This window comes from Photobacterium nomapromontoriensis (assembly GCF_050336815.1).
Classification (GTDB): domain Bacteria; phylum Pseudomonadota; class Gammaproteobacteria; order Enterobacterales; family Vibrionaceae; genus Photobacterium; species Photobacterium nomapromontoriensis.
In genome coordinates this window covers 57,672-115,342 of record NZ_JAKJSL010000015.1, presented here as the reverse complement: position 1 = coordinate 115,342, position 57,671 = coordinate 57,672, and the positions used below count along the sequence as shown (strand labels likewise).

At 46.3% G+C, this 57,671-nt stretch carries 46 protein-coding genes (1 of these 46 only partly in view); 22 read left to right on the top strand and 24 right to left on the bottom strand.

The genetic code is table 11. The features are described 5' to 3' along the window. Window positions 1-14 precede the first annotated feature (14 nt). From L4D12_RS01185 to oppF, 6 genes are all read left to right on the top strand, one after another. A complete protein-coding gene (locus L4D12_RS01185) occupies window positions 15-191 on the top strand; it encodes a hypothetical protein (protein ID WP_428445982.1) in 177 nt (58 codons plus the stop codon). A gap of 468 nt (window positions 192-659) precedes the next feature. After that, complete coding sequence (locus L4D12_RS01180) at window positions 660-2,291, top strand: ABC transporter substrate-binding protein (RefSeq protein WP_428445981.1); 1,632 nt, start codon at window positions 660-662, stop codon at window positions 2,289-2,291. A 161-nt stretch (window positions 2,292-2,452) separates the two neighbouring features. Then, the gene (gene oppB, locus L4D12_RS01175; RefSeq protein WP_428445980.1) at window positions 2,453-3,373 is read left to right on the top strand and encodes an oligopeptide ABC transporter permease OppB; all 921 of its coding nucleotides are present in this window, start codon (window positions 2,453-2,455) and stop codon (window positions 3,371-3,373) included. Between the two features lie 13 nt (window positions 3,374-3,386). Continuing rightward, window positions 3,387-4,298: an oligopeptide ABC transporter permease OppC gene (gene oppC / locus L4D12_RS01170; protein ID WP_428446130.1), complete on the top strand. Its 912-nt coding sequence runs from the start codon at window positions 3,387-3,389 to the stop codon at window positions 4,296-4,298. A gap of 79 nt (window positions 4,299-4,377) precedes the next feature. Further along, window positions 4,378-5,343: an ABC transporter ATP-binding protein gene (locus L4D12_RS01165; protein ID WP_428445979.1), complete on the top strand. Its 966-nt coding sequence runs from the start codon at window positions 4,378-4,380 to the stop codon at window positions 5,341-5,343. Then, on the top strand, window positions 5,343-6,332 hold the full coding sequence (oppF, locus tag L4D12_RS01160; protein ID WP_428445978.1) for a murein tripeptide/oligopeptide ABC transporter ATP binding protein OppF: 990 nt from the start codon (window positions 5,343-5,345) through the stop codon (window positions 6,330-6,332). Before L4D12_RS01165 ends, oppF begins: the two co-directional genes overlap by 1 nt. Window positions 6,333-6,420: 88 nt before the next feature. On the opposite strand, the gene L4D12_RS01155 is transcribed toward oppF, so the two are convergent. The 5 genes from L4D12_RS01155 to L4D12_RS01135 form a co-directional block, all read right to left on the bottom strand. Further along, entirely contained in the window at window positions 6,421-7,554 is a 1,134-nt protein-coding gene (locus L4D12_RS01155; protein WP_428445977.1) for a ribosomal protein uL16 3-hydroxylase, read from the bottom strand. A gap of 196 nt (window positions 7,555-7,750) precedes the next feature. Next, window positions 7,751-9,118 carry an adenylosuccinate lyase gene (gene purB, locus L4D12_RS01150; RefSeq protein ID WP_428445976.1) on the bottom strand — a complete coding sequence of 456 codons (1,368 nt, stop codon included), beginning with the start codon at window positions 9,116-9,118 and terminating at the stop codon, window positions 7,751-7,753. Window positions 9,119-9,223: 105 nt separating this feature from the next. Continuing rightward, window positions 9,224-9,841, bottom strand: coding sequence for a high frequency lysogenization protein HflD (gene hflD, locus L4D12_RS01145; protein WP_428445975.1), 618 nt, complete (start codon window positions 9,839-9,841; stop codon window positions 9,224-9,226). Window positions 9,842-9,855: 14 nt separating this feature from the next. Continuing rightward, the gene (gene mnmA / locus L4D12_RS01140) at window positions 9,856-10,971 is read right to left on the bottom strand and encodes a tRNA 2-thiouridine(34) synthase MnmA (RefSeq protein ID WP_428445974.1); all 1,116 of its coding nucleotides are present in this window, start codon (window positions 10,969-10,971) and stop codon (window positions 9,856-9,858) included. Between the two features lie 313 nt (window positions 10,972-11,284). Beyond that, window positions 11,285-11,920: a pseudouridine synthase gene (locus L4D12_RS01135; protein ID WP_428445973.1), complete on the bottom strand. Its 636-nt coding sequence runs from the start codon at window positions 11,918-11,920 to the stop codon at window positions 11,285-11,287. A 142-nt stretch (window positions 11,921-12,062) separates the two neighbouring features. Between L4D12_RS01135 and icd the strand changes: the two genes are divergently transcribed. After that, a complete protein-coding gene (gene icd / locus L4D12_RS01130) occupies window positions 12,063-13,316 on the top strand; it encodes an NADP-dependent isocitrate dehydrogenase (protein WP_428445972.1) in 1,254 nt (417 codons plus the stop codon). A gap of 269 nt (window positions 13,317-13,585) precedes the next feature. On the opposite strand, the gene cspD is transcribed toward icd, so the two are convergent. Continuing rightward, window positions 13,586-13,807, bottom strand: coding sequence for a cold shock domain-containing protein CspD (gene cspD / locus L4D12_RS01125; RefSeq protein WP_428445971.1), 222 nt, complete (start codon window positions 13,805-13,807; stop codon window positions 13,586-13,588). A gap of 371 nt (window positions 13,808-14,178) precedes the next feature. Here cspD and clpS point away from each other — a divergent pair, with 371 nt between their 5' ends. Together clpS and clpA are read left to right on the top strand one after the other, a co-directional pair. After that, on the top strand, window positions 14,179-14,499 hold the full coding sequence (gene clpS, locus L4D12_RS01120) for an ATP-dependent Clp protease adapter ClpS (protein ID WP_428445970.1): 321 nt from the start codon (window positions 14,179-14,181) through the stop codon (window positions 14,497-14,499). 48 nt (window positions 14,500-14,547) lie between these two features. After that, window positions 14,548-16,812, top strand: a complete 2,265-nt coding sequence (gene clpA / locus L4D12_RS01115; protein WP_428445969.1) for an ATP-dependent Clp protease ATP-binding subunit ClpA — start codon at window positions 14,548-14,550, stop codon at window positions 16,810-16,812. Window positions 16,813-16,937: 125 nt separating this feature from the next. Here the strand turns inward: clpA and speB are convergent, their stop codons facing one another. The 5 genes from speB to aat form a co-directional block, all read right to left on the bottom strand. Beyond that, a complete protein-coding gene (gene speB, locus L4D12_RS01110; protein WP_428445968.1) occupies window positions 16,938-17,855 on the bottom strand; it encodes an agmatinase in 918 nt (305 codons plus the stop codon). A gap of 73 nt (window positions 17,856-17,928) precedes the next feature. After that, a complete protein-coding gene (gene speA, locus L4D12_RS01105) occupies window positions 17,929-19,839 on the bottom strand; it encodes a biosynthetic arginine decarboxylase (RefSeq protein ID WP_428445967.1) in 1,911 nt (636 codons plus the stop codon). A 640-nt stretch (window positions 19,840-20,479) separates the two neighbouring features. Then, the gene (gene infA / locus L4D12_RS01100; RefSeq protein WP_005298441.1) at window positions 20,480-20,698 is read right to left on the bottom strand and encodes a translation initiation factor IF-1; all 219 of its coding nucleotides are present in this window, start codon (window positions 20,696-20,698) and stop codon (window positions 20,480-20,482) included. A gap of 185 nt (window positions 20,699-20,883) precedes the next feature. Beyond that, window positions 20,884-21,591, bottom strand: coding sequence for an arginyltransferase (locus L4D12_RS01095; RefSeq protein WP_428445966.1), 708 nt, complete (start codon window positions 21,589-21,591; stop codon window positions 20,884-20,886). Next, a complete protein-coding gene (gene aat / locus L4D12_RS01090; RefSeq protein ID WP_428445965.1) occupies window positions 21,588-22,301 on the bottom strand; it encodes a leucyl/phenylalanyl-tRNA--protein transferase in 714 nt (237 codons plus the stop codon). Before aat ends, L4D12_RS01095 begins: the two co-directional genes overlap by 4 nt. Window positions 22,302-22,373: 72 nt before the next feature. Between aat and L4D12_RS01085 the strand changes: the two genes are divergently transcribed. Next, complete coding sequence (locus tag L4D12_RS01085) at window positions 22,374-22,835, top strand: outer membrane lipoprotein (protein ID WP_428446129.1); 462 nt, start codon at window positions 22,374-22,376, stop codon at window positions 22,833-22,835. A 64-nt stretch (window positions 22,836-22,899) separates the two neighbouring features. On the opposite strand, the gene pyk is transcribed toward L4D12_RS01085, so the two are convergent. Together pyk and L4D12_RS01075 are read right to left on the bottom strand one after the other, a co-directional pair. After that, window positions 22,900-24,345 (bottom strand): pyruvate kinase, encoded by a 1,446-nt coding sequence (pyk, locus tag L4D12_RS01080; protein ID WP_428445964.1) that lies wholly within the window; start codon window positions 24,343-24,345, stop codon window positions 22,900-22,902. A gap of 331 nt (window positions 24,346-24,676) precedes the next feature. Further along, a complete protein-coding gene (locus tag L4D12_RS01075) occupies window positions 24,677-25,531 on the bottom strand; it encodes a MurR/RpiR family transcriptional regulator (RefSeq protein ID WP_428445963.1) in 855 nt (284 codons plus the stop codon). Between the two features lie 327 nt (window positions 25,532-25,858). Here L4D12_RS01075 and L4D12_RS01070 point away from each other — a divergent pair, with 327 nt between their 5' ends. After that, on the top strand, window positions 25,859-26,701 hold the full coding sequence (locus L4D12_RS01070; RefSeq protein WP_428445962.1) for an NAD-dependent epimerase/dehydratase family protein: 843 nt from the start codon (window positions 25,859-25,861) through the stop codon (window positions 26,699-26,701). A gap of 363 nt (window positions 26,702-27,064) precedes the next feature. Here the strand turns inward: L4D12_RS01070 and L4D12_RS01065 are convergent, their stop codons facing one another. After that, window positions 27,065-27,547 (bottom strand): DUF3859 domain-containing protein, encoded by a 483-nt coding sequence (locus L4D12_RS01065; protein ID WP_428445961.1) that lies wholly within the window; start codon window positions 27,545-27,547, stop codon window positions 27,065-27,067. A 1,030-nt stretch (window positions 27,548-28,577) separates the two neighbouring features. Between L4D12_RS01065 and psrA the strand changes: the two genes are divergently transcribed. From psrA to fabV, 3 genes are all read left to right on the top strand, one after another. Then, a complete protein-coding gene (psrA, locus tag L4D12_RS01060; RefSeq protein ID WP_428445960.1) occupies window positions 28,578-29,237 on the top strand; it encodes a TetR family transcriptional repressor PsrA in 660 nt (219 codons plus the stop codon). Between the two features lie 70 nt (window positions 29,238-29,307). Further along, window positions 29,308-31,584, top strand: a complete 2,277-nt coding sequence (locus L4D12_RS01055) for an acyl-CoA dehydrogenase (protein ID WP_428445959.1) — start codon at window positions 29,308-29,310, stop codon at window positions 31,582-31,584. A gap of 188 nt (window positions 31,585-31,772) precedes the next feature. Beyond that, window positions 31,773-32,975, top strand: coding sequence for an enoyl-ACP reductase FabV (fabV, locus tag L4D12_RS01050; protein WP_428445958.1), 1,203 nt, complete (start codon window positions 31,773-31,775; stop codon window positions 32,973-32,975). Between the two features lie 127 nt (window positions 32,976-33,102). Here fabV and L4D12_RS01045 read toward each other — a convergent pair whose 3' ends face one another. The 4 genes from L4D12_RS01045 to L4D12_RS01030 form a co-directional block, all read right to left on the bottom strand. After that, on the bottom strand, window positions 33,103-34,446 hold the full coding sequence (locus L4D12_RS01045; RefSeq protein ID WP_428445957.1) for an ATP-binding protein: 1,344 nt from the start codon (window positions 34,444-34,446) through the stop codon (window positions 33,103-33,105). After that, window positions 34,446-35,120, bottom strand: a complete 675-nt coding sequence (locus tag L4D12_RS01040; RefSeq protein ID WP_428445956.1) for a response regulator — start codon at window positions 35,118-35,120, stop codon at window positions 34,446-34,448. Before L4D12_RS01040 ends, L4D12_RS01045 begins: the two co-directional genes overlap by 1 nt. 247 nt (window positions 35,121-35,367) lie before the next feature. After that, on the bottom strand, window positions 35,368-37,050 hold the full coding sequence (locus tag L4D12_RS01035; RefSeq protein WP_428445955.1) for an aspartate:alanine antiporter: 1,683 nt from the start codon (window positions 37,048-37,050) through the stop codon (window positions 35,368-35,370). A gap of 192 nt (window positions 37,051-37,242) precedes the next feature. Next, a complete protein-coding gene (locus L4D12_RS01030; RefSeq protein ID WP_428445954.1) occupies window positions 37,243-37,506 on the bottom strand; it encodes a GrxA family glutaredoxin in 264 nt (87 codons plus the stop codon). Between the two features lie 269 nt (window positions 37,507-37,775). Between L4D12_RS01030 and L4D12_RS01025 the strand changes: the two genes are divergently transcribed. The 4 genes from L4D12_RS01025 (at window position 37,776) to L4D12_RS01010 (ending at window position 42,534) form a co-directional block, all read left to right on the top strand. Next, window positions 37,776-38,975, top strand: coding sequence for an iron-containing alcohol dehydrogenase (locus L4D12_RS01025; protein WP_428445953.1), 1,200 nt, complete (start codon window positions 37,776-37,778; stop codon window positions 38,973-38,975). Between the two features lie 222 nt (window positions 38,976-39,197). Further along, window positions 39,198-40,427: a hypothetical protein gene (locus L4D12_RS01020; protein WP_428445952.1), complete on the top strand. Its 1,230-nt coding sequence runs from the start codon at window positions 39,198-39,200 to the stop codon at window positions 40,425-40,427. Window positions 40,428-40,862: 435 nt separating this feature from the next. Further along, window positions 40,863-41,450, top strand: coding sequence for an acetate uptake transporter (locus tag L4D12_RS01015; RefSeq protein WP_428445951.1), 588 nt, complete (start codon window positions 40,863-40,865; stop codon window positions 41,448-41,450). A 115-nt stretch (window positions 41,451-41,565) separates the two neighbouring features. Continuing rightward, window positions 41,566-42,534, top strand: a complete 969-nt coding sequence (locus tag L4D12_RS01010; RefSeq protein ID WP_428445950.1) for an ADP-ribosylglycohydrolase family protein — start codon at window positions 41,566-41,568, stop codon at window positions 42,532-42,534. Between the two features lie 102 nt (window positions 42,535-42,636). On the opposite strand, the gene L4D12_RS01005 is transcribed toward L4D12_RS01010, so the two are convergent. From L4D12_RS01005 to pabB, 4 genes are all read right to left on the bottom strand, one after another. After that, window positions 42,637-43,998: an L-serine ammonia-lyase gene (locus L4D12_RS01005; RefSeq protein WP_428446128.1), complete on the bottom strand. Its 1,362-nt coding sequence runs from the start codon at window positions 43,996-43,998 to the stop codon at window positions 42,637-42,639. Window positions 43,999-44,232: 234 nt separating this feature from the next. Continuing rightward, a complete protein-coding gene (locus tag L4D12_RS01000; RefSeq protein WP_428445949.1) occupies window positions 44,233-45,486 on the bottom strand; it encodes an aromatic amino acid transport family protein in 1,254 nt (417 codons plus the stop codon). A 181-nt stretch (window positions 45,487-45,667) separates the two neighbouring features. Further along, window positions 45,668-46,276: a CoA pyrophosphatase gene (locus L4D12_RS00995; RefSeq protein WP_428445948.1), complete on the bottom strand. Its 609-nt coding sequence runs from the start codon at window positions 46,274-46,276 to the stop codon at window positions 45,668-45,670. 158 nt (window positions 46,277-46,434) lie between these two features. Beyond that, entirely contained in the window at window positions 46,435-47,841 is a 1,407-nt protein-coding gene (gene pabB / locus L4D12_RS00990; RefSeq protein WP_428446127.1) for an aminodeoxychorismate synthase component I, read from the bottom strand. 253 nt (window positions 47,842-48,094) lie between these two features. Here pabB and L4D12_RS00985 point away from each other — a divergent pair, with 253 nt between their 5' ends. The 4 genes from L4D12_RS00985 to L4D12_RS00970 all read left to right on the top strand — a co-directional run bounded on the left by L4D12_RS00985 (window position 48,095) and on the right by L4D12_RS00970 (window position 55,097). Next, the gene (locus tag L4D12_RS00985; RefSeq protein WP_428445947.1) at window positions 48,095-49,597 is read left to right on the top strand and encodes a fumarate hydratase; all 1,503 of its coding nucleotides are present in this window, start codon (window positions 48,095-48,097) and stop codon (window positions 49,595-49,597) included. Between the two features lie 272 nt (window positions 49,598-49,869). After that, a complete protein-coding gene (locus tag L4D12_RS00980; protein ID WP_428445946.1) occupies window positions 49,870-50,910 on the top strand; it encodes an efflux RND transporter periplasmic adaptor subunit in 1,041 nt (346 codons plus the stop codon). Continuing rightward, a complete protein-coding gene (locus tag L4D12_RS00975) occupies window positions 50,911-52,008 on the top strand; it encodes an efflux RND transporter periplasmic adaptor subunit (RefSeq protein WP_428445945.1) in 1,098 nt (365 codons plus the stop codon). Next, window positions 52,005-55,097, top strand: coding sequence for an efflux RND transporter permease subunit (locus tag L4D12_RS00970; protein WP_428445944.1), 3,093 nt, complete (start codon window positions 52,005-52,007; stop codon window positions 55,095-55,097). Before L4D12_RS00975 ends, L4D12_RS00970 begins: the two co-directional genes overlap by 4 nt. 99 nt (window positions 55,098-55,196) lie before the next feature. Here L4D12_RS00970 and pyrC read toward each other — a convergent pair whose 3' ends face one another. Together pyrC and L4D12_RS00960 are read right to left on the bottom strand one after the other, a co-directional pair. After that, on the bottom strand, window positions 55,197-56,228 hold the full coding sequence (gene pyrC / locus L4D12_RS00965; protein WP_428445943.1) for a dihydroorotase: 1,032 nt from the start codon (window positions 56,226-56,228) through the stop codon (window positions 55,197-55,199). A gap of 197 nt (window positions 56,229-56,425) precedes the next feature. Beyond that, on the bottom strand, window positions 56,426-57,671 hold the 3' portion of the coding sequence (locus L4D12_RS00960) for a methyl-accepting chemotaxis protein (protein ID WP_428445942.1). Its footprint extends 758 nt past the window's final position; only the last 1,246 of its 2,004 coding nucleotides appear in the window; its start codon lies off the right edge, out of view — the gene reads right to left on this strand; the stop codon is at window positions 56,426-56,428.

Genomic DNA, 57,671 nt, shown 5'->3' with positions numbered 1-57,671 from the left:
CAGCGGAGGGAATTATGAAGCATAAAAGAGTGACAAATCGTCGTATTAAGCAAATGATGGACGATATTAATCATGATGGCTTGTTCGATGAGGTAGTAAATAACGATCATAATGCGCCTGTCGTTGAACGTAAAGATCAGTCTGCGCAGGAAGTTCCACCTAACCTGAACCTTGATAGCGAAAGTAAGTAATCCATTCTTTCCGGCCAATTAGGGTCGCGGTGGAATATATCGAGGCGCCGAAAGGCGCTTTTCTTTGATAGAAGTCATGGTTTTGTTGTCTTGATGTTATTGATTTCGCCCACCCTAAATGGGCTTAGTTGAATATGCTGGTTGTATACTATTTCTTACAATTATTTATTTTATTCGTTAATTCTTTCAGCGTTATTGGCGGATTTTTCTCTTAGTTATGATTTTTGTGATAGATCTCGCTAGTAGCAAACTTCTATCTAGTTACATGTGCCAACCAATCCGTTATTATTAAGGATTATGTCTGTTTTTGTAATGAAAATGTGGCAAGAAGCTTCAATTCCTGATAGTGTTTTGACCAATTCTTCGGTTTTATTTGTATTGTTTAGGATTAACGAGACGAATATCGGTTGCTGCGTGCACAGCTGGAGAACCTCAAGGACGTATTAGATGATGTATTGGAGTTAATGCATGTATAAGAATAAAATCACCCAGGCCATACTTTTTGGAGCTGGCCTCACCGTTGCTGCCACATCTTTTTCCACTATTGCAGCAACAGTTCCTGAGGGCGTAACGCTTTCAGCGACACAAGAATTAGTCCGTGGTAATGGCACTGAAGTTGAATCGTTAGACCCGCAAAGAGTATCAGGCGTACCTGAGTCAAATATTATTCGTGACTTACTGGAAGGCTTGGTAAACCAAGACGGCGACGGTAATTTGGTCGGAGGTGTGGCTAAATCTTGGGAAACCAAAGATAACAAAACCTGGATTTTCCACTTACGTGAAGATGCAAAATGGTCGAACGGTGATCCCGTACTTGCCAGTGATTTTGTGTATACCTGGCAGCGTTTAGCGGATCCTAAAACCGGTTCACCTTATGCCTCTTACCTTGACATGACCACGATGGCCAATGCTGGAGACATTATTCTCGGTAAAAAGTCACCTGATACATTGGGTGCGGAAGCGATCGATGCCCATACCCTGAAAGTGACGCTTGAAAAACCCGTTCCATATTTTGTGGCGATGACTGTCCATACCTCAATGAAACCCGTTAACCAGAAAGTGGTTGAAAAGTATGGTGATAAGTGGACGAGTGCTGAGACATACGTAGGGAATGGTGCATTCCAGCTAGATAAGTGGGTGGTTAACGAGCGCATTGTTCTGGTCCCGAATAAGTATTATTGGGACAATAGCAAAACGGTTCTGACCAAAGTGACTTATCTGCCGATTGAAAACCAAGTGGCAGAGATGAACCGCTTCCTAGCGGGGGAAGTGGACGTTACTTACGAAATGCCAAATGAACATTTCAAGCGTTTGGTGAAGCAGCAGCCAGATGATGTGAAAGTGACACCGTATTTATGTTCATATTATTATGAATTCAACACCGCTAAGGCGCCGTTTAACGACGAGAAAGTCCGTAAAGCACTCTCTTACGCTATCGACCGTGATGTGATCGCGAAGTTTATCGTGGGTAAAGGTGAAACCCCTGCTTATAATTTCACGCCGTTGGCAACCAATGGCCTGGATGTTGAAATGCCTGATTATTCAAAGCTGACGCAAAAAGAGCGTGTGGCGAAGGCGCAGGCATTGCTAGAAGAGGCCGGCTATGGCAAAGATAATCCACTACAGTTCGACTTGCTGTATAACACCAGTGAAAACCATAAGAAAATCGCAGTTGCCATTGCGTCAATGTGGAAAAAATCACTGGGTGTGACCGCCGTGTTGGAGAACCAAGAGTGGAAGAGTTACCTTGACAGTAAACGTCAGGGGAACTTCGATGTTTCACGGGCCGGATGGTGTGGTGATTATAACGAAGCCTCAACCTTCCTCGCCATTATGCGAGATGGTCATTCTCAGAACTATCCAAAATATGCCAATAAAGATTACGATAGTCAGTTAGATAAAGCACTAACCGCCGCTTCTGACGCTGATCGTGCACAGGCTTACAAAACCAATGAAGCTATGCTTGCGAAAGATATGCCGATAATGCCAATTTACCATTACGTTAATGCACGTTTGGTGAATCCACTACTTGGTGGCTATCCGGTTAATAACCCGGAAGATAATATCTTTAGTAAAGATCTTTATATCATTGCTAAATAATAATTAGAGACACTCCTTTATTAGCACTGCTTTCAGGATGGGAGCAGTGCCCTCTATGGCTATTTTGGCCTGCACATTATTGGCTAATTTAGATAAGTCGCGTGTCTGCATACTTATTTAAATTGGTATTAACTGTCACAGATTAAAGAACGGTGGAGTTTATGATTAAATTCATCGCAAAACGGATTTTTGAAGCGATACCAACCTTGTTGGTGTTAATCACAATATCCTTTTTCCTGATGCGTTTCGCGCCAGGCAATCCATTTTCCAGTGATCGCCCACTTCCTCCTGAAGTGATGGCGAACATTGAGGCTAAGTATGGCCTGGATAAGCCCGTATTTGAGCAATATACCACCTACTTGGGGAATATCGTTCAGGGTGACTTTGGCCCTTCGTTTAAATACAAAGATTTTACCGTGAATGAGTTGGTGTCTAAAGCATTGCCTGTTTCGGCAAAAATTGGCTTTTTTGCCTTCATTTTTGCATTGGTGATGGGGGTGGGGGTCGGCACAATTGCCGCCTTGAAGCAAAACAGCTGGATAGATTACACCATTATGTCTACCGCCATGGCGGGGGTCGTGATGCCCTCGTTTATATTGGCACCCGTATTGATTTATATCTTCTCTATTAACCTTGGCTGGCTACCCGCCGGGGGCTGGAATGATGGCTCATTGAAATACATGCTGCTGCCGATGATGGGAATGTCACTGTTGTATGTGGCGACATTCGCACGTATCACGCGGGCAAGTATGATAGAAACGCTCAACAGTAATTTCATTCGCACTGCTAGAGCCAAAGGTTTGAGTTATCCGTATATCATCGTTAAGCATGCGCTCAAGCCAGCGATGCTCCCTGTCGTGTCATACATGGGCCCTGCGTTTGTCGGGATCATTACCGGCTCTGTTGTTATTGAAACCATCTTCGGTTTGCCCGGGATCGGTAAGTTGTTTGTGAATGCCGCCTTTAATCGTGATTATTCGCTGGTATTGGGGATCACGATTTTGATTGGCTCCTTGACCATTATCTTCAACGCCGTGGTTGATATTGTCTTGGCGTACATTGATCCGAAAATTCGTTATTAAGGGCCGACAGATGATGCTGACAAAAAAAGAGAATGTGAAGGCCGTAGAAAATTTTTCAGAGCAGTTGGAAATTGAAGGCCGTAGTTTATGGCAAGACGCGCGTATCCGTTTTATGCGTAACAAAGCCGCGATGGTGAGTTTGGCTATTCTATCGCTGATCACTTTGGCGGTAGTGTTTGGACCCATGTTCAGTAGTTATGCCTTTGATGATACTGATTGGTATGCGCTCCATGCGGCGCCGAGTTTTGGGCCTGAGGGACATCTTTTCGGTACGGATAGCCTAGGGCGTGATCTGTATACCCGTACGTTGGTCGGGGGACGTATTTCGCTGATGGTCGGTATCATGGGCGCCTTGGTGGCGGTTGTGATCGGGACGCTGTACGGTGCGGCTTCAGGCTTTATCGGTGGACGTACCGATCGGATCATGATGCGTATTCTTGAGATCCTCTATTCGATTCCCTTCATGTTCTTCGTGATTGTATTGGTGACCGTTTTTGGTCGTAATATTATGCTGATCTTTGTCGCGATAGGGGCGATATCCTGGCTGGATATGGCGCGTATTGTTCGTGGACAAACGCTGTCACTTCGCAGCAAAGAATTTATTGAGGCTGCACAGGTATCCGGTGTGAGCCAGTGGCGCATTATTACCCGACATATTGTGCCTAATGTACTAGGCATTGTTGCGGTGTATTCGACCCTATTGGTGCCATCAATGATCTTGACCGAATCGTTTTTGAGCTTTTTAGGTCTAGGGGTACAAGAACCCATGACCAGCTGGGGGGCATTATTGCAAGAGGGGTCGCAAACCATGGAAGTGGCGATTTGGCAGCTCTTGTTCCCCGCCGCCTTTATGGTGGTTACGCTATTCTGCTTTAACTATGTGGGTGACGGTTTGCGTGACGCACTGGATCCAAAAGACAGATAACAAATAAGACGAACTTCAGCTTGCTGTGACGGGGATGTAAGCCTGAGTGAGCTGAAGCGAAAAGTGAAAAGGAAGTAGTATGAGCTTATTAGATGTCAAAGATCTTCGCGTCGAATTCAAAACCCAAGACGGCATTGTTACCGCGGTAAACGATCTGAACTTCACTCTGAATCAAGGGGAAACATTGGGTATTGTCGGTGAATCAGGTTCGGGTAAGAGCCAGACGGTTTTTGCCATTATGGGACTGTTGGCAAAAAACGGTGTGATCAAAGGCAGTGCGAAATTTGAAGGGCGCGAGATCCTCAATTTGCCAGAAAAAGAGCTTAACCGTATTCGTGCCGAGCAAATCGCCATGATTTTCCAAGATCCCATGACCTCGCTGAACCCTTATATGAAGGTGAGTGATCAGCTAATGGAAGTGCTTATGTTGCATAAAGGGATGGGGAAAGCGGAAGCGTTTGAAGAAAGCGTCCGAATGTTGGATGCGGTTAAAATTCCGGAAGCGAGAAAGCGCATTAGTATGTATCCACATGAGTTCTCTGGTGGGATGCGTCAGCGCGTTATGATCGCAATGGCACTCCTGTGTCGACCCAAACTACTGATCGCCGATGAACCAACAACAGCATTGGATGTGACCGTTCAGGCGCAGATCATGGATCTGCTCAATGAGTTAAAGCGAGACTTTAATACCGCGATCATTATGATCACTCACGATCTGGGTGTGGTTGCAGGAAGTTGTGACAAGGTACTGGTGATGTATGCAGGGCGGACGATGGAATACGGTAAGATTGATGAAATTTTCTACCAGCCATCGCACCCTTACACCGAAGGTCTACTGAAAGCGATCCCGCGGCTGGATACCGACAGTGAAGAGTTACCGACGATTCCAGGTAATCCACCGAATTTGCTGCATTTACCGGTTGGCTGTCCTTATCAGGAGCGTTGTCATCGGGTGAGCCCTCGTTGCTCACAGGAGGCACCAGCATTGAAAGCGTTTACGGAAGGACGTTTACGCGCTTGTTTTTCTGATGTGGGGACGTGGTAATGGCAGCACAAAAAAATCTTCTTTTAGATATTAATGACTTGAAAGTACATTTTAATATCGCAAAAAAATCAGCCTGGCCATGGACAAAACCGCTGATGCTAAAGGCGGTTGATGGTGTTGGTATTCGCCTGTATGAAGGGGAAACGCTGGGTGTCGTTGGCGAATCGGGTTGCGGTAAATCCACCTTTGCTCGTGCCATCATTGGCTTGGTTGAGGCTACGGAAGGCAGCGTCGTGTGGCTGGGGCAAGATCTTACTAAGCTCAGCCATAAAGCGATGCATGAAAAACGCAAAGACATTCAGATGATTTTTCAGGACCCACTGGCGTCCTTGAATCCTCGAATGACGGTAGGCGAAATTATTGCTGAGCCGCTAAAGGCGTATTTCCCCGATTTGACGGCTGACGAAGTGAAAGAGCAAGTCAGGGCGATGATGACCAAGGTGGGTCTGCTGCCTAACGTGATCAACCGTTATCCTCATGAGTTTTCAGGTGGGCAGTGTCAGCGTATCGGTATCGCTCGCGCGCTTATTTTGAAGCCAAAGCTGATCATTTGTGATGAGCCAGTTTCAGCGCTGGATGTGTCGATTCAGGCGCAGGTTGTCAATCTATTGAAGTCACTGCAGAAAGAAATGGGATTGAGCTTGATCTTTATTGCGCATGACCTGTCTGTCGTAAAACATATTTCAGATCGTGTGCTGGTGATGTATTTGGGTAATTCCGTGGAGATGGGCGAGGCCGAAGCCTTATTCAGTGAGCCGAAACACCCTTACACCAAGGCGTTGATGTCTGCCGTGCCAATTCCTGATCCTGAATTGGAGCGGAATAAACAGATTGAGCTCCTTGAAGGGGAACTACCGTCACCAATGAGCCCGCCATCAGGTTGTGTATTCAGAACACGGTGCCCGATTGCCACACAGGTGTGTGCGGAGAAGAAACCTCAGTTGCAAGGCAGTGACGTTCATGCGGTATCTTGTTTGCACGCCCACTAATTTAAGCCTGTGACAGGCTTTTAAGCGCGGAGTTAACTGACTGTAGTTATCACCGCGCTTTTTTTAGATGGCGAATCGAAACGGAAAATTATTCGGCTGGGTACCAATAGCCTTGATTGACAAGCTGAGTCAGCAAATCGATGAAGGCGGGGTGGTCGAGTAACTTACCTAATGCATCTCGAGTGATGGCTTCTTCATCACAGAGGTAACGACCAGCAATGCTGCATTCTTGCGGTAACTCGTAACGTTCACCGTTGATATACAGCACATGAGGCTGATCGGGGTAGTAGAATGCCCGCAACCCGCCGAGTCGCTTGATGGCTTCACCATTTTCAAGAAACTGATAAACTTCAGCATTCTGCCATGGTGGTTCGGCTGTAATGATATCCAGTTCATGGCGGCTGTTGCTAAGGTGCTCACCTAACCACTCTTTCATGACTTGTGGATGATCGAGCAGGCTACGCATCATGGCTTCCATGTCAGCAAGCTCGTTAGGCATAATCGCACCACTTTCATTACGCGCGGGCAAATCCGGGTTATGGTAGTGTACATCACCGATTTCGTTGGCAATTACGTAGTCGGCAAAACTGCTGAGCAACTCTTGTTTTTTCGGTGAACGAAAACCCACAGAAAAACTCATCGAGGTTTCAATGGCATAGCCATCGTGTGGGAAGCCTGGCGGAATATATAAAATATCGCCGGGTTCTAAAATATCATCAATGATAGGATCAAAGCCCTTGATCTGACGCAGTGCCGGATGACTAAACTCTTCTTCATAATCATCTTTCTTTGGCCCTACACGCCAGTGACGTTTGCCGGAACCTTGAATGATGAACACATCATACTGATCAATATGAGGGCCCACACCGCCACCTGGGGTGGAGTAGCTGATCATCAAATCATCAAACAGCCAGTTAGGCAGTTGGCGAAAAGGGGTGACTAACTGTGCGGCACCTTCATGCCAGTGGTTAACGGCTTGAACAATGAAAGACCAGTTATCTTCCGGTACATTATCAAAGTGTAACGGTCCGTGGCGGACATCCCATTCGCTACCGTGCTTGGCGATATAGCGTGAGTCGATTTCTTCTTCCATGGCCAGACCGGCAAGTTCATCGGGGCTGATTGGATCAATAAAATCCTTGAAGCCACCTTTGATAATGGTCGGTTTCTTTTGCCAGTATTGGGCAAGGAACTCATCAAATGAGAAGCTAAATTGATACATATAATTGGCTTATGTGGCTGACTATTCTTGGAAGATTATACCTGCTATTTCACCAGTATACCCAAGTTCCCTTAAAAGGCTGGATTCTGAGTGAGCTTAGTACGCTTAATGCGGGGCGATGATTATCGTAAATGGCAAAAGGCCAGCGAGATGCTGGCCTTGGACGTAGTATAGTAACTGGTTGTAATAAAGGTAATTACAGTTTATCAGTTAGCTTAATTGCATCACCGATGTAGTTTGCTGGCGTCATTTCTTTAAGACGGGCTTTCTCGTGCTCTGGAAGCTCAAGACCATCAATGAATGTGCGCATACCTTCACCGTCGACACGCTTACCACGTGTTAGCTCTTTAAGCTTCTCGTAAGGCTTTTCAATACCGTAGCGACGCATAACGGTTTGGACTGGTTCAGCCAGTACTTCCCAGTTACGATCGAGCTCAGCTTCAAGCGCTCCCTGATTCACTTCTAACTTGCTGATGCCTTTTAGGGTAGAGGTATAAGCAATGATTGCATAGCCACAGCCTACACCAAGGTTACGCAGTACGGTTGAGTCTGTCAGGTCACGCTGCCAGCGAGAAACAGGTAGTTTCTGTGCCAGATGGCTGAAGATAGCGTTGGCTAGGCCAAGGTTGCCTTCAGAGTTTTCAAAGTCGATTGGGTTGACTTTATGCGGCATGGTCGATGAACCGATTTCGCCTGCAATGGTCTTCTGCTTGAAGTGGCCCAGGGCAATGTAGCCCCAAACGTCACGGTCAAAGTCGAGTAGAATAGTATTGAAGCGGGCAAAGGCATCAAATAGCTCGGCAATGTAATCGTGTGGTTCAATCTGGGTTGTGTACGGATTCCAAGTAATACCTAAAGAGGTCACGAACTCTTCACTGTACTGGTGCCAGTCGATGTCAGGGTAAGCCGAGATATGTGCGTTGTAGTTACCAACTGCACCGTTGATCTTACCTAAAATTTCAACGTTTTCGATCTGCTTAAATTGACGCTCCATACGGTACGCCACGTTCGCCATTTCTTTACCCATGGTTGATGGGGATGCAGGCTGGCCGTGTGTACGGGTAAGCAGTGGCACTTCACGGTATTCGTTTGCTAAGCCTTTAATCGCATCAATAACGTTGCGAACTTCTGGCAGCATAACGCTTTCACGCGCTTCTGTTAGCATCAGAGCGTGAGACAGGTTGTTGATATCTTCAGAGGTACAAGCGAAGTGAATAAACTCATTCACGGCGTGTAACTCAGGGAGTTCAGCCACTTTTTCTTTCAGGAAGTATTCAACAGCTTTTACATCGTGGTTTGTTGTGCGCTCAATCGTTTTGATACGTAGCGCATCCTCTTCACTGAATTCAGCAGCAATACGATCTAGGAAAGCATTGGCTTCGTCGCTGAACGCAGGGACTTCCACGATAGCATCAGTAGCGGCTAGCTTCTGTAGCCAGCGGATCTCAACGATAGTGCGGTATTTCAGTAAACCATATTCACTGAAGATGCTGCGTAGCACACTGGTTTTACTACCGTAGCGGCCATCTACTGGGGAAACAGCAGTCAATGCTGACAGTTCCATGTTGATCTCTCCTGATTAAATTATAATTAAAACAAGGTGTAACGTTCTACCCAGCGAAAGGTGCCGGAAGAATAAAAGAGTGCCGGTATAACCGGCACGAATAAATTAGCGACGGGCTAACAGGATTTTTGCCTGCTCGACCATTTGCTTGCGGCCAAAAATCAAGTGGCGACGTTTACCGCCTACTTGGCGCCACAGTACTGCGGAGCGAATGGCGGCGAGGAGTAGGGCACGCACTTTATGCTGCACACTTTGCTGCTGTAGGTGTGCTGGGGTACCAGTGACCTGAATACGCGGGCCGAGTGGACTGATGATATCGAGATAGATGCTAGCAAGGTTGCTGAGCATCTGATCTTCCAGTAATTCAAAATGTCCGATTTGGCGCTTAGTCGTTTCGATACGATCGCCAAGTTGCTGCATACAGTCACGGCGACTGGCCAGCTTACGCTCCAGAGCCATCACACTGACCAGATAGCGGGTCATATCGTTACCTGACGGTGTGTTGTCGATTTCAGCCGCCAACACTTCAAGTCCTATCCGTAGATTGGCTTCGTTACCGTAAATTTCAATGGTATTTGACGGATTTGTAACAATGATACTGTTTAAGCTGGCTTCAAGTGCATCATTGTCGCAATGGCCATCACGGGCTATTTTCTGAACAAGCTTTATCGCCTGGCAGATGCCGGCGAATGCGATAGTACGGTCATATACAGTGTGTGCCACGTGCCTCTGCTCCCTTAGATACGCTTCTCGATAATACCGCCACCCATGCAGATTTCACCGTTATAGAAAACGGCTGACTGACCAGGGGTTACCGCGATTTGCGGTTCATCAAAGATAACTTTGATGGTTTCATCATCAATAGGGATGATGGTGCATGGAATATCTTGCTGGCGATAGCGGGTCTTAACCGTGCATTGTAGTGGTTCACGAATTGGTTGACGGTCTACCCAATGCAGCTGGGCCGCGATCAATCCTTCTGACTTCAGGCGAGGGTGATCTTTACCTTGGCCGACGATCAATACGTTACGCTCAACGTCTTTGTCTACCACGTACCATGCGTCTTCATGGCCGTTTCCGCCTTTTTGACCACCAATGTGCAGGCCTTTACGCTGACCTAAGGTGTGATACATCAACCCTTGGTGTTCGCCAATAACGCTACCATCATCTGCAACTTCAATCTTACCCGGTTGCGCAGGTAGGTATTTGCTTAGAAACTCGGTGAACTTACGCTCACCGATAAAACAGATACCGGTAGAATCTTTTTTCTTCGCGGTGATCAGCCCTTGCTCTTCTGCGATACGACGAACTTCTGGTTTTTCCAGTTCACCGACAGGGAATAAGCTACGGGCAATTTGCTCGTGGCTTAGGGTGTACAGGAAGTAACTCTGATCTTTATTGTTGTCGATACCGCGCAGCATTTGAGGTGTCTCGCCTTCAGCTGTCGGGAAGCTGCGACGGGTATAGTGACCCATGGCAATATAATCGGCTTCCAGTACTTCGTCAGCAAACTCCAAAAACGCTTTGAATTTGATTTCTTTGTTGCAAAGGATGTCTGGGTTTGGGGTACGACCCGCTTTGTACTCTGCAAGAAAATACTCAAAAACGTTATCCCAGTATTCAGCCGCAAAGTTAATGGTATGCAGAGTAATACCCAGTTTGTCACATACCGCTTGGGCATCTGCGAGGTCTTCTGCCGCTGAGCAGTACTCATCGTTATCGTCCTCTTCCCAGTTCTTCATGAACAGGCCTTCAACTTGATAGCCCTGTTGAAGTAGGAGGTATGCGGAGACAGAGGAATCAACGCCGCCGGACATGCCGACAATGACTTTTTTCTGGCTGTTATCTGACATATTTCTCTTCAGTCATTAATAGAGTTAAGAGCGTAATTCTAACAGAAAGCTTTTTATCGAAACAGCACGAGAGCCGAATCACACTTTAATAATTTAACTGATACGAATTTGTGGTGAACACATCGCCAACGCAAACGTTTGCTTTTCTGCGGCAATCATAGTTGAGCACGATTGAAATGTGTAGCTATTTTCTTTTCTAAGTGACAAAAAACACCAATACGTGGATTTTGGTCGTGTGGTAGTCATGGGAAATGAAAGCAGAGGAAAAGACTGATCGCGATAACGGCGTATCGCGATCAGCTCTTATATCAAATTAGCCGAGAGTGATCTCTTTCCATTCGCCAGGCGCGAGCCCTTCAACGGTCCAGTCTGCCATTTGGAAGCGGATCAATCGCAGGGTTGGAAAGCCTATATGGGCGGTCATGCGACGGACTTGGCGATTGCGCCCTTCGCGAAGGGTAAGTGCGATCCAAGTGGTCGGGATGTTCTTACGCTCACGAATAGGAGGGATCCGATCCCAGATTGCAGGCTCTTCCATGCGTTCAACACCTGCTGGCAGAGTCATGCCGTCTTTTAATTCAACACCTTGTCGTAAGTAGTCTAAATCAGCATCGGTCGGATTACCCTCTACTTGCACCCAGTAGGTTTTGGGTTGTTTAGAACAAGGTTGGGTCAGGCGAGCCTGTAAGACACCGTCATTCGTCAATACGAGCAAACCTTCACTGTCTTTATCCAGTCGGCCCGCAGGGTAGACATCTTTGACTGGGATGAAATCAGACAGGGTTTGATCGCCCGGCTCACCGGTAAATTGAGTGAGGACGTTGAAGGGTTTGTTAAATAAAATGATCTTTTGTGGTCCGCGAGGACGACGAGGCTTGGTCTGCTTTCTTGATGAGCGACGCTCATTATTAGCATGTTTGGGTTGACGTAAAGCGGTGTTTGGATTCATAAATAGCGTGTAGTAAAAGGGATGAGTAAAATGACAGACCTATTATACGCGAAAAATAACGTGAGTGGCGTATCGATAAAATTTCAAGTATGATTTGCGCGCATCTTACAAAAAGATAACAAATGGACGCTAGGAGATTAAAATGGATAGTAAAGTAGTTGTGCCAGCCGAAGGTCAGAAAATCACCCTGGACTCTGAAGGTAAACTGGTCGTTCCTAACAACCCTGTCATCCCTTACATTGAAGGTGATGGTATTGGCGTTGATGTAAGCCCTGCCATGATTAAAGTCGTCGATGCGGCGGTCAGCAAAGCGTATGCGGGTGACCGTAAAATTGCTTGGATGGAAATCTACACCGGTGAAAAATCAACTCAGGTTTATGGTGAAGATGCCTGGCTACCGCAAGAGACGTTAGATTTTATTCGTGAATACAAAGTTGCCATAAAAGGCCCTCTAACAACCCCTGTCGGTGGGGGTATTCGTTCATTGAACGTTGCTTTGCGCCAAGAGTTAGATCTTTATATTTGTGTCCGTCCAGTCCGTTACTTCGATGGCGTGCCAAGTCCACTGAAGCAGCCAGAATTGACTGATATGGTTATCTACCGTGAAAATTCTGAAGATATTTATGCCGGTGTTGAGTTTAAAGCCGGTACGGAAGAAGCCGATAAAGTTATCAAGTTTCTGCAAGACGAAATGGGTGCCACGAAAATTCGCTTCCCGCAGCAGTGCGGTATTGGTATCAAGCCAGTCTCCGAAGAAGGCACTAAGCGTCTGATCCGCGCTGCCCTTCAGTACACCATTGATAATGATCGTGACTCTCTGACCTTGGTGCATAAAGGTAATATCATGAAGTTCACTGAAGGTGCCTTCAAAGATTGGGGTTATGACGTTGCCGCACAAGAATTCGGTGCTGAGCTGTTGGATGGTGGCCCATGGATGACACTCAAAAACCCGAATACGGGTAAAGAGATCATTATTAAAGACAGTATCGCGGATGCATTCTTGCAGCAAATTCTGTTACGCCCGGCTGAATATGACGTTATCGCGACCATGAACCTGAATGGCGATTATGTTTCTGATGCGTTAGCGGCACAGGTTGGTGGTATTGGTATTGCACCGGGTGCCAACATTGGTGACGGTGTTGCGTTGTTTGAAGCAACCCACGGTACTGCTCCTAAATATGCGGGTCAGGATAAAGTCAATCCTGGTTCGTTGATTCTATCTGCAGAAATGATGCTTCGTCACTTAGGCTGGACTGAAGCCGCTGATCTGATTATTAGTGCAATGGAATCTGCAATTAGTAATAAGACGGTGACTTACGATTTTGAGCGCCAGATGGAAGGGGCTAAATTGCGTAAGTGTTCTGAGTTTGCTGACGATATGATTGAGCATATGTAACACACTCATCATTGATTCAACATTGTAAAAACCCGGCTATCTGTAGCCGGGTTTTTTATTGGCGCTAAGATACTCAGTAAATAAATTGTTGGAATTTTGATTTGTTGTGTTTTTTTGAACGGAATAATTTATGCATTAATTATTCATTTAACAGTAAGGTGGGAATACTAAAGAATGATGTAAAGATCGATGTTGATGAAGGCGGTGGCGATGATTACTAGGAAAGGCGAGTATCTACTCGCCTTAAAAAGACCGTTGCGTGCTGAACGCTATTTTGCGATGTCACCTTCAACGGGAATGATTTCCTTTGCATGGAACCCTTTTGGACCCGTCTCAATGGTATAGTTGACTTGCTGGCCTGCTTTAAGCGTACGATATCCATCCATCTGGATAGTCGAGTAGTGTGCGAAAATATCACCTTCTCCAGCTTCCGGGCAAATAAAGCCAAAACCTTTTGCGTTATTGAACCATTTAACTGTACCTGTTGCCATGCTTACATCCTTCTGTGCATTCAAGTTCCATTTTGTAGTAAATTACTCACCCTTTTTAACATGACTTGCATACTAATGCTAATTTGATGCAGTTTGCATCCACTACAAGTTACACTTTAGTAAAAAGTTATGGGTAGTCAAGTGCATGTGCTAACATTTTCATATAATGCTGCAATGAATTAATTTTTGAGTGTCGGGGCCTCGTATTGTCGTCTTTGTCATAGTCATCTCAAATTTGCTGGAATACAATGTGTGCATTAGTCTGAATATAGAGGTAGGAAACTGTGGTCAAATTCATCAATTAGGGGTGATGTTAAGTTAAGTCATTGTTTATTGATGGACTATTCCTATCGTATTGGTAAGTTAAGGTTATGAGTAAGTTATATGAATGGATTGTCCCTGACTCCGATGTCTTGGAAAAAGAGGAAATCCAGGTAAAACCACCATCGATGTATAAAGTAATTTTGAATAATGATGATTACACACCGATGGATTTTGTGATAGAAGTGTTACAGAAGTTCTTCTCCATGGATCTGGAGAAATCAACACAGTTGATGCTAACTGTGCATTATGAAGGAAAAGCAGTTTGTGGAACCTTCACTGCCGAGGTTGCTGAAACAAAAGTAGCTCAGGTGATGATGCATGCAAGGGAGCATGAACATCCGCTACTGTGTACGATGGAAAAGGCTTAACCCTTTTCCGGCACGCCATCATTGAGTGGTATTTAGGGGAGGTGCCTTATGCTAAATAAAGAACTTGAAGCTAGCTTGAACGCTGCATTTGCACGGGCAAGAGAGAAGCGCCATGAATTTATGACAGTGGAACACCTGTTGTTGGCGCTATTGGAAAATGCAGCTGCCCAGGAAGCTTTACAAGCTTGCCGTGCTGATTTAGACACATTGCGTAAAGAGCTCGACTCATTCATCGAACAAACCACACCGTTGATCCCTGCGGACGATGAAAGCAGAGAAACCCAGCCTACACTCAGCTTCCAGCGTGTATTACAACGCGCAGTTTTCCACGTTCAATCATCTGGTCGTAGTGAAGTGACTGGCGCAAATGTGCTGGTGGCGATTTTTAGTGAACAGGAATCCCACGCAGCGTATTTACTGAAGAAAAGTGATATTAGCCGCCTTGATGTGGTTAATTTTATTTCTCACGGTACGGTTAAAGACAGTGACAATGATGATTTGAACGGCCCTGATGTCGGTGGTGAAGAGCCTCGAGCAGAGCAGAGTAGTGACGACAAATTAGAAAATTTTGCTACAAATTTAAACCAATTAGCGCGTGCTGGTGGGGTTGACCCATTAATTGGTCGAGATGACGAGCTTGAGCGTACGGTTCAGGTGCTGTGTCGTCGCCGCAAAAATAACCCGCTGCTAGTGGGTGAAGCGGGTGTGGGTAAAACCGCGATAGCGGAAGGTCTCGCTTGGCGGATCGTTGAAGGTCAAGTGCCTGATGTGATCAAAGATTGCGTCATTTATTCGCTTGATATTGGTTCATTGTTGGCGGGGACTAAGTACCGAGGTGACTTTGAGAAGCGCTTTAAGGCGATCCTCAAACAGCTTGAAAAAGAAGAACACGCCATCTTATTTATTGATGAAATTCATACCATTATAGGTGCTGGTGCGGCGTCTGGTGGTCAAGTGGATGCGGCTAACCTGATTAAGCCTTTATTGAGTAATGGTAAGTTACGCTGCATGGGTTCAACCACCTATCAGGAGTACAGTAACATCTTTGAAAAAGAACGTGCGTTGGCTCGCCGTTTCCAGAAAATTGATGTTATAGAACCCTCACTGGATGATACCACCAAGATTTTGATGGGCTTGAAGCCAAAATATGAAGCGCACCACGAAGTTCGCTTCACTAACAAGGCGATCCGAGCCGCTGTAGAGTTGTCTGCGAAATACATTAATGAGCGTCATTTGCCAGATAAAGCGATTGATGTGATCGATGAAGCGGGTGCCCGTTGTCGTCTAGCGCCTGCGAGCCGACGTAAGAAAACCGTGAATGTCAGTGATATCGAGGCGATGATCGCTAAGATGGCACGCATTCCGGAAAAATCAGTGTCGTCGAGTGATCGCGATGTGTTGCAGAAGCTAGATAGTAAACTGAAAATGCTGGTCTTTGGTCAAGACCCTGCAATTGAAGTACTGACTGAAGCGATTAAGCTTAGCCGTGCCGGGTTAGGTGCCGATAATAAACCTGTCGGTTCTTTCTTGTTTGCTGGCCCTACTGGGGTCGGTAAAACAGAAGTGACTGTGCAATTAGCACGTACGCTGGGTATTGAGCTGTTGCGCTTTGATATGTCGGAATACATGGAGCGTCATACGGTTAGCCGTTTGATTGGTGCGCCTCCGGGTTATGTGGGTTACGATCAGGGTGGCTTACTAACTGATGCGGTGATCAAAAACCCGCATTCGGTTGTCTTACTTGATGAAATCGAGAAGGCACATCCGGATGTGTTTAACTTGCTGCTGCAGGTGATGGATAACGGTACCCTGACGGATAACAATGGCCGTAAGGCCGATTTCCGTAATGTTATTCTGGTGATGACAACCAACGCTGGTGTGACTGAGACTGTACGTAAGTCTATTGGTCTGATCCAACAGGATCACAGTCTGGATGCAATGGGCGAGATCAAGCGTGTCTTTACCCCTGAATTCCGTAATCGCCTTGATGGTATTATCTGGTTTAATCACCTTGAAAAAGATGTGATTTCACTGGTTGTCGACAAGTTCATTGTTGAGCTGCAAGCTCAGCTTGATGCACGGGGTGTATCGATGGAAGTCTCGTCAACCGCGCGTGAATGGTTGTCGAATAAAGGGTATGACAAGACGATGGGTGCCCGCCCAATGGCGCGTGTTATCCAAGATAATCTGAAAAAACCAATGGCTAATGAACTGTTATTCGGCTGCTTAGTTAACGGCGGTTCGGTACGGGTTGATATCGTGAACGATGAGTTGGATTTCCAATTCAGTAGTGAAATGGAACCGGCTCACTAGTCTGATATTACCAATACAGTGCATTTTGCATAAATGAAATAACCGCCTTTCGGCGGTTATTTTTTATCTGCTTTCTATCCATTTTATCGGGGATAGAAACGGTCTGTCTGCGTTACTCAAGGCGGTTAATCGCGCTGGCTGGCCCATAGGTGAAGTAAGTCAGTCGCAATGGTTGCCGCTGCCAGCGCCGTCATGTCGGCATGATCGTAAGCGGGTGCAACTTCTACCACATCCATCCCAATCAGGTTAATGCCTTGCAGGCCGCGAATGATCTTTAGCGCCTTGTCCGATGTTATGCCGCCACAGACAGGGGTGCCTGTTCCTGGTGCGTAGGCCGGGTCGAGACAGTCAATATCAAACGTCAGGTATACCGGAAGATCACCGGCGGTCTGTTTAATTTGCTCAACAATTTGCTCAACAGACAAATCATTTGCTGTGCCTGCGTCCAGAACATTGAAACCCAGCGTGTTATCGTGATCGGTACGGATACCAATTTGGATGGAATGCTCAGGATCAATCAAGCCTTCCTTCGGTGCATGATAGAACATGGTACCGTGGTCGTATTGACTGCCCATGTCATAGGTATCGGTATGGGCATCAAAGTGGATCAATGCCATTTTGCCGTACTTTTTCGCATGAGCACGCAGCAGTGGCAGGGTCACAAAGTGATCGCCGCCAAATGTCAGCAGGGTTTTACCTTGTTCAATCAGGCTGGTGGCGTGCTGTTCTAATCGCTCGCACATCTGCCCTGCATCACCACTGTCAAAGACTAAATCACCGCAATCAGCCATTGTGATTTTATCGCTAAGGGCGAATGACCAAGGCCAGCGTTTACCTTCCCAAGCAAGGTTGGTTGATATCTGACGAATGGCGCCTGGGCCCATGCGGCTGCCTGAGCGGCCGGTGGTTGCCATATCGAAAGGCACGCCAGTGATGATCACATCGGCATTACTGGCCTGAGGGTTAAACTCTAATGGCTGGCGTAGGAAGCCGAAGGCATTGGCATACAGCGAGTAATCAGGATGCGTGGCAAGTGTTGCCATAGTTAACTCCAAAAACGTATTTAATGACAGCCTGCGGTATCTGCTCAGGCTGCCTAGTTGTGATCAGCGGCTGTTAGATATCTTCCAGATAAGTATAGCCATTTAATCCTTCAGCTAACTCTGCAAGGATTGCTTGATGTTGCTCTATTGGCAGGTGCTGCTTAACCATCATTTCATATTGGTGCAGGAACTGCTCAGAGTCGAGATGGACGTAACGAAGTACATCACCGACATTGTCGCCGGACTCGACACGCTCAATGTCATAACCACCTTCAGGCAAGCAGCGTACAATGGCAGTATCTGTATCACCGAACAGGTTATGCATATTACCGAGCACTTCCTGATAGGCTCCCACGAGGAAGAAACCCATGCGATAAGGTGCTTCATCTGTCCAGGCTGGCACGGCCAATGTACTTTCGATCCCTTGGCCTTCGACATATTGGTCGATCGCACCGTCTGAATCGCAGGTGATATCTAAGATCACGGCACGGCGCTCAGGGGCTTTATCCAGGTTGCTCAGTGGCAGTACCGGGAATACCTGATCAATACCCCATGCATCAGGCAGTGACTGGAACAGTGAAAAGTTGACAAAGAATTTATCAGCCAGTCGCTCATGCATTTCATCAAGCAACGGACGGTGGGCGCGGTTCTTGGTCGACAGTCGTTTCTCTAACTCATAGCATAAACGCAGGCTGATCTGCTCAGCCCAAGCGCGCTCGGTAAAGCTGATCATCCCCATTGCAAACTGGGTGTGCACTTCAGCCAGATCGCTTTGGTTATCGTGATAAATCTCAACCAATGAGCGGTGATCCGTCAATGCCTTTAGATCTTTCCAAGAATGCCACATGTTGTGCAGGATTTGCGGTGCAGATTCCTCGGGCGGGTAAACCGATTCTTGTTTATAACGTTCAACACCGACGACGTCTGTGATCAGCACGGCATGGTGAGCGGTCAGGTTGCGGCCTGATTCTGAGATGATCCGCGGCATGCGGATTTCATACTCTTTGCAGATGTCACCAATGGCATATACCACATTATTGGCATATTCACGCAGGCTGTAGTTCATTGAGCAGCTGCTTTGGCTACGGGTTCCCTCGTAATCGACGGCTAGGCCGCCACCGACATCAACCGTTGTGATCCCTGCACCTAACTTCGTCAGTTCCGCATAGACACGGCCAGCTTCGCTGACACCGTTGCGCACGTCACGGATATTGGCGATCTGTGAGCCAAGGTGGAAATGCAGAAGCTGTAAGCAGTCCAGCATGTCATGCTCACGCAACTTATCAATAACTGTGATGACCTGAGAGGCGGACAGACCAAATTTCGATTTTTCCCCCCCGCTGGCTTGCCACTTACCTTTGCCTTGTGATGAAAGACGGGCACGCAGCCCTAATCGTGGCCTTACACCCAGCGCGATAGCTTCTTGCATCACGGTTTGTAGCTCAGATAATTTTTCTAATACGATGAAAACTTCGTGGCCGAGTTTTTCACCGATCAGCGCTAAGCGAATATATTCGCGGTCTTTATACCCGTTACAGACGATAACAGAGCTGGCTTGCTGAGCCATCGCCAATACAGCCATCAGCTCAGGTTTACTGCCCGCTTCGAGTCCTAATTGGCGCTGTTGTTTTGCATATTGACTGGCGAGAATTTCACTGACTACCGCTTCTTGCTGATTAACCTTAATCGGATAAACTGCCAAGTAATCACCTTGATAACCATAATGCTCGATGGCCTGATTAAAGGTTGAACACAGGCTATCAACCCGGTGGTGAAGAATATCAGGGAAGCGAACCAATACTGGCAAAGATGCACCCTTAGCGATCAGATCATCAGCTAATTGCGATAGCGCAATAGCATTATCTGGTTTAAGGTTATCAGGTTTTACAACGACTTCACCTTGTTGGTTAATGTCAAAGTAGCCCTGTCCCCAGTAAGGGGTGTTGTAGACGTCACGTGCATCATTGATAGACCAATCACTCATGTATTTTCCTCGATCAGTGATTGGGTGCTGGCAGTGTAGTTTGGGTACTGCTGTGGCAAAGCCCAGCCGTTGTGACTGCAAGCACCAAGTTGATAATACTCATCAAGCGTGCGGAGAGGTGTCATTGGGTTTGAAGCGGTATTCGCTCCGCAGCTGTATAAAACGGGTTAGGCCAATGAAGTGGCTAACGAAGCCCTTATCGTCCGCCTTATCGACATCCTTTTTTTGCGCCGGGCAAAAGGAGTTAACGTCGTTAGCGTATTGTATTTGGGTTGGAAATTGGCTGCGGTGTCGCAATCGGTCACTAGGCTAAGTTGCACTAGTGCATCATGGAATGCGATAGGTTTCATTGTCAATCCTACACGGCCGTGCTGCAGACAGATTCCACGGCATGAAAGAAAGATGAGGTTCATGATTGAACCCGTCTACACCTCGGTGCGTTGATTGGTAACGGCTGCTGGGTGCTGTGCGATTAGACAACCGAATACCCTTTGAGGCAAATAAAATAATCTGCTCATTATGATAAGTGAATTTTATTAAACGAGGGGGAGAAACAAGACGGCGGTTGGAAGGGAATTTTGAAAAATAAAACCCGGCACTGGGCCGGGTTTTATTTGTATTCTGTAATCTTGATGTAAGATTAACGAGCGCGGAAGACGATGCGGCCTTTGGTTAGGTCGTATGGAGTCAATTCCACAGTTACCTTGTCACCAGTAAGAATACGGATGTAGTTTTTACGCATTTTACCAGAGATGTGAGCGGTAACAACGTGACCGTTTTCTAGCTCTACGCGGAACATTGTGTTAGGTAGTGTATCAAGTACAGTACCTTGCATTTCAATTACGTCTTCTTTTGCCATTGAATCCTCTTAGGCTACCAGCCATTCTTCTGATCGGGCTGGATAATGCCTTGAATCTGTCTAAGTGTAAAGATAAGGCCGCAATTTTACCCTTGCTGCGAGTTTTTGTCAGCTACTGTGGTGCATTAAAACGTATTTTATCTTATTTGCAATGGGTTCACGGTAGAAATTATTGCTATGTCGCGTTAAGAGTGTGGTTCCCAACCCTTGTTTTGCATTATTTGGTGAGGCTTAAAACGTATTTTATAGTTCATTGCTGGGCAATCGTTGATCTGATAACCGGGATAGAGCCAATGACGGCCTGTTTGCTGGCAGTGCTGGATTTGGTAAAGCACGCACAGTGTTCCGAGAGACAGCGTTGAGTCCGGGTCAAAGAAACTGTAAACCGCACTTAAGGCATCATTGAATACGTCTGTTACCGCGATAGCGATGAGCTTGTCTTGTTGGTATACATGTAGGAATAGGGTATCTATCCAGGGTGCGGTACAAAATTCAAAAAATTGCGCTTTGTTGGGCGGAAACATTGAACCGCTTGCATGCCGCTGGCGAATATAACGTTCGTATAACACAAACCAATCGTTATCCAGTTCCGCTTTGAACTCCCAGCGAAGAGCGGCCATCTGATTGAGTTGGCGCTTTTGGCTTTTAGAGGGAGAAAATGCCAGACAATCAATCCGCAGTGGTGTACAAGCGGTGCAACTTGGACACATGGGCTTGTAGACAGCGCTGCCACTACGCCGATACCCAGCCGCCAGTAAGGCACCGTAGCCGATGGGTGTCAGCCAATGGTGATCCATCACTACACCAAGCTGCTCGGTGCTATCTGGTAAGTAGTTGCATTTGGATTCAGGTGTCAGCCCAATGCGCAGGGATAATTTGTTAAAACTGGTCATGATAGTGAGAGGGTTAGCTCCTGTGGTTGGTAGCACTCAGTTTTTAGTATGGCATCTCTTTGCTGTTGGAGACACTGAGTAAATAATTCTCGCTCGATTTCCACCGCACCCAGAGATGCCAGATGGTCATTCATAACCTGGCAGTCAATCAATTGGCCGCCATGGTGGGCAAAGTGATCGCAGAAAAACCAAAACGCAATTTTTGAAGCGTTATCCGCTAGTGAAAACATGGATTCCCCACAGAATACTCCGCCAACCGAGATGCCATACAGCCCGCCAATCAGTGTTTTATGATCCCAGACTTCAACCGAATGGCAGTAACCAAGGCGATGCAGATGTTGGTATGCCTGTATCATATCGCAGGTGATCCAAGTGCCTTCGTTAGCCCGGGTTTCAGCACAGAGACGGATCACATCATGACAAGCATGATTCAATGTCACTTGGTAACCTGATTTGCGATAGAATTTGCGAAGGCTTTTGCTGGGTCGAAATTGCATGGGCAGGACGATAGCGCGCGGAGCTGGACTCCACCAGAGTAGAGGCTCATTGTCAGAAAACCACGGGAAAATGCCTTGTCGATAGGCACAGAGTAGGCGTTCAGGGCGCAGATCACCGCCAAAAGCCAGTAAGCCATTAGGTTCTGCCAGTGCGGAGTCTGGTGTTGGAAATTCGATGTTGACCGGATCAAGTTCTGGAAGATAAATTGCCATAAGTATAATAAATGTAGCTTAAATTAAGCGCAGTAGAATGCGATATACACATGTCGAAAGAGGGATTATATGATGAGAAAGTGGCTAATGTTATGGCTAATTTTACCTTTAGCTGTTTCTGCTGCGCCTTACAATCGCAATCAAGCCCGTACCGTTAATCAAGTGGTGTTCGGACATGTTGATAGTGTTCATTATATTAGTCAGCAGGAAGTCACTGCATCACGGCGTAATGGCTGGGAAACCTTGTTAGGCGGCGTCATTGGCGGCTTGATTGGTCATCAATTTGGTGACGGTACCGGGCGGGAGGTCGCGACGGTTATCGGGGCTGTTGCGGGAGCTGGCATTGCCCATGAACGACAACCTACGCAAACAATTACTCACTATCGGTTGGTGGAAATCTTGATCAAGGCGGAAGATGGGCGTTTGATCGATGTGATACAGGATGTTGACCCGAATATGGTTTTCCAACGGGGTGACGATGTTCGAATATTGTATTTTGATCAGGGTGTGCGGGTCGACAGGACCTACCCTTAACTAAAGAAAAAACAGCAAAAAAAGGCGCTCCAGAGCGCCTCTTTTGGATCCTCGCGGATTCATTTTATTCTACGGTCAGGATACGCATGTTATTGGTTGAACCAACGGTATCCATGACATCGCCTTGGGTAATGATCACAAGATCACCCGTCGCCAATAAGCCATTCTCTTTAAGTACAATCAGCGCATGTTTGGCCGCTTCAAGGCCAGCATCACTGTCACGGTCAAAAAATACCGGTGTTACGCCACGGTACAGAGCCGCACGGTTTAAGGTACTTTCATTGCGGGACATAGCAAAGACAGGCAAACCAGAAGAGATACGTGACATCATCATTGGTGTGCGGCCAGATTCGGTCATTGCTACCATCGCTTTAACGCCTTCCATATGGTTAGCTGCGTACATAGTCGACATCGCGATGGTTTCTTCCGGCGTAGCAAATGTGCGAGCCAAACGGTGATTAGACACGTTAATGCTTGGTTCTTTCTCTGCACCGATACAAACGTTCGACATCGCTGTGACTGTTTCTACAGGGTAGTCACCCGCAGCGGTTTCAGCAGAGAGCATTACCGCATCAGTACCATCAAGTACGGCGTTGGCAACGTCCATGACTTCAGCACGTGTTGGCATTGGGCTGGTGATCATGGTTTCCATCATCTGGGTAGCCGTGATGACGGTACGGTTCAGGCTGCGAGCACGACGGATCAATTTCTTTTGAACACCAACAAGTTCAGGGTCGCCAATTTCTACGCCCAGGTCACCACGCGCAACCATTACAACATCGGATGCCATGATAATATCGTCCATGGCTTCAGTCGTCGCAACGGCTTCAGCGCGCTCTACTTTAGCAACCAGCTTCGCATCAAGGCCCGCTTCTTTGGCTAAACGACGTGCATATTGCATGTCTGCGCCGTTACGAGGGAAAGAAACGGCTAGGTAATCAACACCCATTTTAGCAGCAGTAATGATGTCAGCTTTATCTTTGTCTGTCAGTGCTTCTGCAGACAGACCGCCACCTTTTTTGTTAATGCCTTTGTTGTTTGACAACGGGCCACCAACAGTGACAACGGTATGCACTTTATTGCCTTCAACGGCCGTCACTTGCAGTTGTACGCGACCATCATCAAGCAGCAGGATGTCACCAGTTTCGACATCTTTTGGTAGCTCTTTATAGTCAAGGCCAACAGATTGCTGGTTACCTTCACCTTTAGGCAGATCGCTATCTAGGGTAAATTTTTCACCGATAGCGAGCTGAATTTTATTGTCCTTAAAGGTAGATACACGGATTTTCGGACCTTGCAAGTCACCAAGAATAGCAACGTGTTTTCCAAGTTTAGCAGCAATGTCACGTACCATTTTAGTGCGGAGGATGTGGTCTTCTGGACTACCGTGGGAGAAATTCATGCGAACAACGTTGGCACCCGCAGCAATAATTTTTTCTAAGTTATTATCACGATCAGTCGCAGGACCTAGGGTGGTTACGATTTTAGTACGTCTCAGCCTTTCAGACATTGGAAACTCCATTTGTATCATTGTTTGCTAATGAAAACGATTGCATGATGCAGTCAATTTCATTGATGTGAGTGAAATATTACTACAAGAGCGTGCCAGAAGAAGCTGTTTTTCATCAACAAAATGTAAGAAAAAAACGAATTTACCTCATAACGATAAATAAATCTTTACAAGTTTATAAAGAAATTTAATTGAGCTGAATAATCCGCTGGTTTTGACTACGACTGCTGTTGGCAGGGGGTATCATAAATTGTAGTTGAAGACGAGGTGTATGCCGATCGGGTGGAATAGTAAAAGCACGGTAAGGGCCGTGCTTTATACTGCTGGGGAATTACATTAGCCCTTCTTTGCTAAAGCGAGAATCTTTCAATGATTCTTTAACCCGCTTAAGGTTTTCGCGAAAACCAGCGCCGCGGCGAAGGGTAAAACCGGTTGCTAATACATCAATAACTGTCATCTGTACGACACGGCTTGCCATTGGCATGTAAATATCGGTGTCTTCAGGTACGTCGAGACAGATAGAGAGTGAGCACTCACGGTCAAGCGGAGAATCTTTTGCTGTGATCCCGATAACTGTTGCACCATTTTCACGCGCCATGCGAGCCACTTCGACTAAGCTTTTGGTGCGGCCTGTATGGGAAATCATGACAACGACGTCGCCGTCGGTGCAATTGATCACACTCATGCGTTGCATCACAATGTCATCAAAGCAGACAATAGGGATGTTAAATCGGAAGAACTTGTTTTGTGCATCATGAGCAACAGAAGCAGAAGCACCAAGTCCAAAGAAAGAAATTTTCTTCGCTTGAGTTAACAGGTCAACGGCACGATTGACCTGCATGGGATCAAGACTGTTTTTAGCAACATCCAGACAGGCCATGGTTGATTCAAAGATCTTCGAAGTATAGGCATCAGGGCCGTCATCTTCTTCTACATTGCGGTTTACATAAGGTGTACCGTTAGCAAGGCTTTGGGCAAGATGTAATTTAAAGTCGGGAAAGCCTTTGGTGTCAAGACGACGACAGAATCGGTTAACTGTCGGCTCACTGACATCAGCCATTTTAGCTAACGTTGCAATGCTCGAGTGGATAGCTGTTTGAGGTGACGCTAAAATAACCTCTGCCACTTTCCGCTCTGATTTGCTGAAGTTATCGAGGTTTTTTTGAATTTTCTCTAGGGTATTCATGGCGGTTACCGCTCGTTACTGAATTTCATTATTGACTGTCTTGATTTCATTCAGTCATTTTGATGAAACTATACTACTTTTCTCCGATCTGCTCCTAGCAAATCGGTGAATATTACTTTTTCTTTTTATTATAGTTTGATAAAGATCGAGTTTTTTCTTACAGAACTGAAATGTTTTTTGAGAAAAATGATCGTAATGAGAGCAATATTGCCTTTTTCTGTTGTTTATTTTCATTTGTAAGGAATTAATTTACAGGGTGAAATAATAGCAATGTGGAAATTAAGCGTTTTTATGCATATATATGGTGCGTAATAGTGAGGGGAAAGAATGGCTATTAGTATGAAAGTCAGTATCTGTGGTTGTGGTTGGCTTGGTAAACCATTAGCGGTTCACTTAGCTCAACAAGGGATGGCGGTGTGGGGTAGTCGGCAAGACCCCTTGTCGGCCAATTTACTATTTGCAGACGGGATCGAAGGGGTTGCGTTATCGCTACCTACCGATCTCACCGCAGGGCCATTGGGTTCGCGGTTGATGCAGTTCTTTGATACGGACGTATTGGTTATTAATGTGCCACCGGGTCGCAAGGAAGATGCGGATAGCACATTGATAAATAATGTCATGCTACTGGCCCGCAGAGCTCGCCAGAATGGATGTCGCCGACTTATCTTCATTAGTACTACGGCGGTATACGGTAACGTGACAGGGACAGTGACGGAGATGACAACCCCAATGCCAAATACCGCATCAGGAAAGGCACATTATCAGCTAGAGCAGCAATTACAAGCGGAGTGGGGGGATGATGCGGTGATATTAAGACTCGCAGGACTGATTGGCCCAGGGCGCAATCCGGTCAAGTTTCTCAGTGGCCGGGAAGGAATTGCAAATGGGTTAGATCGGGTCAATTTAATTCATCAATACGATTGTATCGCCGCCGTGAGTCGTATTATTGCATGCTGGCCTGGTGGGGCGGTTTTACATTTATCAGCACCAGAGCACCCTACACGTGAGAAATATTATTGCCATATGGCGAATCTGCTTGAACTGCCTGCTCCGCATTTTGCTTCTTCGGGAGATCGTAATGCAAAAGTGGTCGATGCGACATATACCTGCCAGTTGCTATCTTTGACATTACGCTATCCATTGTTGATGCCATTGATCCCCGAACTATAGCCATAAAAAAAATCCCGCAAAGCATTCTGCGGGATAAAAACAATACAAATTTGGAGTTTAGCAGCAGTGGCATTGCAATTTAAAGGAGCGGAACATGTTATGCGTTGGCGCTCTTTTAATGTGAATGACATTAATTATGACTCCCCCTTTTTGGTAAAGTTCATCTCAACATGCACTTTTAACTAATAATTTGATCATTTATCGGTAAATGCTTAAGTTGATGGACATTATAATTTCGCTAGAACATGCATAAAGAGACAATAGGGTATACAGATTACGCAATGCGGAGAATATAAACGGCCCTGTGCAGAGCCGTCTAAAAGGACAAGTTGAAATATACTTGTTACCTGAATATGGACTCGATTAATAAACAGGTGTTTCTAGTGTAAATACTTCTTCAACAACGACTTCGTCATCATGAATGATTGAAAATGTCCATTTCCCAGGGACAACCTCCCAATCTTCAGAGAGGTAATAGCCAAAGAAGATATTGCCAGCGGTAACGGCCTGATTATAAGTAAATGACTCAATAACTTTACCTGTTTTAGGATCTGTCATTTTAGGGAATGTCACCTTATGGATCACCTCGGTGTCTTCTCCGGTGACATCGTAACTAATACCAAAACGTGAGCCTTTGATTGCAGGTATCACATTGGTATTTTCAAGAAACGAAATCTCTGAAATGACGGCAAGCTTATCTGCAGGTAGACCTGCTAATTCAACCGCGCTATCAGTATTGGCAACATATGGACCTTTTTCGACAAGGGTCATTTGAGTTTTGGGTGTCATTGAGCAACCCGCTAAGGCTGCAACGATACAAAGCATATAGATTTTTGAAAATTTCATTTAATCCCTTTCTCTTAACGGAAGCATAACGACGTTACATATGAAATTACTTTATTTGTCATGCTGATACAGCATTGCGGTGAGTGATGCTTGATCACCATTCAAATAATAAATTGGCGTGTAAGGTGGGTAAAGATAAAAAATTGAATCATGTTATGTCTCATCCCCTACATTGTATATCTACGTGTCATATCACGTTCTATCGGTTTATTTTTGTGGTTTGAGATAATATTAATGTGATGTTTAACGTGGGGTTGGGTGTTATTTTCAATGCAGGATAATACCGGTATGGGGGGATGTGTGCTGAGGGTATACAGCAGGCAAAAAAAACCCACTGAATAATCAGTGGGCAAAGCTCTATTTACACAATAAGGAGTTTAGTAGCAGTGGCATTGCTAGATTAAAGATGTAGAAGGCGTGTTGGCGGCCAGCTAACAAGGAAAAAACTTTAATCTTAATGTCACTATATATGACCAAGAGAAAATAAGATGGTTCAAAAAAGAAGTAAAAAAATTAATATTTATTGTAACTCATTGATTAAGGGATGGATTTAATATTCCAAATAAGGGGGGGCTTGAACATGACTTTTAGATGTCATTTTTCCAGCAATTGCTCTGTGTGCAATCTACAGGGCATGGCTCGCGTACTGCGTTCGTTGAGCAGCGTTACTGTCAGTTTGGAATTTTTAGTTTTATCGTCGTCCAAATGAAAGAAAACCCATCTCTATGAGGGGATGGGCTTCGAAGAATATCTTCTAAGAAAAAGCAGTGGCACTACTTATGACCAGCATTTTTATCTTTGGTTCCCACTTTTTTCTCATTTTCTCAGAATTTTTATATTTCCGCATTTTCGATGTTGTTGCATGAGATAACATCAAGGCAGAAGTTGCGGTCAAATAACGATCAGTATCACACATTCTGGCAGGGATACACCATAAATCAGTGACTTAAAAGGTTGCTTATATTTTCCTCTTGTTAAATATGTAACTTAATTGTAAATTTAAACATGTGTTTAATACGGATGACTTAATATGGCTGAAAAGGGAGAAACCAAGGCACGTATTCTCGATGCTGCTGAGCTGTTGTTTGCCGAGCATGGTTTTAAAGATACCTCGCTAAGGACTATAACCAGTAAAGCGGGAGTCAATCTGGCTTCGGTAAATTATCACTATGGTGACAAGAAAACCTTAGTTCGCGCGGTATTGAGCCGTTATCTGGAGGCGTTTATGCCAGCCCTGCAGTCTGAACTTGAAGTGCTGTTAACCCGTGATGATTTTTCAATGGAAGATGTCTTCTTATGTATTAAAGCACCGTTGCTGGCCTTGAATGAATATCGACCTCATGGTGCGAAAAATTTCATGTCTTTGATTGGGCGAGGTTATACCGATGTTCAGGGGCATTTACGATGGTTTATTTTTACGCGGTACGACGCAGTACTGACGTTATTCACGACCGCAGTGTGCCGGGCCAATCCGTCATTGGATCCGGAAACATTATTTTGGCGGCTGCATTTTACATTGGGGACGTCAGTATTCACGATGGCCTCTTCAACAGCATTATGTGAAATAGCAGAGAATGACTTCTCTCGCAAAATTACAACTCAAGACCTAATTGAACGATTAGTGCCCTATTTGGCCGCTGGTGTTGCTGCACCGATAGAGCCATCGTTCTTACTGGCACAGCAAGGCTAAACAGGAACACGGCAGATGTAATACAGCAATTAAACCAATAATGAGAATTAGAACCCAAAGGACCTGAAATATGAATACGTTAATAAATTTAAGAAAACGCTATCTCAGTGATCCAGCCTTTAAGATGTTCAAGAAAGTGTTACCGCCACTTTCTGATACTGAACGTGAGGCCATGGAGGCCGGTAGCGTCTGGTGGGACGGTGAGCTGTTTAGTGGTTCTCCGAACTGGAATACGTTATTAACTTACCCTCAACCCCAATTGAATGCGGAAGAGCAAGCATTCATTGATACCAAGCTTGAAACCTTGCTTGGTATGTTGGATGACTACCAGATCGTTCAGGAAGATAAGGACCTTTCGCCGGAGGTGTGGGAATATTTGCGTCGAGAAAAATTTTTCTCTCTGATTATTGGTAAGGAATATGGTGGCCTGGATTTCTCGGCACATGCTAATTCTACCATTGTAACTCGCATTGCAACCAAGAGCCTGAGTGCCGCGGTGTCCGTGATGGTGCCTAACTCCCTGGGGCCTGGCGAGTTGCTGACACATTATGGCACTCAAGCGCAAAAAGATTATTGGTTACCACGCTTGGCACATGGCGATGATGTGCCATGTTTTGCGCTTACCGGGCCAGAAGCGGGATCTGATGCGGGTGGGATCCCGGATATGGGCGTTGTCTGCTATGACGAATACCAAGGAGAGCAGGTCTTGGGTATCCGATTGAGCTGGAATAAGCGCTACATTACGCTGGCACCGGTAGCGACGGTACTTGGTCTGGCATTTAAGTTGCGTGATCCCGACGGTCTGATCGGTGAAACACGAGATCTAGGGATCACTTGTGCATTGATTCCGTCGGATCATCCCGGGGTCGAAATTGGTGAGCGGCATGACCCATTGAACTTGGCATTTATGAACGGACCCACCCGAGGCCATGATGTCTTTATTCCTATGGATTGGGTGATCGGCGGCCAAGATTATGTCGGAAGAGGTTGGCGGATGCTGGTTGAGTGCCTCTCTGCAGGACGGGGAATTTCTCTGCCTGCACTAGGTACGGCCGTAGGGCATTTAACTGCACGGACGACAGGGGCTTATGCTTATGTACGGAAGCAGTTCGGGATGTCGATAGGTAATTTTGAAGGAGTCGCACAGGCAATGGGCCGGATCGGTGGGTACACCTATATGCTCGAAGCCGCCAGAACATTGACAACCACGTCGCTCGATATGGATGAAACCCCAGGCATTGTTACCGCTATTGCTAAATACCACATGACTGAAATGGCCCGTACCATTCTTAATGATGCAATGGATATTCATGCAGGACGTGCAATCCAGCTTGGTCCAATGAATTATCTTGGCCATCACTATTTTGGTATTCCGGTGGCGATTACGGTTGAAGGGGCGAATATCCTGACCCGTAATTTGATGATCTTTGGCCAAGGGGCAACCCGTTGTCATCCGTATGTATTGGATGAAATGGAATCGGCAGCCAATCCTGATACCGAGCAGGGGGCGAAAGAGTTTGACAAGCTGCTGGCTAAGCACATTAGTTTTGCCGTCGGTAACGTGGCTAAATCATTACTGAATGCATTCAGTGGTTCGATATTTAACCGGTCACCTGTCAGTGGTGAGACTGCAACGTACTACAAACAACTGTCACGCATGAGTAGAGCACTGGCTGTGGCATCTGATTTTGCCATGCTTAGCTTGGGTGGTGAACTTAAACGCCGGGAGCTGGTATCGGCACGATTAGGGGATGTACTGAGTCATCTTTACCTAGCATCTGCCGTACTGAAACGCTACGAGGATGAGGGGCGTCAGCAGCAAGATCTGCCGTTAGTCCACTATGCTGTACAGCACTGTTTGCATAAGTGTGGGGTTGCTTTTGATGAAGTGATGGACAATTTCCCACGTAAAGGTATTGGTCGTGTATTGCGTACATTACTGTTCCCGCTGGGGATCCATTATGCAGCGCCTAAAGACTCGCTAACGGTTAAAATCGCCGAGCTGTTAATGACACCAGGAGCGCATCGTGATCGGTTGACTCACCTTTGTTATGTAGGTGATAAACAAGATGATCCGGTGGGGATTATTGAGCGTGCTTTTGTTGCCATGTACGAGGTCAAAGATCTTGAGCGTAAATTGACTCAGGCAGTCAAGGCGGGTGAGATCCCGCGCAAAGTTCCATTAACAGAAAAATTACAATTAGCACTGAGTGCGGGGATCGTCACAGAAGCCGACGTTGATAAAATGCACAATGCTGAGCAACTAAGGCAGAAGGCGATCCAAGTGGATCACTTCGCTGCAGCTCACTTTAAAAAAGGCGGCTTACAACCGGGAAAGGCGGCCTAGGATGAAAATCCGGTGAACAATAAACCTGGTGTTTCCCATGTGCCACGCAATTGCGTGGCACTTTTTTTCAGCAGATCGGCGCCAGACACCTCCAACCACTGCCATATTTAGCGCTTTCGCTCATAAATTTAATGCGAATTTGTCATTTACCTTTTATCCTACTGTCAATTGTGTAAGGGAAGTTGAAAATGATCATCAAACCTAAAATTCGTGGATTTATTTGTACGACGACTCACCCAGTGGGTTGTGAAGAGAACGTCAAAGAGCAGATTGCTTATACTAAGGCACAGGGCCCTATTGCCAATGCACCAAAGCGCGTGCTGGTGGTTGGTTCATCAAGTGGCTATGGCCTGTCTTCTCGTATCACGGCTGCTTTTGGTGGCGGTGCCGCAACCATTGGTGTGTTTTTTGAGAAGCCAGGTACAGAAAAGAAACCGGGTACGGCTGGTTGGTATAACTCTGCGGCGTTCGATAAGTTAGCCAAAGCTGAAGGTTTGTATTCAAAAAGCTTGAATGGTGATGCTTTTTCTCACGAAGCAAAACAAAAAGTGATTGATCTGATCAAACAAGATTTGGGTCAGATTGACATGGTTGTTTATTCACTGGCGTCACCAGTGCGTAAGTTGCCAGAGACCGGGGAAGTGATTCGTTCAACCCTTAAGCCGATGGGTGAAACCTATACTGCAACGGCGGTTGATACCAACAAAGATGTGTTGATTGAAGCGAGCATTGAACCTGCCACAGAGCAAGAAGTTCAAGATACCGTGACCGTAATGGGTGGTCAGGACTGGGAGCTTTGGATCAATGCGCTAGCAGATGCTGGCGTTTTGGCTGACGGTTGTAAGACTGTTGCTTATAGCTATATTGGTACAGAAATTACATGGCCAATCTACTGGCATGGCGCGCTGGGTAAAGCCAAAATGGATTTAGACCGTGCAGCCAATGAGCTAAACGCAAAGCTATCAGCAACCGGTGGTTCTGCGAACGTTGCGGTTTTGAAGAGTGTCGTGACTCAGGCAAGCTCTGCAATTCCAGTTATGCCTTTGTACATCGCGATGGTGTTCAAGAAAATGCGTGAAGAAGGCGTACATGAAGGCTGTATCGAGCAGATCCAGCGCATGTTTGCTCAGTGTCTGTATAAAACAGATGGCAGCGTGGCTGAAGTCGACAGTGAAAATCGCCTACGTCTTGATGACTGGGAGTTGCGTGAAGATATTCAGAAGCATTGTCGTGATCTTTGGTCGACAGTGACTAACGAAAATCTGTTCGACGTGGCTGACTATCAGCAGTATAAAGATGAGTTCCTGAAGCTATTTGGCTTCGGTATTGACTCTGTTGACTATGATGCAGATGTTAACCCTGTGGTTGAATTTGATGTTGAAAACATCTGATTTTGCATTACAGCATGATTAAAAACAAAAACGAGAGCCAATGGCTCTCGTTTTTTATTGCCCTTTTAAATCAATTTTTGCTCATTCTCGTATAACTCTCTGGCCACTTATTTGTTCAGTTTAATGATCAGTATTTAGGCAGTTCAATCACAAACGCAGCCCCTTCAATTGCCGCATCTTCGACGTGTATCGTACCGTTATAGCTCAATACAATTTCGTGGCAAACTGATAAACCAATTCCTTGCCCAGGATTGAGCTGATCCGCCCTGACGCCCCGTTGAAAAATCGCGTCACGCATGGGTTCAGCAACGCCCGGCCCATCGTCTTCGATACGGATAATAAAACGATCATCCGTTTCATTAACATGTATTTGCACTTCGCTGATACAGAAACGGTAGGCATTTTCTAGCAAATTGCCCAGCAACTCCATTAAGTCATTGCGGTTGATCGGCAGGGTGAGGCCATCATCCAGAAAGTAACTTAATTTTGCATTTTTATCTGCATACACCTTACTAAGAAGACGAGCAAAGCTCTCAATCACAGGTTGAATTTCAGTTTTGTCTTTCTGTAGCCCTTGCTGGCCCATCATAGCGCGCTTGAGCTGATATTGGACGAGCTCATCCATCTGGCTGATTTGCTCCATGACTCGCTGATTTAAGTCGAGGCGTGGGATCTCGCTATCATCCAGCAAGGCGTTGGTGGCGGCTAATCGGGTTTTCAAACTATGGGCCAGATCGTCCATTGCATGGCGATAACGGCCTTTTTGAGCATTGCTAATTTCAATCAGGCGGTTGAGTGCGAGCGTGATATCTTGCAACTCCATTGGGAAGTTATCATCGAGTTTATCTCGTTTCGCCTCCGTCATTTGATCGAGCTGTGCCGCCAGTTTACGCAGTGGCTGGAAGCTCCAGTGGAATGCGGCGATCAGGAAAGCGATCGCAATTAAGACGAATAACCCGAGGTAGAAAGTGGTTCGTTTATGTAATTGTTTAAGCGATGCAATGTAGCCGTCGCCAGAGTGGAGTACGACGAGCTGATAGACATTCCCACCTTCGCGTTCGCGGTTCATGTTATAGGCAATATAGCTTTCGCCTGCGAGGGTATTAATCAGTGTTGGTACTGGAATACTGTCAGGTAATTCTTTGCAGATCCCACCCAGATTGGCTGATTTTGCCTCGTCAGACAACCAGATAGTATGATCCATTTGATTACAGACCACCGACATATAATCGGTATTTGTTGAGTCAACAGAATCAAGCCATTTATCAACATCTTTGATCAGCCCGGCGCGGTTGAGCTGGGCAACCACGATGGGCATCTGCGCAACCAGATCAGAGGCATAAGCGGCCATGTAACTCTGGCTATAAAGCTGGTTGATCACACCCGCCAGCGCCGAGGTGATCAGCACAATGATCGCGACGGAGGTGACGAGTACCCGGCGTCTTAGCCGGGGTTGAATGATCCCTTTCATTATTGCGCTTGCAGTTCGAAAATATACCCTTGGCCACGGATGGTGGAGATCGGGTTCTCTTGGCCATTACTGGTCAATTTTTTGCGCAGGCGACTGATCATGACTTCAATCGTGTTCGGATCGCCTTCCTGATCTTCATACAATACATCCAGTAGGCGCTGCTTGGAGACCACTTGACGGCTGTGGCGCATCAAATATTCAAGTAAATCATATTCAAATGCAGTCAGTTCAATCAAGTTTTCATGAATAAAGACTTGCTTGGCAAGCAAGTCGACACGGATATCACCGGCGGTCATTTCAGGTTTTACGAACCCTGCACTGCGACGAACCAATGCACTCAGGCGGGCAACCATTTCTTCTTTCTGGAACGGTTTAACCAGGTAGTCGTCAGCCCCGGCTTCCAGACCTGTGACCTTGTCCTGCCAGTTTGAACGAGCGGTCAGAATAAGGATCGGTAAGCGCAATCCTTTATCACGCATGTCTTTGATCAGGCTGATGCCGTCACGATCTGGCAGGCCAATATCAACAATGGCAACGTCGTTGGGATAATCCTGCGCAAAGAACAGCCCTTCTTCTGCTGTGCCAGCACACTGTACTTGGTGCCCCATGTCACTGAGCTGAGATTTCAGATGGTGACTAAGGATCGGATCATCTTCAACAATAAGGATACGCATAGTTTGATTACCAATGTTGTTATATTGCGACTCAATATACTGAATAGTTGTGAGAGTGGCGAATAATTCGTGGGGATTTGTAGACCCACGCAGATTGAGGCTGGATGGGGCTATCTTATTGATTTTAACTTTCTATAGCTTAGTCGAGAGGGACTGAATCTGGGCTGACTCAGTCACTATTCCACGCAAAAAAATGCCCCTTGATAGTGTTATCAAAGGGCAGTTATTTTTATCTCTAGCAGTGGTGCTAGTTTAGGATCACAAATAGCGTACCGGCAATGGTGAGCAGGACGTTCGCTATGGCGTAGGTACCGGCATAGCCGAGCGCTGGGATGGTGCTGCGAGCGTGCTCGTTAATCATATCCATTGCAGGGGCACAGGTACGGGCGCCGATAATGGCTCCAAACAATAGCGCACGGTTCATGTTAAGCACGTAAGCACCAAACAGGTAAGCCAGTACGACAGGGATCACGCTGACCATCAGGCTGACAACAAAAACGGTCAGGCCTACTTGTGCCAGAGAGTCAAACAGGTTTGAGCCCGCACTCAGGCCTATCCCGACCATAAATACCATCAGGCCGAGATCTTTAGTCATATTGAGCGCACCCTGTGGCACATAACCAAATGTTGGGTGGTTGGCTCGTAAGAAACCTAACGTGATTCCCGCTACCAACAGGCCAGCCGCGCTCCCCAGACCAAAGGAGATGTGGCCAAATGTCATGGTGACGCTACCGACCAATAAACCCAAAATGAAGAAGCAGCAAAAGGCAAGCAGATCGGCGATCTGACTGTGTACAGAGATGAAACCAATGCGCTCGGCAAGGCCATGTACACGGCTTTTTTCACCACTGACCTGAAGGATATCACCTTTGCTGAGCATGATATTGTGGTCCATCGGCATTTCAATCTGTGCTCGCACAACGCGGTTTAAGAAACAGCCGTATTCTGACAGGTTCAACTCAGACAGACGCTTTCCCGCAATATTGTCATTTTTAACCACAATCTCTTCTTCAATGATGCGCAAGTCGAGTAAATCACGGTCAAATACTTCCTTGCCGTTGCGGAAGCTAGGATCCAGTCGTGCATGGCTGTCAGGATAGCCTACCAGCGCAATTTCATCCCCTTCTTGCAAGATGGCATCACCGTCGGGGTTGGCCAAAATACCGTTACGACGAATACGCTCAATGTAGCAGCCTGTTTGACGATAGATACCCAATTCACGCAGGTTGCGCCCATCAATCCAGTTGATCAGCTCCGGGCCAACACGATAGGCTCGAATAATCGGCAGATAGACTTTACGTTGTGCGCTTTCACCAATCCCGCGTTCACGGGCGATTTGCTGGGAAGATTCCGCCAGATTCTGCTTTTGTAGCATCGGCATCAGTCGGGCAAGCATGATCACGCTGACTAGACCAATAAGGTATGACATTGCATAGCCTACGCTCAAACTATCAACCAGTTGTTGAATAGTGGTGGGGTCTGAAATATCAGTAAGACCACTTAGTAAGGCATCTTTTGCCCCTACTAAAACGGGGGTGGCGGTCAATGAACCGGCCATTAAACCTGTCGCGAGGCCAAGCCCTATCCCGAGATATTTACTCATGATGACAGTAATGGTAACTGCTGAAAGTACCACCACAAGCGCAAGGATGAGGTAATGCTTACCATCACGGAAAAATATTCCGAAAAAATTAGGGCCTGCCTCAATACCGACACAGAAAATAAACAGCATAAAGCCGATATTTAATGCTTCGGCATCAAAGGTAAAACCCGCATTACCAAACAAGAGAGCGGTGATAAGCACACCGATGGAGTTACCCAACTGCATATTGGCGACGCGGATTTTTCCGGCCGTTAAACCAACAGCAAGGACAACAAAGAGCAACAGAATATCATTCTGATGAAGGAGGTCGGCGACATCGATATTCACAACATTTTTTCCGGGGAGAGGTGACAGCAATAAAGTGGCTGCGATTCTAGCTGATTTCGTCAGCAGAACCTACTGGAAATAGAGAGTTTTAGGGCAAAAATATCTATTCGGTTATGATGCTTTTTCTAATGACAGGCATGAAAAAAGGCTGATGCTTCAGCCTTTTTAGTAATCTGTTATTGCTTATAGCAATTATTGGAAAAGCCCAAGGTTTTCTTTGGCGTAGGCTTCGAAGTCAGTGCAGCCGCCAATATGCTCTTGATCAACGAAGATTTGTGGCACGGTTTCCACTGGTTTGCCAACGGTCTTTTCAAGGTCGGCTTTGCTGATGCCTTCTGCGTGGATATCAACATAACGGTAGTTAAAATCGTCACGTTCTTCTTTTAGTTTTTCTGCTAGATCTTTAGCTCGTACACAGAATGGGCAGCCAGGGCGACCGAAAATAACGACAAACATGATTTCTCTCCTTAAAGTTGATGCCGTTACTATAACGTGACTCGTAACGATGAGAAAGAGGGTTTTATCGCTTGATGCAATAGAAAAAATCGATTGGACTGAAATAATTACGCTGCGTTAAATCAAAATAGGAAGTGTGATTATGAACGGATTCTGAGTGATGGCTAAAGTCTCACTGGATAAATATTGTTCAGAATCAAAAACAGGAATCGTTAACAAGGCAAACTCGTTAATAATTGTTTTTAATAATGTTGTCCAATGGAGTGCCTATGTTTCAGTTTATGACCTCGTCACGAATAATATTCGGTGAAGGGGCGCTATCCAATTCGTTGTCGTCTCTCAATCAGTTTGGTTATAGCGTATTACTGGTTTCTGGGCGAGATAGTCAGCGGGCTGAGCCGCTGATCAGCTATTTTAAGCAGCAAGGGATGCGTTATCAGCATGTTGCTGTCCATGGTGAGCCGGTCATTGCGATGATTGAGGAAATGGCAGCAATGGGGCGTAAGTTTCGTCCGGATATGGTACTGGCCATTGGCGGAGGAAGTGTGCTTGATGCAGGAAAGGCGCTAGCCGCTTTGATCCCGAATCAGGGCAGTGTCTATGACTATATCGAGATTGTTGGCCGCAATGTACCGTTGCAGGCCAAACCTATTCCGTTTATTGCGGTACCGACAACGGCGGGTACAGGATCTGAAGTGAGTAAGAATGCGGTACTCCGATCAGCTCAGGAGAATGTCAAAGTCAGTTTGAGAAGCCCGGATATGCTACCTGATTTAGCCATTATTGATCCGACGCTGACTTATGGCATGGATCCTGTGATGTCAGGTTGCTGTGGGATGGATGCCTTTACTCACTTGATGGAATCGTATGTCTGTGGTGAGCCTAATCCGTTAACGGATATGGTCTGTGAAGAAGGATTACGCCGGTTGTCCGGGGCAATTATTGCCGCTTGCGAAGATGATGATCCGCGCGCGCGATCAGATATGTCATTTGCGGCCTTATTAGGGGGGATGGCACTTGCTAACGCAAAACTCGGGGCTGCGCATGGTTTGGCGTCGTCACTGGGTGGCCGGCTTGATGCTCCGCACGGGTTGATAACGGCCCAGCTAGCGCCCTATGTCATGCAAGAAAATGTACTGGCAGCGCGTGAAGCGGGTCGAGCTGATGTGTTAAACCGCTATCGTCAGTTGGCTTGTATTTTAACGGGTCGAATGAATGCAGAGATCATCGATGGCATCCTCTGGACAAAACGAACCTTAAGTCGGCTTAATTTACCCGCGGTCACGGAATACGGATTGTGCAATGTTATCTTTGATGAAGTTGCCGAAGATGCCATGCTATCGAATGCAATTAAAGGCAACCCTTTACCACTTAATAAAGGTCGTCTGCTTAGTATTCTTAGTCAGATGTGTGAACATTGTGATAGCAGTGATTTACAGGCATTCGAGCAGTATAGTGAGCAAAGCTAACTAGGCATAATGAATGGGGTAAGCGTATTTCGATGTTGTCGAAAAGTCTTATACCTAAGCTACCTTGGGTATAACGTCATAAAATGCTGTGCCAGTGAGGTTAGACACTCACTATGAACTTTTTATGGCACGATGAGTCATATACAATGTGGAAGTTATCACAAAAAAATACCAAGCTGTGTAGTGCGTTATTTGACTCGGTAGACTAATCGGAATACGTGTATGAAATATTATGGGAGAGCTGCTGGACTCTGCGTCCTAGTAGTTTTGCTCAGTGGGTGTGGAAGCACCCCGAATAGCCAGAGTGACACAGTCAGTGAAGTAACAACTGAAAACGTGTTGCAGGCCACCCAGAAGACCCATCGCCTCTGGAGAGAGAAGCTCATTCATGCAGAGGCATTGCGAATTTATTCTCCTGATAAATTCATCTTGATGATGGAGAGTTGGCTACGAGCTGACAGCTTATATAAAGAAATTCAAGCCTCTCCGGAAACGGTTAATCAGAGCTATTCTCTGTTTACATCCGGTACATATCTGGATCGCTTTCATGCGGAAATGGTTATTGTTGAAAATAATTATAAAGAGTTGGAATACTTAAAGCGGGTTGCTGATGAAGCACTGGCGCCGGCAATCACTCAAATGGAATATCTGCAGTCAATCAATGCGAATGACCATTACCGTAGTGAATTTGTACGGTTAACCCGGTTTTATACCAAGTTGTTCGGGCTGGTTGCTCAAGGTGATGTCAGCGATGCGAAAGAAGAGCAAGAGGAGTTTCTTTCGCGCGCCCACAGTCTTGAGGTGCGTGTGATTAAGCGTATTTATATTACGCCACAAGAAGAGGCATTGAGCCAATTACGGCGTAATGATGTACGGTATTATGCGCCGCTTAGTTATGCCAAAGTTGAAGCTGAGATCAGTGCCGCAAAAGATTTGATCGATAAGTCCCCCCGGGCGTTTGAGAGCATTAATAAATTCGTTGCAGTGATCAAATTTGAGCTCGCTCATGCCGAGCATATTGCGAAAGGGGTGCAGTATCTGCGTGATCGGAGCCGTGATGAGTACGAAGCATACCTACTGGCATTAGAAGCAAAGATGTTAAATATATCACTGGCATTAAATGATAGCGATTTACGTAATATTCCACTTGAGGATCAGGCACTGCAGATCCGTACTGATGCAGTGAAAATTCGACAAGATTATGATATTGCGACGGCATTGCGTAAAACCGATACGTCAGCGAAACAGCTTGAGGCACTGCATGCATTGATTCGTCAGCAAAATGACAGAATAGCGCTATTGCAATCGCAGCTTTCATCGGTAGTCACGGCCACGAACACAGAGAAGAATAAGCAATTGCCCGCAGAGAGCCTGACCCATCAGGACGTTGATTCGAAAGCGGTATCAGTGAAGGTTAGTGAGCACAAGGATGACGGTCAAACCACCCCGTAGATAAATTTGGCTAATGGCACACTTTTCACGTTAAAGAACAAAAAAAGCAGCTTTCTAGCTGCTTTTTTTGTTGTATTAGAGGCAGTCACACTCTTTTTTGTATTTTATGCTCAAATAAGTGAGGTTGTGACAAGTTGTTGAATTGTTGCTTATATGGAATGGTTTTATCTTGTTGATTTATTGGTGATTATTTTTCTTTGTCGACGTTTATCAAATGCCGCTCGTTATACTTGGTAACACTTGCTTGTGATTTTTGTCGGTAAAGAACTTTACAGTATAGTGAGAAACGACATCTTTTTTTGAGTTTGGCTAAGTTTCATGCTGTTTTTGGCTTGATTTGGCCCTCATCGTCCATTAGAATTCGCCGCGCATTCGTAATGCACCCAATTTTTAATATTTATCATTTTTTTTGAAAGACTCCTGTAGGGGAACTCAATGTCAACGAAACTAGCTAACCCAGCACCACTAGGTCTTATGGGTTTTGGTATGACTACCATCCTTTTAAACATCCACAATGCGGGTTTTTTCCCTATTGATTCGATGATCCTAGCGATGGGTATTTTTTATGGTGGCCTAAGCCAGGTTCTCGTAGGCATGATGTGTTTCAAGCGTGGTGATACGTTTGGTACTACAGCATTTACGTCTTACGGCCTATTCTGGTTGTCATTGGTAGGTATTCTAGTTATGCCTTACATGGGTCTACCTGCTAGCCCTGCTGGCTTCATGGGTTGGTACTTGCTGCTTTGGGGCATTTTCACTGGCTTCATGTTCATCGGTTCTCTATGCTACCCACGTGCGAAGCAGTTCGTATTCGGTTCATTAACTGTATTGTTCTTCCTACTTGCAGCACGTGATTTCACTGGCAGCGCGCTAATCGGCACTATCGCTGGTTTCGAAGGCATTATCTGTGGTGCAAGTGCTATCTACTTTGCAATGGCACAGGTTCTGAACAATGAGTATGGCCGTACTATCCTGCCTGTTGGTGAGCTAAAAAAAGATAAAGTACTAAAAGCTGCTGCTTAATAGCGCTTATTCTGTATTTAAGAAACCCGCCATTTGGCGGGTTTTTTTATGCCTGTCATTCAGTGGTCGGTATAAGCTTATTTCATTGTACTGTTGGTACGTGAGGATGAGGGTTATGGCACAACGTTATGCTGCATTAATGGGGGCGCTGGTCGCAGACGCTGCTGGCATGGGGACGCATTGGATCTACTCTCCGGAGCGAATTAAATCATTGCACTCGCTGCCGCACTTTCCCTTTATTGAACCTGATGCCCGACATTATGATGGGGTGGATGGGTATTATGCACACGACAAGCTTACCGCTGGTGAACTCACTATTTATGGTGAATGGCTGGCACTTTATATTCGACTGCTAAGTCAGCCGAAGCTTGAGACGCGTTGCTTACAACAGGAGATTCTTGATTATTTTGGCCCTGGTGGTGAGTTTATCGGTTATGTGGATAGTCCAACCAAAGCCTTATTGTTAACCCTATTCTCGATAGAGTCTGAAGATTGGCCGGACGATTCCGGCAGTGATGATGACCAAAATCCGGCCTTGTGCGCGATACCTGCTTTGGTTGCGATGAAGATGAGCTCTGAAGCGTTGGAACAGGAAATTGAGCGGGTAGTGGGGATCACCCATCAGAATAATACCGCCTTGGCCTGTGCGAAGGCATTTGCTTGTGCGCTTAATGAGGCATTACGCTCACGGCGAATGGAACCCGTGCTAAATATTCTGAAGGTGAAGAGCCCTGGGCCGATTCAGGAGAAAATAGAGCAGGTGAGGTCGTTAAGTGGAGAGGTAAACGATATTGACCATGTACTAACGATAGTTAATCCCGCTTGTCATCTTGGTGACAGTTTACCGATGGCGGCTTGGATTCTGGAAAACAGTAGTAGTTATACTGATGCGGTGTTGAAAAATATCCTAGTAGGTGGCGATAGCTGCGGGCGAGGGATCATTGTGGGGGCATTAGCCGGGGCTTGTTATGGGTTTGGGGATCAACAAGGCATTCCGATTTCATGGCTTACCACGTTACAGTGCGCAGAAGCGTTAGCTGAAGATATAGAGCAGCTACTGCATAATGCGGGTGGTGCTTTTTAACCCAGCGAGTTCTGTGTGACAGGCATAAAAAAAGCTACCTACGTAGGTAGCTTTCGATATTCTTACCTAGTACCTAGTACCTAGTACCTAGTACCGTGCAAATTAGCAAATTACCTTGATTGCTAGACCGCCAAGAGATGTCTCGCGGTATTTCGCGTTCATGTCTTTACCGGTTTCAAGCATGGTCTCGATAACTTTATCCAGAGAAACGCGCGGCTCAGAAGAGCGGCGTAGTGCCATACGAGTAGCGTTGATTGCTTTAACAGCAGCAATACCGTTACGCTCGATACACGGTACCTGCACCTGTCCAGCAACAGGATCACACGTTAGGCCAAGGTTGTGTTCCATTGCAATCTCAGCAGCCATACATACTTGCTCAGGGCTACCACCCATAAGCTCCGCCAAACCTGCTGCCGCCATAGAACAAGCCACACCTACTTCACCCTGACAGCCCACTTCAGCGCCAGAGATAGAAGCGTTACGCTTGTATAGACCGCCAATTGCGCCAGACGCTGCGAAATAACGCGTGTACTCTTTTGCACTTACAGGCTGAACAAACTTGTCATAGTAAGCCAATACTGCAGGGATGATGCCACATGCACCGTTGGTTGGGGCTGTCACTACACGGCCACCTGCAGCGTTTTCTTCGTTCACAGCGAAAGCGTACATGTTAACCCAGTCAACGACTGTCATTGGGTCGTTGCTTAGTTTTTCTGTCGTTAGCAGTTGCTGACGTAGTGCTGCTGCGCGGCGAGGTACACGTAGTGGACCAGGAAGAATACCTTCCTCGCTCATACCACGTTCCATACATTCACGCATCGTGCGCCAGATGTTTGCGAAATAAGTACTGATTTCTTCTTCAGCATTCATCGCGCGCTCATTGGCCATAACCATTGCACTGACAGATAAGCCGTTTTCTTTACACTGGTTCACAAGCTCTTCAGCGGTAGTGAACATGTAAGGAACTTTTACTGAAGAGTCAGCTGGCTTACCAAAGTTTTCTTCATCAACGATGAAACCACCGCCGATAGAATAGTAGGTTTTGCTAAATTTATCTTCGTCACCGAACCAAGCATTGATAGTCATGCCGTTTTCGTGAAGAGGAAGGTTAGTTGTATGGAAGTTCATACCGCCGTCACGAGGGAAGTCTACTGTGTGGCAGTGCATGCCAACAGGCATACGTTCAGTTTCTTCTACGCGAGCGATAAAACCTGGAATGCTGTCAATATCAACATGTTCAGGGCTATTGCCTGCAAGACCCATAATGATAGCGACATCAGTGTGGTGACCTTTACCGGTTAGAGAAAGGGAGCCGTAAACATCAACGGTAATTTTGGTCACATCACGAAGTTTGCCCATGGCACGGAGATCATCGATGAACTCTTTACCCGCTTTCATTGGGCCGACAGTGTGCGAACTGGAAGGACCCACACCAATTTTGTAGATATCAAAAACACTGATCATTGCTAGTACCTCAGTCCCGAGAAGCAATCTCGCTTCTAAACTAGACTGTATAGTTTTTATCATTCCCGCCCCTTCCTTGGCGAGATAAAAAAGCAAAAGAGCAGGGGCATAAGCGTCCTGCTCTTAAGTGGCTATATTGTACGTGATTTGCTTTAGAAGACTATGCGTTGTAGCACATTTTCTTACAATAACAATTCACATTGGTCAATTATCACGTCGATTGTGATCTTTGCCTTATAGTGCACCGTAGATTACAGAAGTAATCGCTGCAATACCACATAGCACTGTGAAAATTTGAGCGGCTGCAGATGTTTTGTACTTAGCCATTGCTGGTACTTTCTGCATTGCGAAGATTGGCAGTAGGAACAGGATAGCGGCAATCATCGGTGCGCCCATTGTTTCAATCATACCTAGGATGCTTGGGTTTTTAACCGCAACAATCCAAGTAGTGATAACGATGAAACATAGACATGCTTTTTCAATTAGGCTTACAGGCAGTGAAGAGCGAGATTTCACTAGACCAACAAGACCTTCTTGTGCGCCTAGGAAGTGGCCAAAGTAGCTTGAAGTGATAGCGGCAAATGCAACCAATGGGCCCATTAGAGAGATCATTGGAGAGCCATGGATGTTTGCTAAGTAAGACAGTACAGAAATGTTCTGTGCTTGTGCTTCTGCAAGTTGTGCTGGTGATAGAGACAGAACAACAGAGAATACGAAGAACATCACAAAGCCCATCAGCATCATTGCTGCACCGCCAGTGATCATGTCTGTTTTCTTAACGGCATCATCACCGTATACACGACGCTGTTCTTTAGCAAACTGGCTAATAACAGGGCTGTGGTTGAAAGAGAATACGATGATTGGAATTGCTAGCCAAATAACTGAAGGCATTGATGACCAGTCAGGGGCAACTGACATCATTGATGTGTTCCACTCAGGAACCAGGTAGATAGACAGTGCAAACAGAACGAATACCAGTGGGTAAACCACAGCGGCCGTTGCTTTTAGCATCAGTTCTTTACCGAAAAGCACACCAGCAGTCATCGTAAGGATAAGACCACCAGATAGTAACCAGCGTGGAATTGATTCCATACCCAGCTGGTTAACCATGAACGAATCAACAGTGTTAGTGATACCTACACCGTAAATTAGAACGATTGGGTAGATGGCGAAGAAGTAAGCAAAAGTGATGATGTTTGCGCCAGTCTTACCAAAGTGCTCTTCAACGGTATCAGTAATATCAGAATCAGGGTTTTTTGCTGAAAGTACAAAGCGAGCAAGACTTTTGTGTGCAAACCAAGTCATTGGTAGTGCAAGCAATGCAAGAGCAACAAGTGGCCAGAAACCACCCGCTCCCGCTTTAATTGGGAGGAATAGTACGCCTGCGCCAACAGCAGTACCGAATAGCGATAGCGCCCAAGTTACATCTTTATACGTCCATCCTGCTTTTGCAGCAGTCTTTGCTGCGGTGCTTGTAGATGTTTGCATGATTATCTATCCAAAGTTAATTACGGAACGGAAAATAGGAACGGGGCGCATTTTCTCTATTTATTGCAAGAAAACTTTGATCAAGATCTCGTTATGTAACGGAGTGAAATTGCAATACAATTAAAAGTGATCGTCGTCACACTTTTGAAGGTTTTAAGATTAGGGAAACTTATGTGCTAGATTATTTTTGCTCATGCCAGAGCTGTTCTGAAAGGACTTTTAGCATTTGGGCCGTTGCGCCCCAGATTGAATATTTGTTAAATGGTACAGAATATATATGGTGTGTTTTTCCATCAATAATGACGTTTTGTGTTCGCATGTTTTCTGGGTTTAGCACGTAATCTAATGGCGCTTCGAATAGCTCGTCGACTTCGTTGGGATCCAGTGCTGGCAAGTAGTCAGGTGAAATCATGGATAAATACGGAGTAACAATGTAGCCACTGATGGTTGGTAACTTAGGCAGTTGTCCAAAAATATCTGCTCTGGTGCATATTATTCCGGTCTCTTCTCGCGTTTCTCGTAACGCCGTATCAATTAAATCTCTATCGCTAGATTCAAACCGCCCGCCAGGAAATGAGACTTGACCCGGGTGATGCTTAAGGTGTTGCGCCCGCCGAGTGAAAACAACTTGAAATCTATTTTTCCTGAGGACCAGAGGAATAAGCACCGCGGCTTGTTTCAGTGGCCGATTGGGATCAAGGTACTGCTTTATGCGCGAGGTGTGCGTTGGATCATAGGTCGCTTGTGGTGCAAGCAGAAAGCGAGTGAGAATGTGTTGCTGGGTATACATAAACCTTCCATGGTGCAAGTAGGACGTACTATTAACTATAGGTGCAGAAACAACTTATCGGTCAATCTTTGCACCAATAAGCCTAGATTGAGTGTTTGATGTATCAATAACGCCACAACAGGGTATAGGTAACCTGTTGTGGCTTATTGTGATTTGTATCACAAATTTGAAAGTATTGGTAAGATCTGACTGAGTTTATCTAGGGTTTCTTGGTATTCGCTATCAGCAAGGCTATCTGCCACTAGACCGCCGCCGGCCCAAGCATACATCTTTTGTTGATGACCAACCAAAGTACGGATAGTGATATTGGTATCCATCTGTCCACAACGGCTGATATAGCCAATACTGCCACAGTAAATACTGCGACGATGAGGCTCTAGTTCCTCAATGATCTGCATTGCCCGAATTTTGGGAGCGCCTGTTATTGAACCACCCGGGAAACAAGCACGTAGTAAATCTGTGGATGAATAGCCATAATTAAGTTCACCAGTAACGGTACTTACCAGGTGGTGTACAGCAGGAAAGGTTTCGACATCAAAGAGTTTAGGAACAGAGACAGAACCCGGTTTGGCGACGCGCCCGATATCATTTCGAAGTAGATCGACAATCATCAGGTTTTCAGAACGGTCTTTTTCAGCCGTTCTTAAGTCATCGATCAGAGCATGATCGTGCTGCGGGTCTAACGCGCGGGGACGAGTACCTTTAATTGGCTTCGTTTCAATCTTGCCAAAGCGATGCTGTAAAAACCGCTCGGGAGAAACCGATAGTACTGCACAGTCGTTGGTTTGAATAAAGGCTGAAAATGGCGCTCCGTTGCAGCGTTCGAGAAAACGATAAGCTTGCCATTCGCTGCCTTTATAATCGGCAGAAAAGCGTTGAGCAAGGTTAATCTGGTAACAGTCTCCGGATAGGAGATACTCTTGTACCTGATTAAATTTGTGGCAATACTCGCGTTTGTTCATGTTGGCTTGCCATTGCGATGTTAATGAAAAACGAGTGGGGTGTTTAGCATCTAACATCTTATTTTGGCTGGCAAAACGCTCTAAATGCGTTTCTAGCCATTGCTTTCGTTGATTGCCTTTAGGACCGACGAGATAGAGCTGCTGCGTATGGTGATCAGCAATAAGAGCCCAGTCATAAATTCCGACGGCCATATCAGCGGTTGCGAGATCATGCTGAGCTTGATTGGCAATTGTTTCAACCCGACGTCCGAGGTCATAAGCAAAAAATCCCAGTGCTCCACCGATAAAAGGTATGCCTTCAATTGGGCTGGCTGAGGGCAGAAAGTGGTTGAGTGTATTCTCTACTAATTCAAAAGGGTCATCAGTGCTGATTTCTTCAGCACCATTTGAAAAAGTAAGTCGGGTTATTTCACCATGTGTCTCTAAAGTGGCTAAAGGATCAGCAACTAAAATATCATAACGATTATCTGGATGATCCGATGCTGCGGACCGTAATATCATAGCCCAAGGCTGACCCGCAAACGGTTCAAACCACGTTAGCGATGCGTCTTTGCAGTAGTCGAATGGTTCAATGCTCAGTTCTGGATGCGATTTACAAATCATTTTCTTTTTTGTGACAGGGGTACGATTGGCGCATAGCGCGAAATTGTCCGCAAGAGTATCATAAACCCAGAATTTAATACGACGCCCAAGGATGATCCTTTTAGCATTTTTAACTGTCAGGTTAGTAAATGTTAAGTGGAGTAACGCCATGAGGATCATGGCCACGTGGTTGCATTTTAGCTGTGAATCACACCCTACACTGGAAGCATAAAAATCGGGCGCCATGGAATGATAATAATCAACGAGGGCATATATGACCGTCATCCATAAACACGATGTCATCAGCAGTGTTGCCGATGCATTGCAATACATTTCTTATTACCACCCATTGGATTTTGTTCAGGCACTGGAAAAGGCCTATAACAAAGAGCAAAGTCAGGCAGCAAAAGATGCGATTGCGCAAATCTTGATTAATTCACGTATGTCAGCAGAAGGGCGTCGTCCTATTTGTCAGGACACAGGTATTGTGACTTGCTTTGTTAAAATTGGCATGAATGTACAGTGGGACAGTGATCTGACGGTACAGGAAATGATTGATGAGGGTGTTCGTCAAGCTTATACCAATCCGGATAATCCGCTACGAGCCTCTGTCGTGTCGGACCCGGCGGGCAGCCGTAAGAATACCAAAGACAATGCACCTGCTGTGGTGCACATTGATATGGTTCCAGGCAATAAGGTTGATATTCAAATTGCAGCCAAGGGGGGCGGTTCTGAGAATAAAACCAAGATGGTGATGCTGAATCCGTCCGATGATGTCGCTGAGTGGGTAGAGAAAACCGTTCCTCTTATGGGGGCGGGTTGGTGTCCACCGGGTATGTTAGGTATTGGTATTGGTGGAACGGCTGAAAAAGCGGCAGTGCTGGCAAAAGAATCGTTGATGGAAGCAATTGATATCCATGAACTGCAAGCGCGTGGTGCACAAAATGCAGAAGAAGAACTGCGTTTGGATATCTATAACCGGGTGAATAAACTCGGCATTGGAGCCCAGGGGCTGGGTGGTCTGACAACCGTTGTTGATGTCAAAATTAAAACGGCCCCAACTCATGCCGCATCCAAGCCTGTTTGTATGATCCCTAATTGTGCCGCGACTCGACATGTCCACTTTACCCTTGATGGTACTGGGCCAGCAGAGTTAATTCCGCCAAAGTTAGAAGACTGGCCAGAAGTGACATGGGAAGTGGGCGACAATGTACGTCGCGTAAACCTTGATGAAACCACTAAGGCAGACGTACAGACATGGCGTTCAGGTGAAACCTTACTTCTATCAGGAAAGATCTTAACCGGGCGTGATGCCGCGCATAAGCGTATTGCTGATATGCTGGCGAAAGGTGAAGACTTCCCAGTTGATTTCAGCAACCGCTTTATTTATTACGTTGGCCCAGTGGATGCGGTGGGTGATGAGGTTGTTGGCCCTGCGGGTCCAACCACGTCGACACGGATGGATAAGTTTACCGATATGATGCTGGCGCAGGCAGGCCTGACAGGCATGATCGGTAAAGCAGAGCGTGGTCCGGCCACGATAGAATCAATCAAGCAGCATAAAGCGGTCTATCTGATGGCTGTAGGTGGTGCCGCCTATCTGGTCGCGAAAGCAATAAAGAAAGCCCGCGTGGTTGCCTTTGAAGATCTCGGTATGGAAGCTATCTATGAATTTGAAGTTGAAGATATGCCAGTAACGGTTGCTGTGGATGCTGAAGGGGTTAACGTTCACCAGACCGGTCCAGACACCTGGAAAGTCAACATCGCTGAGATGTAATCTGTTAAATTTTGTCATTGATTGACCTTATCAAAAGGAGCCCTAGGCTCCTTTTTGCATTCCTATCTCTGCCCGTAGCATTGTGCTGCATTCTGCAACTTGAGCTAACTGGGTATTTCCCCCATCGCTGATGTTTCATTTGTGAAACAGCCTGAATTCAAGCCACTAGCGCCAATGTTCTATAGTGTTAATAGCGGTTGATTTTGATCGAGCTAGAGATAGCGACAAAGTCATCATCAATAATTACCACAAAATAAGACACAGAGGGCCATATGGTGCGTTTTTTTTGTGCCACTGCGGTGTTGATTTTATCAGTGTTGGGGTGTGGTGATAAGGATGTAGCCGTCCCTGAGCCAGACTCCAGACCCGTTAAGTTGCAGTCAGTGTCGGTCGGTAACAGTGAAACGCGTCGTACTTTTCCTGCCGTTGTTGAGGCGGGTGATAAAGCAGTGTTGACCTTTCGGGTGCCGGGTCAATTGGATGAGGTAAGGGTACATCCCGGTGACATAGTCAAACGCGGGCAGACATTAGCGCATTTAAATACCGATGAACTTCGATTGCTCGTGGAACAAGCCAAAGCGAATCATGAGTTAGCCTCTGTGCAGTTTAAACGGGATAAAGCATTACTGAAAACCAATGCAGTTTCTGAACTGGATTTTGACCGCTCTCAGGCAGAGCTGAAACAGGCAAAGGCAGAACTTGATAAAGCTAAGGCAAATTTGAGATATGCGGCTTTAGTTGCACCTTACGATGGAACAGTATCGCTGTCATTGATTGAAAATTATGAGTATGTAAGTGCCAAGCAGCCCGTTATGCATATTCACAGTGCGGGATTGATCAACGTTACCTTCCAACTTCCCGACCAACTATTTCCTCGATTCCAGAATAATACCGGGTTCGATCCTCAGCCCATGGTGGCATTCGATACCATTCCCGGGCAGCAATTTTCCGCACAATTTCAAGAAATAGATACCGAAGCTGATGAGAAAACCTCTAGCTACAAGGTGACGCTGTCGATGCCACGTCCCCGAGGCCACAATTTATTGCCGGGTATGGCCGGGCATGTCAGCGTCGCCTTACCTCATGGTGGTCCTGACGCAATTCCGGAGCGGGCGATTATCCGCGAAGGTGAACAGACTTATGTGTGGAAGGTCGGTGAGCAGGGGCGGGTAACAAAAGTCATGGTTGAAGTTGATGCCGGACGTCGACTTATCTCTGGGTTGGCGGATGGTGATGCGATCGTGACCTCCGGTGTTAACCAGTTACAGGAAGGTCAGAAGGTCAGGGAATGGGTAAAAGAGCGGGGGCTATAGGTGACAAATCTTCAATGTAATTTGTGGTTGTGGGTGATCGCATTGGTATTTACCCTGACAGGGTGTGAGAAACCTCAAGTAGAGACCCGGACGATTGTTGCTCCGGTGACGGTAGCGACCGTGACACTTTTAGATGAGGCCCCAAAACTGACCTTCCCGGCGGTTGCCGCCGCAGCGAATAAATCAAGCCTGTCGTTTCGTGTTCCTGGCGAGGTGACCCATATTTCGGTCCGATCAGGTGATCAGGTCAAAAAAGGGCAGTTACTGGCCCGCCTTGATCCAATCGATTACAAGTTGGCGCTTGATGATGCACAGGCAAAATTCAATGTCATCGATAGCCAGTATCGGCGTTCAGCCAAGCTGGTTAAACAGGGGTATCTACCCCAATCACAGTTTGATGAGTTAAGAGCACAGCGGCGAATTGCTAAGGCAAGGTTGGACTTGGCTAATCTGAATTTAACTTTTACCCAACTAAAAGCGCCTTTCAATGGGGTGATCTCCCGGGTACTGGTTGAGCAATTTGAGAATGTTCAAGCGGGTCAGTCTGTAATGAATCTACACCTTGTGGATTCTGTTGATGTCATTATTCAGGCACCCGATATGATCTATTCGCAAAGCACTGCCGTTGAGGTGGAACAATCAAAGCCTGGGGTTAAGGTTGTGCTCACTGACGGTACAGAATACAAGGCGGTGTTGAAAGAGTTCACGACAGAGCCCGATCCTGAATTGGGGTCTTTTCTTGTTACGCTCACCATGCCCATGCCTAAAGATCGCTTTATTCTCGATGGCATGGCAGTCGAAGTAAAGGTCGATGCCCAGAAACTGAAAATATACCGTCAGGGTGATCCGGTGATCCCATTAGAAGCCATTTTTAATGAAGATGGCGACGATTTAGCCAAGAGTAATAAGTTTGTCTGGGTGGTGGGAGAGGATAATACCGTCACTAAGCGCCAGATCGTGACCGATAAAGTTGTACCAAGTGGCATTAGGCTGTCTAGTGGTCTAAAAGCAGGAGAAAAGGTCGTGACTGAGGGCGGAAATCAACTCCATGAAGGACAGCAGATTCGCATCGTTAACAAAGAGGCGGGCAAAGAATGAAGCAAGATATTGCAGCCTATTTTATTAGAAATAAAGTTGTTAGTTGGATGTTGACGCTGATTTTTCTCATTGGTGGCACTATGGCCTTCTTTGGGCTAGGACGGCTCGAAGATCCCGCCTTTACCATTAAAGATGCCATGGTGGTCACGGCCTATCCTGGCGCAACTCCGCTCCAAGTTGAAGAAGAAGTGACCTATCCGATAGAAAAGGCTATCCAGCAACTGACGTATGTTGATGAAGTCAATTCGGTATCCAGTCGAGGACTATCTCAAATCACGGTGACCATGAAAAACAACTACGGCCCGGATGACTTACCGCAGATTTGGGATGAGCTGCGCCGTAAGGTTAACGATCTTAAGCCCACATTGCCGCCTGGGGTGCAAGAGCCGCAGGTGATTGATGATTTTGGTGATGTCTTTGGTATTTTACTGGCGATCACCGGGGATGGGTACAGCTATAAAGAACTCAATGACTATGTTGATTACTTGCGGCGGGAGATCGAACTGGTCGATGGTGTGGGTAAGGTGTCAGTCACAGGGAGTCAGCAAGAGCAGGTTTTTATTGAGATCTCCATGCAACGATTAAGCAGTCTGGGGATTTCACCGCAAACGATCTACGGCATTTTGGAAACGCAAAACTTAGTGACCAGTGCCGGAGCGGTGCGTATAGGCAGTGAATACATTCGGGTTCACCCTACTGGCGAATTTAAGAATGTGAATGAATTGGGTGATTTAATCATCACTGAGACAGGCTCGCAAGGACTTATCTATTTACGTGATGTTGCCAATATTACCCGCGATTTCAAAGAAGTGCCGGATAATCTGGTCGCTTACAATGGGCAACAGGCATTGCATGTCGGGATCTCATTTGTTGACGGGATCAATGTCGTAGAAGCCGGAGCCCGAGTTGATCGGCGTTTACAGGAGTTAAAAGAGCAGCAGCCGATCGGGATTAATATTGGCGTGGTCTACAGCCAGCCGACAGAGGTTGATAAGTCAGTCAGTGGTTTTGTCGTGAGTTTGGGACAAGCGGTCGTGATTGTCATCATCGTTTTGTTGTTCTTCATGGGAATGCGTTCTGGCTTATTGATTGGTTTGATCTTGCTGCTAACGGTATTGGGCACATTTGTATTCATGAAGTGGCTGGCGATAGATCTCCAGCGGATTTCGCTGGGGGCATTGGTGATCGCGCTCGGAATGCTGGTGGATAACGCCATTGTGGTGGTGGAAGGCATACTGATCGGAATGCAGAAAGGACGGACCCGGGAACAGGCGGCCACTGATATTGTTACCCAGACCAAATGGCCATTATTAGGGGCGACAGTCATTGCCGTTATGGCCTTTGCCCCGATCGGTTTATCACAGGATTCTACCGGGGAATATTGTCGAACTCTGTTTACTGTGTTGCTGATCTCTTTAATGTTGAGCTGGTTTACCGCGATTTCATTGACCCCTTTCTTTGCGGATTTGTTTTTTCGAGGGAGTAAAGTGGCGGGTGAGGGGGAAGAGATCGATCCTTATGCCGGTAAATTGTTTGTTTGGTATCGTGCGTTTCTGGAATTTTGTATGCGTCGTGCCTGGCTGACCGTGATTGTGCTGGTCGTGATGCTGGGCAGTAGCCTGTACGGCTTTACATTACTTAAGCAGTCATTTTTCCCGGCTTCTACAACGCCGATGTTTATGGTAGATGTTTGGTTACCAGAAGGAACCGATATTCGTGCAACCAACCAGACCCTTGAGGATCTGGAAGCGGTTGTTGGTCAGGATGATCGGGTGGTATTCGTGAGTGCCAGTGCGGGTAAAGGGTCACAGCGGTTCATGCTGACTTACTCACCAGAAAAAAGTTATTCATCATACGGTGAGTTGATTATACGGGTTAAACACTTCGATGATGTGCTGCCGGTAATGGCTAAATTCAGTCAAATACTGGATAAAAATCACCCTGAGCTGCAGTACAAACTGAAACAGATCATGCTGGGACCGTCTTCTGGCTCTAAGATAGAAGCCCGATTAGTTGGTCCGGATCCGACAATACTGCGAGGGCTGGCTAAACAAGTTGTGGATATCATGAATGCTGACCCTGGCGCATTTAATATTCGTCATGACTGGCGAGAGCGAAATAAAGTGATAGAGCCCGTATTCAATGAAAGTCAGGCGCGTCGTTATGGGATCACCAAGAAAGATGTTGATGATTTGCTGCAGATGTCATTCTCTGGTTTAACGGTGGGTGTGTACCGTGACGGGACGAATCTGATGCCTATCGTGACCCGTCTGCCGGAGGCGGAGCGCGTCGACGTTAGCACCATTGAAGGGATGAAGATTTGGAGCCCAGCAACGCAGGGCTATATACCATTGCAACAAGTGATCAATGGTGTGAATTTGCGTTGGGAGGATCCGCTAATGGCCCGTAAAAACCGCAAACGCATGCTCACTGTAATGGCCGATCCTGATCCGTTAAGTGATGAAACGGCAGCCACGGTGCAGGCGCGTATCCAGCCACAGATCGAAGCGCTGACTTTTCCGCCGGGCTATTCTTTGGAATGGGGGGGAGAGTATGAGTCATCAGCCGATGCAAAAGCGTCATTATTTCAGACCATGCCGATGGGTTATTTAGTGATGTTTCTGATCACCATTTTTCTTTTCAATAAAGTGAAGGAAGCATTGATCGTTTGGGCGACGGTGCCATTGGCGGTGATAGGTGTGACAACCGGGTTGTTATTACTCAATACGCCGTTTGGTTTTATGGCGTTACTGGGATTTTTGAGTTTATCTGGGATGTTGGTCAAAAACGGCATCGTTTTGTTGGATCAGATTGAAATTGAAATTGACAGTGGGAAAGAGAAGTATCAGGCGGTGGTTGATGCAGCAGTGAGTCGCGTTCGTCCAGTATGTATGGCTGCTGTGACTACCATTTTGGGGATGATCCCATTATTACCGGATGTATTTTTCAAGCCCATGGCAGTGACTATCATGTTCGGCTTAGGGTTTGCCACCGTGTTGACCTTGATCGTGGTCCCCGTTCTGTATCGGTTGTTCCACCATCTTGCACTGCCTGATGACAATAAGGCAGCAACAGTGTTAACCAGTTAGCACTGGTTAACATATCGCCAGGGTGTTTCATTTAAATAAAACAAGGGCACCTTATGGTGCCCTTGCTGATTCGGTCGGTTTTAACGAGCTACAATCGACTTATTCTGCCACTTTCCACTGCATCTCTTCGCCTGCTTTGATCGGTACAACGACATCTTGACCAAATGATAGAGTCGCGGGTATTGGCCAGCTTTCTTTTGTCAGTGTAATGGTGTCGCTATTACGAGGGAGGTTGTAAAAATCTGGGCCATTGAAGCTTGCGAATGCTTCCAGTTGTTCAAGTGCGCCTGCCTGCTCAAATACTTCAGCATAAAGCTCAATCGCAGCATGGGCGGTGTAAGATCCGGCACAACCGCAAGCAGACTCTTTACGCTCTTGTGCATGAGGGGCAGAGTCGGTGCCTAAGAAGAACTTCGGACTACCACTTGTTGCGGCTTCAACCAGCGCTTTCTGATGAATATTACGCTTTAAAATTGGCAGGCAGTAAAAATGAGGTCGAATGCCGCCGACCAACATGTGGTTTCGGTTGAACATCAGGTGGTGAGCTGTGATGGTTGCCGCCACGTTAGGGCCTGCATTGTGTACAAACTCAACTGCATCTTTGGTCGTGATATGCTCAACTACAATTTTCAGATTGGGCATTTGTTTGACGATAGGGCCAAGGACGGTATCAAGGAAGGTTTTCTCACGGTCGAAAATATCCACATCGTGTGCAGTGACTTCACCGTGGATCAGTAGCAACATACCAACGTCTTGCATCGCTTCAAGTGTTGGGATCAGCTTTGTAATGGATGTTACGCCTGAATCAGAATTGGTCGTTGCGCCTGCTGGGTAAAGTTTGGCTGCATAGATATGGCCAGTTGCTTTTGCACGGCGGATCTCGTCAGGTGTGGTGTTATCTGTGAGGTAGAGTGTCATAAGAGGGGAGAAATTAGCGGCAGGCTGTTCGGCAAGGATACGATCTCGGTAAGCCAGAGCGGCTTCGGTATCGGTGACCGGTGGGACTAAGTTTGGCATGATAATAGCGCGTCCCATATAGCGGCTTATGTCACGAACTGTGTCATTGAGCACGCTACCATCACGTAGATGAGTGTGCCAGTCATCAGGACGTGTGATCGTAATAGTCGTCATTGTTGCTTCCCTCCCAAAAAAAATCGACCGATTCTAAAACCTAACTTATAGGTTGTAAAGGTCAAAATTCAAACAATCTATCTGATTGATGATAAAACTGGCAATCGTTTGCATGATGTGTGACTTAGCACGATGAAACAGATAAAAATAAGCCAGCCCTATGGGCTGGCTTATTGATGTTATAACAGAGAATCAGGTTACAGTTTAAAACGTCGAACCAAGTCGTTTTGCTGGTGGGCGAGCACATCCAATTTACCGCTGGCCTCTGCGACTTCCTCCATTGAGCTAAAGTTAGAGTCAGCGATATGACTGATATCTTCAAGACTACGAGCAATAGAGGCTGTAGTACTGCGCTGCTCCTCGGCGGCTTGTGCAATTTGCGAGCTCATCTTACTGATTTCATAGATAATAGCTTGGATTTCTTCCATCGCACTATTGGCATCTGACGCCTGAGCAATACTATTTCCCATTTCATCTACGCAGTTTTGCATAACCGTTACTGCTTGCCCTGAGCGACTTTGCAGGCTTTGAATCATTTGCTCGATTTCTGCGGTGGAATCCGTCGTGCGTTTCGCCAGTACCCGAACCTCATCGGCAACCACCGCAAAACCTCGACCTTGATCGCCTGCCCGTGCCGCTTCAATGGCGGCATTGAGTGCGAGTAGGTTGGTTTGATCGGCGATATTGCGGATCACATCCAGAATGGAACCAATATTGCTGCTCATTTCTTGTAACTTTGATACCGCATTGACAGACTCGTCGAGGTGCTCGGAAAGCTGGCGGGCAGTATTGATATTACGGCTCATGACTTCGCGGCCAGTATTGGATGCACGCTCAACCTCATGGACACGTTCCATCGTGTTCTGGGCGCTGTGTGAGACATCAGTCACTGACTGTTCCATTTCGGTCATTGCTGTTGCTACAGAAGCGGTCTGCTGGCGCTGTTCGTGAAGGCGATGCTTTGCTTGATTGGTAGTGGTTTGATTTTCTTCTGCTACCGCAGTGAGTTCACCAGAGGCTTGACTTAACTGACCAAGAATCTCTTGCAGATTGTCGGCCAGCGTATTGATGTAGATGCCAAGATTACTAAATTCAACAAACTGGTTAACATTGCTGCGTTGCGTCATATCACCACGGGCAAGGGCTTCCAGAGTTTTTAAGGTGGCGCTAAGTGGTTTACGTACACTCTGGGCCAGATACCAGCCGATAAAAATAGCGAATAACGAGGCACTAATGCCAATCATGATAGCGTTGTTGTGACCTTGCTGATAGACCTTGTCAGCATCGTTGATCGCGATATCCATTTGGCGGTTGGCCTGCTCGCGAAAGCTATCGAGTAGTTCTGTTGCTTGATCAATTTCAGTCGCGAGTGTCGCGATATTGTCGTACAGTTTGTTGCGGGCATCAATGTATTGGAAATGGGCATCCAGCACCCCGCCATTT

What these genes read in the sequence shown, in the direction of transcription:
- L4D12_RS01185 (WP_428445982.1), top strand. Translation starts at nt 15, where the DNA reads ATGAAGCATAAAAGAGTGACAAATCGTCGTATTAAGCAAATGATGGAC.
- L4D12_RS01180 (WP_428445981.1), top strand. Translation starts at nt 660, where the DNA reads ATGTATAAGAATAAAATCACCCAGGCCATACTTTTTGGAGCTGGCCTC.
- oppB (WP_428445980.1), top strand. Translation starts at nt 2,453, where the DNA reads ATGATTAAATTCATCGCAAAACGGATTTTTGAAGCGATACCAACCTTG.
- oppC (WP_428446130.1), top strand. Translation starts at nt 3,387, where the DNA reads ATGCTGACAAAAAAAGAGAATGTGAAGGCCGTAGAAAATTTTTCAGAG.
- L4D12_RS01165 (WP_428445979.1), top strand. Translation starts at nt 4,378, where the DNA reads ATGAGCTTATTAGATGTCAAAGATCTTCGCGTCGAATTCAAAACCCAA.
- oppF (WP_428445978.1), top strand. Translation starts at nt 5,343, where the DNA reads ATGGCAGCACAAAAAAATCTTCTTTTAGATATTAATGACTTGAAAGTA.
- L4D12_RS01155 (WP_428445977.1), bottom strand. Translation starts at nt 7,554, where the DNA reads ATGTATCAATTTAGCTTCTCATTTGATGAGTTCCTTGCCCAATACTGG.
- purB (WP_428445976.1), bottom strand. Translation starts at nt 9,118, where the DNA reads ATGGAACTGTCAGCATTGACTGCTGTTTCCCCAGTAGATGGCCGCTAC.
- mnmA (WP_428445974.1), bottom strand. Translation starts at nt 10,971, where the DNA reads ATGTCAGATAACAGCCAGAAAAAAGTCATTGTCGGCATGTCCGGCGGC.
- L4D12_RS01135 (WP_428445973.1), bottom strand. Translation starts at nt 11,920, where the DNA reads ATGAATCCAAACACCGCTTTACGTCAACCCAAACATGCTAATAATGAG.
- icd (WP_428445972.1), top strand. Translation starts at nt 12,063, where the DNA reads ATGGATAGTAAAGTAGTTGTGCCAGCCGAAGGTCAGAAAATCACCCTG.
- cspD (WP_428445971.1), bottom strand. Translation starts at nt 13,807, where the DNA reads ATGGCAACAGGTACAGTTAAATGGTTCAATAACGCAAAAGGTTTTGGC.
- clpS (WP_428445970.1), top strand. Translation starts at nt 14,179, where the DNA reads ATGAGTAAGTTATATGAATGGATTGTCCCTGACTCCGATGTCTTGGAA.
- clpA (WP_428445969.1), top strand. Translation starts at nt 14,548, where the DNA reads ATGCTAAATAAAGAACTTGAAGCTAGCTTGAACGCTGCATTTGCACGG.
- speB (WP_428445968.1), bottom strand. Translation starts at nt 17,855, where the DNA reads ATGGCAACACTTGCCACGCATCCTGATTACTCGCTGTATGCCAATGCC.
- speA (WP_428445967.1), bottom strand. Translation starts at nt 19,839, where the DNA reads ATGAGTGATTGGTCTATCAATGATGCACGTGACGTCTACAACACCCCT.
- infA (WP_005298441.1), bottom strand. Translation starts at nt 20,698, where the DNA reads ATGGCAAAAGAAGACGTAATTGAAATGCAAGGTACTGTACTTGATACA.
- L4D12_RS01095 (WP_428445966.1), bottom strand. Translation starts at nt 21,591, where the DNA reads ATGACCAGTTTTAACAAATTATCCCTGCGCATTGGGCTGACACCTGAA.
- aat (WP_428445965.1), bottom strand. Translation starts at nt 22,301, where the DNA reads ATGGCAATTTATCTTCCAGAACTTGATCCGGTCAACATCGAATTTCCA.
- L4D12_RS01085 (WP_428446129.1), top strand. Translation starts at nt 22,374, where the DNA reads ATGAGAAAGTGGCTAATGTTATGGCTAATTTTACCTTTAGCTGTTTCT.
- pyk (WP_428445964.1), bottom strand. Translation starts at nt 24,345, where the DNA reads ATGTCTGAAAGGCTGAGACGTACTAAAATCGTAACCACCCTAGGTCCT.
- L4D12_RS01075 (WP_428445963.1), bottom strand. Translation starts at nt 25,531, where the DNA reads ATGAATACCCTAGAGAAAATTCAAAAAAACCTCGATAACTTCAGCAAA.
- L4D12_RS01070 (WP_428445962.1), top strand. Translation starts at nt 25,859, where the DNA reads ATGGCTATTAGTATGAAAGTCAGTATCTGTGGTTGTGGTTGGCTTGGT.
- L4D12_RS01065 (WP_428445961.1), bottom strand. Translation starts at nt 27,547, where the DNA reads ATGAAATTTTCAAAAATCTATATGCTTTGTATCGTTGCAGCCTTAGCG.
- psrA (WP_428445960.1), top strand. Translation starts at nt 28,578, where the DNA reads ATGGCTGAAAAGGGAGAAACCAAGGCACGTATTCTCGATGCTGCTGAG.
- L4D12_RS01055 (WP_428445959.1), top strand. Translation starts at nt 29,308, where the DNA reads ATGAATACGTTAATAAATTTAAGAAAACGCTATCTCAGTGATCCAGCC.
- fabV (WP_428445958.1), top strand. Translation starts at nt 31,773, where the DNA reads ATGATCATCAAACCTAAAATTCGTGGATTTATTTGTACGACGACTCAC.
- L4D12_RS01045 (WP_428445957.1), bottom strand. Translation starts at nt 34,446, where the DNA reads ATGAAAGGGATCATTCAACCCCGGCTAAGACGCCGGGTACTCGTCACC.
- L4D12_RS01040 (WP_428445956.1), bottom strand. Translation starts at nt 35,120, where the DNA reads ATGCGTATCCTTATTGTTGAAGATGATCCGATCCTTAGTCACCATCTG.
- L4D12_RS01030 (WP_428445954.1), bottom strand. Translation starts at nt 37,506, where the DNA reads ATGTTTGTCGTTATTTTCGGTCGCCCTGGCTGCCCATTCTGTGTACGA.
- L4D12_RS01025 (WP_428445953.1), top strand. Translation starts at nt 37,776, where the DNA reads ATGTTTCAGTTTATGACCTCGTCACGAATAATATTCGGTGAAGGGGCG.
- L4D12_RS01020 (WP_428445952.1), top strand. Translation starts at nt 39,198, where the DNA reads ATGAAATATTATGGGAGAGCTGCTGGACTCTGCGTCCTAGTAGTTTTG.
- L4D12_RS01015 (WP_428445951.1), top strand. Translation starts at nt 40,863, where the DNA reads ATGTCAACGAAACTAGCTAACCCAGCACCACTAGGTCTTATGGGTTTT.
- L4D12_RS01010 (WP_428445950.1), top strand. Translation starts at nt 41,566, where the DNA reads ATGGCACAACGTTATGCTGCATTAATGGGGGCGCTGGTCGCAGACGCT.
- L4D12_RS01005 (WP_428446128.1), bottom strand. Translation starts at nt 43,998, where the DNA reads ATGATCAGTGTTTTTGATATCTACAAAATTGGTGTGGGTCCTTCCAGT.
- L4D12_RS01000 (WP_428445949.1), bottom strand. Translation starts at nt 45,486, where the DNA reads ATGCAAACATCTACAAGCACCGCAGCAAAGACTGCTGCAAAAGCAGGA.
- L4D12_RS00995 (WP_428445948.1), bottom strand. Translation starts at nt 46,276, where the DNA reads ATGTATACCCAGCAACACATTCTCACTCGCTTTCTGCTTGCACCACAA.
- pabB (WP_428446127.1), bottom strand. Translation starts at nt 47,841, where the DNA reads ATGATTTGTAAATCGCATCCAGAACTGAGCATTGAACCATTCGACTAC.
- L4D12_RS00985 (WP_428445947.1), top strand. Translation starts at nt 48,095, where the DNA reads ATGACCGTCATCCATAAACACGATGTCATCAGCAGTGTTGCCGATGCA.
- L4D12_RS00980 (WP_428445946.1), top strand. Translation starts at nt 49,870, where the DNA reads ATGGTGCGTTTTTTTTGTGCCACTGCGGTGTTGATTTTATCAGTGTTG.
- L4D12_RS00970 (WP_428445944.1), top strand. Translation starts at nt 52,005, where the DNA reads ATGAAGCAAGATATTGCAGCCTATTTTATTAGAAATAAAGTTGTTAGT.
- pyrC (WP_428445943.1), bottom strand. Translation starts at nt 56,228, where the DNA reads ATGACGACTATTACGATCACACGTCCTGATGACTGGCACACTCATCTA.